A 55,055-nucleotide genomic window follows, 5' to 3' on the forward strand; every position below is an offset into this window, starting at 1 on the left:
CAACCGCTCAGGCAACCGCACCCTCAACCGGGTGCTCTACACCATGGCGATCACCCAGATCCGCGCCGACACCGAGGGCCGCGCCTACTACCTGCGCAAACGCGCCGAAGGCAAGACCGGCCGGGAGGCTCTGCGCTGCCTGAAACGACGGCTCTCCGACCTGATCTACAAGACGATGCACGACGATCTCGCCGCAGCACAGCAGCTCCAGCCGGCCTCCGGTCAGGACGGTGAGTGCAGCAGCGGCAAACGGGACACGTCTTCACGGCCGAAGCCAGCTGCGCGACAGGTTCGCAGTCCCTGACCTGCTCTTCGCTACGGCCAGTCCACCGCACCCACCGCCAGCCGAAACGCTACCGCCGAGCCCTTGCACATAGGAGCTCACTCCTGGTCCATGAACTCGTTGTGACGAGTTCTTGCGCGGCCCAGCGGCCGGCCGAAGTGGCCACTGGGCTGCGCGTGTGGCTCTGACTCGTCGACCGGCTACCGAGCGGGCACCAGCTCGGCGACCAGGCCGCGAACGCGGCCTTCGATCTCGTCGCGGATGGGTCGGACCGACTCCACGCCCTTGCCTGCGGGATCCTCGAGGGCCCAGTCGAGGTAGCGCTTGCCGGGGAAGATCGGGCAGGCGTCTCCGCAGCCCATGGTGATGACGACGTCAGAGGCTTCGACGGCGTCGGTGGTGAGCACCTTGGGGCGTTGGTCGGTGATGTCGATGCCGACCTCGGCCATGGCCTCGACGGCTGCGGGGTTGACCTGGTCGGCGGGCAGGGAGCCGGCGGAGCGCACCTCGACGGCGTCTCCGGTGAGGTGGCGCAGCCAACCGGCGGCCATCTGGGAGCGGCCGGCGTTGTGCACGCAGACGAACAGGACGCTGGGCTTGTCAGACACGGGTTGCCTCTCGGGTGGGGACGGTGTCATCGCCGGGGAAGTAGCGCCGCCCGGCCCATGGTGAGGCGTAGACGAGGACGACGAGCACGGGGACCTCGACGAGCCGCCGGACGACGCCGGCCAGGGCTTGACCGCTGGTCACGCCCAAGTCGCCGCTCGTCACGGCGGTAGCCAGCTCGAGGTGCTGCCCGCGGCGAGGGACGACAGGGTGGCGTCCTCAGCAGCACGGCGCCGGCGCCCGACGCAGAGCCGGAAGACTCGACCGCAGGTGCTCGAGGCGGGCCATCCAGCTGCGGGCGCGTCCGCGGCTGGCGGCGGGCACCGCATGGGCGAGGCGGCTCTCGGCCGCGGCGGCGATCAGGTCGACGTGGTGCTGGTCGAAGACCAGGCGGTAGGTCGCGGCGTCGTTCACGGCCGGCACCCGCAGCTGCTCGGCACGGCCGAGGCAGTGGCGTCGGTGCCGCAGCAGGAGGTCTTGACCGACGGCTCACAGCACGCTGCAGCCTCCGCCGGGGCGCAGCACGATCCGCTCGTGGCCCGGGCGGGCTTGGTCGCGCGCACGATGGCGCCGTGCAGGCCGGGGGCGACCTCGTGGGTGAAGGTGACCGAGGCGTCGGCGAAGCCGGCCGCGGCCAGGTCCTCCAGGTACTCAGCGCGCGACAGGGCACCGGCGATGCAGCCCACGTAGGAGCCGCGCTCGGCGCGCTCGGCCGGGGTCACGTCGTCCTCGGCGACGACGTCGGAGATGCCAATGCGCCCGCCGGGGACCAGCACGCGGAAGGTCTCGGCCAGCACCGCGGGCTTGTCGGTCGAAAGGTTCACGACGCAGTTGGAGATGACGACGTCGACGCTGGCGTCGTCCAGCGGCAGGTCCTCGATGGTGCCCTTGCGGAGCTCGACGTTCGCCGCGCCGGCCCTGGCGGCGTTCGCCCGCGCCAGGTCGAGCATCTCGTCGGTCATGTCCACGCCGTAGGCAAAGCCGGTAGGACCCACGCGGCGGGCCGAGAGCAGCACGTCGATGCCCCCGCCGGAGCCGAGGTCGAGCACCCGCTCGCCCTCGTGCAGGTCGGCGACCGCGATCGGGTTGCCGCAGCCGAGGGAGGCCAGCACGGCCTCCTCGGGGAGGTCCTCGGTGGTGGCGGTGTCGTAGCGGCCGGCGCCGAAGCGCTCGTCGACCTCGACGGCCTCCGCGGCCGGGCCACAACAACTGGCCTGTCCCCCGCCGCTGACCGCCTGGGCGGCCGCGGCATAGCGCGCACGGACCTGCTCGCGCACGTCGGCCTTGGTGTCGATCTCGGTCATGGCCCCTCCCTCGGGTCCTTGAGGTATGGACGTACGTCGATGTGCGACACTGACACGGGTCATCGACACATGTCAATATCGACGATAGCGAATGTCCGGTGCCATACTGGGGCCATGACCACGACGCTGCCGGTTGCCTCCACCGTGTGCTGCGCGCCGCTGGTCCGCGCACCCCTCGGCGCTGAAGACGCCACCCGACTGGCCACCACCCTCAAAGCCCTCGCCGACCCCGCCCGGCTGCGCCTGCTGTCGCTGGTAGCCGCCCACGAGGGCGGCGAGGCCTGCGTGTGCGACCTGATCGAACCCCTCGGCTTGTCCCAGCCGACGGTGTCGCACCACCTGAAGGTCCTTGTCGACGCCGGCCTGCTCACCCGGGAGAAGCGCGGCGTGTGGGCCTACTTCACCCTCGTGCCCGGCGCCCTCGACGCCGTGGCGTCCGTCCTGACCACCACCGGCTCCTGACCCCGCCTCGACGCCCACCACGCAGCGGCCGACGGTCGATCTGGAGGCCGCCCCGACCGGCATCGACCGGGGACAGCCAGCTGCTACGTGCCCGCGCAGGGCAGGAACTAGCGGTGACACCTGAGCGGGCGATCTCGACCGTCCCAACCCGAACCAACGCCCGTCATCCACAGCGTCAACGAACCGGGGAAGGACTGGAGACGGACTGTCGACAGCAGCGTCTGGGACGGCCAGCCTGGCGCGATGGCCGGGAGCATCGCCGCCCTCAAGACCCGTGACGGCACGACCCGCTACCGGGCTCGCTATCGCGATCCCAGCGGACGGCAACACGAGAAGCGCTTTGCACGCAAGATCGACGCCCGGCGATGGCTGGAGGAAGCCACCTCGGCCCTCGTCACGCAGACCTGGACCGCACCCGAGCGCGGCCGCGTCACCGTCGAGGTGTGGGCCGAGCAGTGGCTGGCAGCACAGGTCGGCCTGAAGCCGAGCTCCCGCCAGCGCTACGCCGATCTCCTGCGTGCGCACGTCCTGCCCGCGTGGGGCACGCACCGTCTGGCCGACGTCCGGCACGCCGATGTCGCTGCGTGGGTCGCTCAGACGCTCGAGCGCGGCTTCGCACCGGCCACCGTCCGGCACGCGCACCGGGTCCTCTCCCTATTGCTCGACCTCGCTGTGCGCGACGGCCGCATCCCGCGTAATCCGGCACAACGGGTGCCGCTACCACGCATCAACCGGGACGAGCCCCGCTTCCTCACCCGCGACGAAGTCGAGCGGCTTGCCGACTCAGCGGGCGACGACGGGGACGTCATCCGACTGCTGGCACACACCGGCCTGCGCTTCGGTGAGATGGCCGCATCACGCGTCCGTCGCGTCGACTTCCTGCGGCGGCGACTGACCATCGCCGAGTCCGTCACCGAGGTCGCCGGCCAAGCGGTGTTCGGCACTCCGAAGACGCACCAGCAGCGCACGGTCCCGCTGCCCGAGATGCTGGTCGACGCCCTGGCGCGGCGCTGCACCGGCAAGCAGCGCGACGACTTCCTGCTCACCACGTCGAGCGGGACCGTGCTGCGGCTGCGCAACTGGCGTCGGCTCGTCGTCGATCCGGCCGTGCGGGCGGCGGGTCTGACCGACGTCACGCTGCACGACCTGCGACACACCGCCGCCTCACTCGCCGTGGCCAGCGGCGCCACCGTGAAGGCCGTCCAGCGGATGCTCGGACACGCCTCGGCGGCCATGACGCTCGACGTCTACTCCGGCCTGTTCGACGACGACCTGAGCGATCCGGCCGCCCGGATGGACGCCGCGGCACGGGAGGCGGCGTCCACGCGTGTGGGCGCGGTGTGGGTGCGGCCGTCGCCCGGGCAGCCGTCAGCCTACGAAAATGCTGGTCAGCACGGTGGGCCCCGTGGGGATCGAACCCACAACCCGCGGATTAAAAGTCCGCTGCTCTGCCAGTTGAGCTAGAGGCCCGGCGGGCCCGATCCTCCCAGACCGGCCGAGGTCACCGCCCCGCGACGAGGCGCCATCCGCTGCCGGTCGCCCGGGCTCACAGCACGTCGAAGGCCACCAGCAGGAGCAGGGTCAGCAGGGCCGAGACGAGGAGGCTGCCGAGGCAGCCGAGCCGGCTGGAGAAGAGGAAGAACACCGTCCGGGGGTGCCCCGTACCCGTCGGCCGCAACCCTCCGTGACCGCGGCACCGCCCGGTCGGGGAGCAGCACCCGTTCAGGGGATCGCCGCGGGTGCCGCCCGCTACGTAGCGTCATCGCCAGCGCGGGGCCGACGCCCGCGCACCAGACCCCGGTCCGGTCGCCCGTTCCCCCCGGGCGGCCGGACCGGACCTGTGTCCGGGGCCGGTCAGCAGCCGCGGTCGACCAGTGCCGCGAGCTGGTCCCGGTCCGCCTGGTCCAGCGGCAGGTCCACCGGCACCTCCTCGTCGTCCCCCACCTGCAGACCGAGCAGGAACAGGTAGGGCTGCTTGGCCTCGGCCAGGGCGTGCGGGTCGCAGCGGGCCATCGTGAAGCGCAGCCCGACCTCCAGCGTCGACTCCCCCGCTCCCAGCGTCCGGGGGAGGTCGGCGGCGGCGGCGTAGTGCACGTTGCCCTGCAGCCGCGTCACGGTCACCGGCCGGTCGTCGTCGCCGGCGCGGGTGAGGGTCAGGGTCCCGGTCACCGCGTCCCCGTCCGGGGCCAGCCCGGGGACGTCCACCCCCGCGACGGCGAGGACGGTGCGCGCCGCGCACTCCTCGCTGTGGATCCGGGTCAGCACCGTGGCGGACAGCGGCACTCGCAACTGCTCGGCGCGCCCGTCGGGACGGACGACGGTCAGCCGCGCCGCCGCCGGCTCGGCCGCCTCCCCGCAGTCGACGTCCCCGTACCGCACGGGGACGTCGACGGTCCGCCCGGGCGCGAACGCGACGTCCACCGGCCGGTCGGGCAGCGGCGCGAAGCCGGGCGACTCGAGGGCCACCGAGGTGACGGTGAACGGCTCGGTGCCGGTGTCGGTGACGGTCACCTGCACCTGGCCGCCCACGGCCTCGTCGGTGCGCCACTGCCGCACCTCGGCCTCGATCCCGGGGACGGCGGCCACGGACGGGCCGGCCGGAGAGGTCACCGGAGCCGACGTGCCCGCGGCGTCGGAGCACGCGGCACACAGCAGGACGGCGAGCACCACCGCCGTCCGCCGCATGCCGCGGCAGCGTAGGCGCGCCGGGCGGCTACTGGTGCCGGCTGGGCAGCCGCGCCATCACCCGGCCGGCCTCCATCCGGACCTGGAGCTTCTCCTGCGGGTTGGCCGCCGGCCCGCGCCGCGGCTCGCCGTTGTCCAGGTCGAAGGCCGAGTCGTGCCACGGGCAGACCAGGCAGGTGTGCCCGCGGACCTCCTCGACGCTGCCCTCGTAGAGCGGCCCGGCCAGGTGCGAGCACGAGCCGACGAAGACGTCGACCCGCCCACCCCGGCGGACGACGGCCAGCGGGGCGGCCACCCCGCTGCCGCCCGCGGTGCGCAGCGCCGGCCGGCCCTCGGGCAGGTCGTCGAGCGGGCCGAGGTCGATCCAGTCCGACGTCAGCGCCCGGGCCGCCGTCGCCGCGTGCGAGGCCCCCGACGACTGGGCGTAGGACATGTGCCCGCCGACGGCGGCCGACCCGGTGGCGATGCCGAGCCCCGCGTAGGCCAGGACCCGGCCCAGCGTGCCGCGCCCCTTCGCCCGGGCCACCAGCGAGCCGACGTAGAGCCCCAGCGCCACGGTGTTGGACACCGCGTGCAGCGCGCCGAGCCGGCGGACGCCGATCTCCTGCTCCGACCAGTCCGCCGCCCCGGCCATCGCGGCGGGCACCGAGACGGCGACCCCGGTGCCGATGAGCACGGTCGCGGCCGGCCGCAGCGGCGGGATGGCGTCGAGCAGGCCGGCGGAGGCCCAGCTGCCGACGGGCACCTGCACCAGCACCGGGTGCAGCGGGTGCCCGAGCCACGTCCCGTGCAGGGCGTCCTTGACCGCCCCCGGCTTGAGCACCGCCTGCACGCCCTTGCGGGCCGACTCGATGGCCCGGTCGAAGGTGTTGACGTCCGCGAGTCGGTCGAGGATCCCCATCAGGCTCATGGGCCGCCCCTACCCGCCCGGAGCTGCGGTGATGCCGCCGGGACGTGGTGGATCACACACACTGCGTGCCGACTGTCAGGGCATGGGTGGGCGACTGACGGGGAAGTGTCAGCGACCGGCGAGAAACTGCTCGCCGAACGGTCGGAAGCGCGAGACGCTGGACGCCTGGGAGGAGCTGCCGTGACCTGCCCGTCGTTGTCCCGCCCCGTGGCGGTCGCCGACCTGTTCGGCGACCTCGCTGCGCGCGTGCGCTCGGACGACGGCGTGGGCCAGTTCTCCCGGTTCGTCCTCGTCGGCGGGTTCTCGAGCGCCGTGTACGGCCTGCTGTTCGTCCTCCTCCGCGGCCTGGGCGAGGTGCCCGCCAACCTGGTCGGCGCGGCGCTGTCGTCGGTGCTGGCCAACGAGCTGCACCGCCGGCTGACCTTCCGCGCCGGTGAGCGCGTGGGCTGGTTCGCCGCGCAGTGGGAGGGCGGCGCACTGGCCCTCGCCGGGATGGTCGCCACCAGCCTGGCGCTGTCGTGGTTCAACTCCTCGGTCCACGAGCCCGCCGTCGCCGCCGAGGTGCTGGTCATCGCCGCGGTCACCGCGACGATCGGCACGCTGCGGTTCCTGGCGCTGCGCTGGGTGTTCCGCCCGCGCCCCGTCTGATCCCCCATCGGGTTTACGACGCCCGGAACACGAGCACTCAGGATCCTGTTGTTGAACTCGCAACGATTCCGTTCTGTTCGTGTTCCGAGAGCCGAGGGCCCCCCGTGACCAAGATCGCCGTCATCTACTACTCGTCCACCGGCAACGTGCACCAGCTGGCCGCCGCCGTGGCCCAGGGTGCCGAGGAGGCCGGGGCCGAGGTGCGCCTGCGCCGGGTGCCCGAGCTCGCGCCCGAGGAGGCCATCGACTCCAACCCGCTGTGGCGCGCGCACGTCGACGCCACCGCCGGTGAGGTCCAGGAGGCCACCCCCGCCGACCTCGAGTGGGCCGAGGGCTACGCGCTGGGCAGCCCCACCCGCTTCGGGACGCCGGCCGCGCAGATGAAGCAGTTCATCGACACGCTCGGCGGCCTCTGGTTCACCGGGAAGCTGGCCAACAAGGGCGCGACCGCGTTCACCAGCGCGCAGAACGTGCACGGCGGCAACGAGACGACGATCCTCACGTTCTTCAACATCTTCTCGCACTTCGGCGCGGTCATCGTCCCGCCCGGCTACACCGACCCGCTGCTGTTCGAGGCCGGCGGCAACCCCTACGGCACCTCGAACGCCTCGGGCGGCAAGTCCGCGACCGTCACCGAGGCCGAGCTGGCCGCCGCCCGCTACCAGGGCCGCCGCCTGGCCGAGGTCTCGGCGAAGCTCACCGCCTGACCCCCGGCCGGCTGCGCCACGATCAGGTGGCCTGCTCCCCGCGCGTCCTCCCTCACCGTGCACCCTGAGGGAGGACGCGCTGGGTGCGGGAGGACGACGTGCGGGACGGGCGTCGTCCTCGCGGCGGACCGGTCACTAGCCTCGTTGCGGTGAGCGAGCCGTCACCGTCACCGGCCCCCGGCCGCGGGCGCCGGTGGGCCCGCGCCGCCGGCCGCTGGGCGTTCGGCCTGCTCGTCACGGTCGGCGGCGCCCTGGTCGGCATCCTCCTGCTCGGCCGGGTCGAGGCGCCGATCGGTCCCTTCGACGCCTCCCTCGCCTTCACCCCCACCGGCGGCGGCGCCACGGTCGAGGTCCCGCCGCTCGGGTCGCTCGCCGTCGACGCCTACGACGGCCCGCTGGGCCTCGACGTCCAGCTGCGCCGGGTGGACGAGGCCCGCATCCAGGCGCTGGTCGCCGACCCCGTGCGGCTCGACGGCCTGGTCGACCGCGTCAGCGACGACCTGCGCGACGGCGTCGTCCGGCTGGCCTGGAGGACGGCCGCGGCGGGTGTCGGCGGCGCCGTCCTCACCTCCCTGCTCGTCTTCCGCCGGCGTCGCGAGCCGCTCGTCGCCGCCGGCGCCTCGGTCCTGCTGCTGGCCGGCACCGCCGGGCTAGGCGCGGCCACCTGGCGGCCCGAGGCGCTCTCCCAGCCCACCTACACCGGGCTGCTGGTCAACGCGACCAGCCTCATCGGCAGCGCCGAGGACATCGTGGCCCGCTTCAGCGCCTACCGGGCCTCGCTGGAGGACCTGGTCACCAACGTGGGCACGCTGTACTCGACGCTGTCGGCCCTGCCGGCGCCGGGCGGCCCGACCGACACCGTCGCCCTGCTGCACGTCTCCGACATCCACCTCAACCCGGCCGGGTTCGACCTCGTCCGCCAGGTGGCCGACCAGTTCCGCGTCGACGCCGTCCTCGACACCGGTGACATCACCGACTGGGGCAGCGAGCCGGAGAACCAGCTCATCTCCTCGATCGGGCAGTTCGGCGTCCCGTACGTCTACGTCCGCGGCAACCACGACTCAGCGATCACCGCCGCGCTGGTGGCCGCCCAGCCCAACGCCACGGTGCTCGACGACTCCGCGACCACCGTCGCCGGGCTGACCGTCGTGGGCGCCCGCGACCCCCGCTTCACCCCCGACCAGGACGCCACCGGCGACACCGAGTCGCTCGAGCAGACCGGTGAGGACCTCGCCGAGCTCGCCGAGGAGCAGCCCGAGCCGCCGGCCATCGCGCTGGTGCACGACCCGAAGCAGGCGCCGCCGCTGGACGGCGTCGTGCCGCTGGTGCTGGCCGGGCACACGCACGACCGGGAGGTCGAGACCCTCGACGGCGGGACGCTGCTCATGGTGCAGGGCTCTACCGGCGGCGCCGGCCTCCGGGCGCTGCAGGGCGAGTACCCCGAGCCGCTGACCTGCACGGTGCTCTACCTCGACTCGGACGACGGCGCGCTGGTCGCCTACGACGACATCACGCTGGGCGGGCTCGGCGAGACGGAGGCGACGATCGTGCGCACCGTCGTCCCCGAGGAGGCCGCGACCGACGGCAGCACCGACGGCAGCACCGACGAGGGCACCGACGAGGGCACCGACGAGGGCACCGAGGACGGCGGCACCGGCGGCACCGACGCCCCGGCCTCCCCGACGGGCTGAGCGCCGCGTCCTACGCTCGCGGCCATGGCCCCGACGACGCGCACCGCCCGCCTGACCGCCGGCCTGCTGGCCGGGGGCATCGCCCTCGCGCCGCTGGCCGGCTGCTCGTTCACCTCGAACAACTTCTCCTGCACCACCTCCTCCTGCACCGTCTCGCTCGACGGGCAGGGCTCCGAGGTGGAGATCCTCGGCACCACGGTGACCCTCGGCGGCGTCCAGGACGGCCGGGCCACCATCAGCGTGGGCGGCGCCAGCGTGTCCTGCGGTGAGGGCGAGAGCGTCACGGCCGGCCCGCTGGCCCTGGAGTGCACCAGCGTGAGCGGCGACTCCGTCGAGCTGCGGGCCACCCTGAACTGAGGACCCCGCTGCCCCCCACCACGCGCTCCGCCGAGGGCGGCGCGGGCTCCGGCGGCGGGGAGGGAGGTGCGGCGGTCCACCGCGACGGCGTCGTAGCCGCCGGGCCACGCGCACGGCACCCGGCGGCCGTGCCGCGGCCCTCCCCCGTGCACCGGGGGGCGCCACGCCACGGGCGGGGAGGGGGTGCGAAAGGCGCCGCCGCGTGCCGTGTAGAGTCCTCCCTGCCCCCGGCGAGCACGAGCCCCCATCGTCTAGCGGTCCAGGACGCCGCCCTTTCAAGGCGGTAGCACGGGTTCGAACCCCGTTGGGGGCACGCACCACCAGCACGACGCAGCACGACACAGCAAGGCCCTGTAGCGCAGTTGGTTAGCGCGCCGCCCTGTCACGGCGGAGGTCGCGGGTTCGAGTCCCGTCAGGGTCGCTCACCCGGTGCCCGGCACCGGGAGGGGCAGGTAGCTCAGTCGGTACGAGCGCTCGCCTGAAAAGCGAGAGGTCGGCGGTTCGACCCCGCCCCTGCCCACACACTCCCCCTCCGGACGGTGCCCGGTGGCACTGCACCGCTGCGACCCGGCCTCCGACGAGGCACTGGCCGCCCGGCTGCTCGCCCTCCAGCGCGCCGCCTACGCCGTCGAGGCCCGGCTGATCGGCGACGACCGCATCCCCGCCCTGCACGAGGACCTCGCCGCGCTGCGCGGCGCCGGCCTGCGGTGGCTGGTCGCCGACGACGGCACCGGGGCGGTCACCGGGGCCGTCGCGTGGCGGGTGACACCGGACGGGCTCGACGTCGACCGGCTCGTGGTCGACCCGGCCCGCGCCCGCCGCGGCACCGGCCGGGCCCTGGTGACCGCCGTCCTGGCCGAGGCCGCCGGGGCCCGTGTCACCGTCTCCACCGGCCGCGGCAACACCCCCGCCCGCCGGCTCTACGCGGCGGCCGGTTTCCGGGGGACCGGTGAGCGCGAGGTGCTGCCCGGCCTGTGGGTGGTCGACGCCGTGCACGACGGGACGGCCTAGACGCCGACCACCCGGTCGGCCACCACCTGCCCGTAGACCTGCGCGTGCACGGCCCGCACCGCCGCGAGCTGCTCGGCCCGCCACGCGCGGTCGGCCGGCCGCGGCATCGGCCGGGTCAGCGCCGCGCCCACCGCCGCGGTGAGCGAGACCGGGTCGAGGCCGTGCTCCTCGTCGTTGCCGTAGACGACGACGTCGGACCACTGGTCGGCGAACCAGCCGCAGCTCGGGGCGACCACCCGGGTGCCGACGTCGCGGCAGACCTCCAGGTCCCGCGAGTGGGTGCCGCAGCGCTCGGGCAGGACCGCGACGTGCAGCTCCTGCAGCTGCCGGTCCCAGCGCGCCGGGTCGCGGGTCACCACCTCGAGACCCTCGGCGATGACCAGGTCGGGGTCGGGCGGCAGGTGCTCCCCGGCCTCGAGGAACACCCGCAGCCGGCCACCACCGGACACCGCGCCCGACAGCGCGGCGCGGACGAGGGCGGCCGGGTCGGGGAGCGCCGCCCCGGCGGTCCCCAGCGCCAGCCCGACCAGGCCGCGCTCGGCGCCGCCCTCGGGGTCGGCCCGCGCCACCGACGGGTGGGCGACCACGATCGCCGTCCGCCCGAAGCGCTCGGCGATCTCGTCGGCGGCGCCGGGGGTGAGGGTCAGGACGACCTCGGCGGTGGCCAGCAGGGCGGCCAGGTGCGCGTCGTGGCGCTGCCGGCCGGGCCGGCCGGGGTCACGCAGCTGGTGCACGGTCACCACGAGCGGGGTGCCGGTGCGGCGCACCGCCTCGGTCCAGCAGACGACCTCGTCCTCGGGCAGGTGCCCGAAGCCGCTGTGCACGTGGACGACGTCGACCCGGGCGGCGTGCGCGGTCAGGTAGGCCGGGTCCAGCCACGGGCTCGGGTCGTGCACCGGCCCGACGCGGACCGCGTCCGGCGGCAGCACCGCGTCGACGTAGGGGTCGGTGTGCGGCACCGTCGCGACGCGGACCCGTGGCGACGACGGAAGTGCGGGGACCACGCGTGCGAGCACTCCTCCTGCGGTCGAGCACTGCGACAGCAGGGCGGTGCTCCTCGGTGAACTCCGTGGGTTCCGGTACCCCGACCCGGTGCCGCACAACCGTCTGGAACCCCGCCGAGTGGCCCGGCTCACACGAAGGGGTCAGGCGCTGCGGGCCTCGCGCGCGGCGGCGTAGGCGGGCGCCCGGAAACGGGCCATCGGCCCGTCGGCGAGCAGCCCCGGCGGCGGGTTGCGGACGGCGTCGAACCGCAGGTCGGGGTCGAGCCCGTCCACCGGGCCGCCGAGGGTCAGCCGCGCGAAGGGCGCCCAGTCCCCCGCCCCGCGGGCGACGAGCAGCCGGAACGCCGTCCCGGGAGCGCGTTCCGCGATCGGCCCGGGGTCGGAGGGCACCCGCCGCGGGCCGTCGGGGACCGCGACCAGCCGCAGCGTCCCGGCCACCGAGCGGTAGCCCATGATCGAGCCGTAGGTGGTCGCGGCGTCGACGCGCGGCACGGGCAGGAAGCGGGTCCAGCGACCCCGGCCCGCCGTCGACAGCAGCAGGTCCACCGGCCGGTCGCCGGCCGGCAGGTGCACGGCCAGGCCGAGGAGGTCGGGCAGCGGCACGGGCAGGCCCGCACCCCGGGACAGCCGGACGACGGCCGGCTCCCGGCCCGGCCCGGCCAGCCACGGAACGCCCCAGTCGGGGCCCCCGGACCGCTCGAGGACGGCGTCGAGGACCACGCCCCGCGGGTGCATCGGCTTGCCCTGCCGTCGCCGGGCCAGGGTGCCCAGCGGCACGGCCGCCAGCCGGCCGGCCAGCCTCGCTGCGTCCTGCACTGCGTCCTCCTCGCGGCACGGGTCCGTCCGCACCCGGGGACCGGTCCCTACCCGGACGGCGGCGGCCGCACCCGGGCCCTGCGCGTGGGCAGCGCCACCGCGGCAGCGGCCGACAGGGCGCCGCCGACCGCAACCAGCACGAAGGCCGGCGCCCCCGACCCACCGGCGACGAGGGTGGGCAGCAGGCTGCTGCCGGCGATGCTGCCGACGTACCGGCAGGTCGACCAGACGCCGGAGGCCAGCCCGGCCCGCTCGGGCGGCAGGGCCTCCAGGCCCGCGACCTGGACGGCGGCCGCGGCGAGGCCCTGGCCCACCCCGCAGCCGGCGAGCAGCACCCCGGCCCGCACCGGGTCGTCGCCCGGGTCGGTCCAGACCAGCCCCGCCCCGGCTCCCGCCACCAGCACCCCGCCGAGCACGGCCGGGCGGCGCCGGCCCCACCGGTCGGCGAGTCGCCCGCCACCCAGGGCCGTGACGCCCGCGCCGACCAGCAGGCACAGCAGCAGCGGCACCGACGCGGCGCTGCCCACCAGCAGCGGGACGACGAGGAGCGCCGTGTACAGCGCGGCGTTGCCCGTGGCGACGGCGAGGCCCGCCGCGGACACCGTGCGGATGCCGAGGACGCGGACGTCGAGCACCGGCGTCCGCGTGCCGCGCTCGTGCGCGGTGAACCAGGCACCCCCGGCAGCCACCAGGACCGCACCGGCGGCCACCACGGCGGTGGGCAGGGAGCCCGCCCGGCTGAGCAGGGCCGCACCGCCGCCGAGCACGGCCAGCAGGAGGAGCGCGCCGGTGAGGTCGAAGGGCGTGCGCGCCGCGGGGCCGGACACCTCCGGGGGCAGCGCCCGGGCGGCCACCGGCAGCGCCGCGGCCGCGACCGGCAGGGTCACCAGGAAGGCGCCGCGCCAGCCCGCCAGCCCGGTGGCCAGCCCGCCGAGGGCGGGGCCGGCCGCGGCCGCGGCGATCGCGGCGGCACCGACCGCCCCGAAGGCGCGACCGCGGCGCTCGGCGGGGACGGCGACCCGCAGCACGGCGGCCGCGTTGACCAGCGCCAGCGCCCCGCACGCGGCCTGGGCACAGCGGAGGACCACCAGGACGGGCAGGTCGGGCGACGCAGCGGCCAGCAGTGCCGCGATCCCGGAGGCCGCCGTGCCGGCCAGGCAGCTGCGCCGCCGGCCCCACCGGTCACCGAGCGCGCCGGCCACCGGCTGGCAGGCCGCCGTCACGACGAGGTACCCGGTGACCAGCGCGACGACGCCGCCCGTGCCGGCGCCCAGCGCCGCGCCGATCCGTGGGAGGGCGACGGCGACCGACGTCGAGCCCAGCGGCACCAGCGCCGTCACCAGGCACGCGGCGAGGACGACACCGCGGGTGCCCGGCCGGGCGGGGGCGCTCACGCCAGGGTGGTGATCGGCCGCCGCTGCAGGAGGACCGGGGCGCCGCCGGGGATGGCCCACTCGACGTCGCTCGGGTCGCCGAAGAGCGCGTCGCAGCGCTGCGCCAGGTCGGCGAGCGCGGCCAGGTCGGCGTCGGTCAGGCAGGGCCGGCGCGCGCGGCCGCCGTCGACCGCGACCGTGGCGGTGCCGCCGCCCGGGCACGGGACGACGGCGCGGTCCTTGACGCCGACCACCGACTCGAGCAGCCGCCCGTCCCGGTCGAGGCGGAACAGGTCGGGCGTGACCAGCCCCTCCACGACGGCCTCCCCCAGCGCCCAGCTGGCCTCCACCACCAGCTGGTCGGCGCCGGTGACCGGGTCGCGGGAGAACAGCACCCCGGCGACGGTCGGGGCGACCAGGCGCTGCAGCACGACGCCGCAGCCGGCCGCCGCCGGGTCGCCGCGGGCCCGCCGGTAGGCCAGCGCCGACGGCGCGCACGCCGAGTCGGCCACCCGGAGCACCGCGGCGACGGCCTCCTCGGGGTCCTCGACGTTGAGCACGGTCAGGTGCTGGCCGGCGAAGCTGGACCGGGCGCCGTCCTCGCCGACCGCCGAGGACCGCACCGCCAGGGGGCCGCCGAGCGCGGCCGCCGCGTCCCGGACGACCTCCCGCGCGGCGGCGTCCTCCGCCGCGCGGGCGACGAGGCCGGCGGGCAGCGCCGTCCCGCCGGGGACGGGCAGCCCGGCGCGCAGCGCCACCCCGAGCGAGACCGCCTTGGCGCCGTAGACGTCGGCGTCCGCGACCACCGCCAGGGGCAGCGGCCCGGCGGTCACCGCACCGTGACCGTGCCGGTCGCGCCGTCGACGAGCACCCGGGCGCCGTCGGGCACCACCCGGGTGGCGTCCTGGCAGCCGACGACCGCCGGGATGCCGAACTCGCGCGCCACGATCGCGGCGTGCGAGAGCAGGCCGCCGCGGTCGGTGACGATCGCGGCCAGCCGCGGGAGCACCAGGTTGAACGCCGGGCCGGTGTTCGCGGCGACCAGGACGTCGCCGGGCTGCACCCGGTGCAGCTCGTGCGAGCCGGCCAGCACGCGGGCAGTGCCCTCGACCACGCCGGAGCTCACGGCGGTCCCCCGGACGGTGCGGTCGGAGCCGGCGCGCGCGGCGTCCCGGAGCACCGCGCCCACGACGAAGCCGACCGCGTCGTGGACGCGGGCGGCCGCGGGCGGCAGCCAGTCCGAGGGCACCGGCGGGCCCGGCGGGGGGCCGAAGAGCGGGGGCATGTCGCGGTAGTCGGCGGTGCGCCGCCACCGGACGCGCTCGGCCACCTCGCCGGCCGTGGGCCCGGCGCCCCCGAGCAGCAGCGCGGAGACCTCCGCCGGGGCGAGGTCGACGGCGTGGTCGGCCTCGTCGAGCAGGCCCCGCGCGGTGAGCCGGCGGCCGACCTCGAGCAGCGCCCGGCGGGCGACGCTGCCCTGCAGCCGGTCGCCGAACACGGCGCGCTCGTCCCGTAGCCGGTAGACCAGCCGGGCCTCGCCGAGGAGGTCGTCGAACTGCGCCCGGTGCTCCTCCGGGACGGCGGCCCGCACGCGGGCGGCGGCCTCCTCGGCACCCGGGGCCGCGGTCGCCCGGGGCCCGCCCAGGGCGGCGCGGATGCGGTCGACCACCAGGCCGGGCGCCTCCAGCGAGCCGGGTTCGGCCACCGCGTCCTCCCCGTCGAGGGGCATCGCAGCGAGCGCGGACAGCCAGCGGTCGGCGCGGGTGCCGACCTCGCCGTCCCGGCGCAGCAGGCGGCTGAGCACCTCGTCGGCCGCCACGTCGCCGGCCAGCACGAGGTCCCGGGCCTCCCGGTCGCCCTCCAGGGCCGCCACCAGCGCGGCCAGCTCGTCCGGCGCGCCCTCGGTGACGGGGCTGGCACCGGCCAGGCAGGCCAGCACGTCGGCCGGCGGGAGGCCGGTCCACCGCACGGTGTGGACGACGAGGTCACCGACCGGCAGCATCGCCGCGGCGTTGTGCCGGTGGTGCTGCAGGTGCCCCTCGGCCAGTGCCTGCGCGCAGCGGTCGACGTGCTCGGCGAGCCCGGCGTCGTCCAGCGCCGCCAGGTCCACGGCGCTCAGCGCGCGGTGCAGCCGCAGCAGCGCCGGCTTGACCGACTCGTCCCACAGCCGCAGGTCCGCCCGCCAGCGGCGCTCGGCGAGCACCGCCTCCGCGGTGGCCATCCGCTCGGCCAGCGCGGGCACGGTCGTGAGCAGCTGCCGGAACACCGGCTCCGGCGGCGGGCCGGCCGCGTCCGGGGGTGCCCCGACGGCACGGAGCCGCTGGTAGACGAACCCGCCCACGACGGCGGTGTCCAGGCACTCGAGGACGCTGCCGTAGCGGGCGAGCGTGTCGACGAACCCGGCCATGACCGGCTCGGCGAAGACGCCCGGGTCCGCGGTGAACGCGCACAGCGGCCGGGCGACGTGGCTGGCGTCGAGCAGCCAGGTGCCGGGGCCCGGGGCGCTCCACCGGCCCGTGCCGGCCGGTGCGGTGCCGACCGCGTCCGCGCCGTTCTCCGCCATGGCAGCCTCCTCGGGTCGGCCCCCGTTGGCCGAGCAACCTAGGCCCCAGGCAGGAGGCGCCCCAGGGCCCAAGGGCTCCGTCACCCGTGCCGGGGAGGACGCCCCGCGACGCGCCGTCAACCGGCGACACCTGCCCGTGTCGGACACGATGTCCGTCGTCTTCTGCCCTGGGGAACGGACCGGTTCACTACTTACCGTGATGAGGTGCTCACGACGCTCTTGGTCATCGGCGGGGTCCTCATCGGACTCGTGGTCCTGCTCGCCCTGATCGTGTCGCTGAGCGCCCGGCCCGCGACCCGCCCCGGCAACCGCGCCGCCGACTGGCGGGCCGACGCCGGCCGGCAGCACCCCGACGCGTGGTCGCCGCCGACCGGCCCCTCCACCGAGGAGATGCGCGCGGCCTGACCGCCCACGGACCCCGGCGTCCCGGCGGCTGCGAGCAGCGCGCCGCCGGGACAGCCCGGACCACCCGGTCAGCGCAGCGGCCGGCCCCACCGGGTCTCCGAGCGCAGCACCGGCTTGAGCACCTTGCCCCCGGGGTTGCGGGGCAGCACCGCCGGGCGCACCGACACGTACTGCGGCACCTTGAAGTCGGCCAGGTGCGCCCGGGCGTGCGCCAGCACGGCGTCGACGTCGAGCTCGGCACCCGGCAGCGGCACGAGGACGGCGCCCACCTTCTCCCCCATCACCGGGTCCGCCACGCCGACCACCGCGACCTCGAACACGCCCGGCGCGGCGGCCAGGACGTTCTCCACCTCGACGCAGTACACGTTCTCGCCGCCGCGGTTGATCATGTCCTTGGCCCGGTCGACGACGTAGGTGAAGCCCTCGTCGTCGATGCGGGCCAGGTCCCCGGTGTGCAGCCAGCCGTCGACGAAGGTCTCCGCCGTCGCCTCGGGCTTGCCCCAGTACCCCTGGACGACGTTCGCCCCGCGGATCAGCAGCTCCCCCACCCCGGTCTCCGGGTCGGGGTCGGCGACCTGCAGGTCGACCACGGGCGCCGGGAAGCCCACCGAGTCGGCGTGCGTGCCGGCGTACTCGTGCGGCAGGAACGTCGAGATCGACGACGTCTCGGACAGGCCGAAGCCGTTGCCCACCCGCGCCGACGGGAAGGACGCCTTGATCCGCTGCACGAGGTCGGGGGCGATCGGGGCGCCGCCGTAGGTGGCGAACCGGACGCCGCTGACGTCGACGTCGGCGAAGCCGGCCTGGCTGATCGCCAGCCAGAACACCGCCGGCACGGAGATGACGACGGCGATGCGCTCCTCCGGGACGGCGCGGAGGAACCGCCCGACCCCGAACGCCGGCATGACCACCGCGGCCGCGCCGCCCTGCAGCGCCACCAGCAGCTGGCTGTTGCAGCCGGTGACGTGGAACAGCGGCACGCTGATCAGGTTGCGCAGCGACGGGTCGTGGGCGGAGAGCCCGACCACCCGGCGGGCGGTCTCGGTGTTGCTGAGGAAGTTCTCGTGGCTGGTCATCGCGCCCTTGGGGAAGCCCGTGGTCCCCGAGGTGTAGAAGATCGCCGCGAGGTCCGGGCGCTGCAGACCCTCGGCGACGTGCGGCTCGCCGTCGGGCAGCGGGTCACCCGGCGCGAGCACCACCCGCGCGCCGCTGTCGTCGACGACGTACTGCGCCTCGGCGTCGGTGAACCGGGTGTTCACCGGCACCGCCACCGCCCCGGCCATCAGGGTCCCGAAGAAGGCCAGCACCCAGTCGGCGCCGTTGCCCAGCCGGATCGCCACCCGGTCGCCGCGCTGCACGCCCGCCGCGCGCAGCCCGCCCGACACCCGGGCGGCGGCGTCCCACAGCTCCCGGAAGGTCAACCGCGGCCCGTCCAGCTCGACGACGGCCTCGCCGCCGGGGTCGCGCTCCACCGAGGTGCGCAGCATCGCGACCACCGAGTCGGGCAGGTCGGTGTAGTGCTTGACCCCCGCGGCGTCGCGCTCGACGCCGCTCTCGTCGAACGGGTGGATGGTCATCAGCACGTCCCGACTCCTCAAGGTACCGGCACGGGGTCGTCCCCCAGCATCGCGGTGATCCGCTCCCCGGTCACCTCCTGCCCGCGCGGGCGAGCGGGTCAGCCGCCGGTCACCAGCTCCGCGGCCCGCTCACCCACCACCACCGCGGTCGCTGCCGGCCCGCGGGCGGGCACCTCGGGCAGCGCGGACAGGTCGGCCACCCGCAGGCCCTCGACGCCGCGCACCCGCAGGTGCTGGTCGAGCACCGCACCGGGGTCGCCGTCGGGGCCCATCCGGGCGCTGCCGGCCAGGTGCTGGGCCGTGGCCAGGTGCGCGCCCACCCAGGCGTCGAGCGCCCGGTCGTCGGCGAGTACGTCGTCGGCGGGCCCGCCGCGGCCGGCCACCAGCGGCGCCAGCGCCCGGGTGCGCAGCAGCGCGGCGGCCAGCCGGACCGCCTCCCGCAGCCGCCGCCGGTCGGCCGCCGTCGCCAGGTAGCCGTGCCGGACCCGCGGCGGGACGTCGGGGTCGGCGCTGGCCAGGGTGAGCTCCCCGCGGCTCTCCTCGCGGTAGAGGCCGGCAGCCAGCGCGAGCGTCTCGTCGTCCCCGCCGCCGCCCGGGACCACCCGCCCCCACGGGCGCAGCCAGGGCAGCACCTCGAGGTCGCCGGGCACCGGGGAGCCCTCCGAGGTCGCGTTCAAGCAGCTGTGCAGCGGCAGCGGCCAGTCGCCGTCGGGCAGGCCGGGGACCGGCGTCCAGGGGAGGTGGACGAGCGGGTGGTCGGACAGGCCGGCGCCCACGCCCGGCGCGTCGACGGCGACGTCCAGCCCGTGCGCGCGCAGCGCCGCGGCCGGGCCGATCCCCGACAGCAGCAGCAGGTGCGGCGAGCCGACGGCGCCCGCGGCCAGCACCACCTCACCGGCGGGCAGGCGCCCGGTGTCGGTGTCCACGCCCACGGCCCGGCCCCGCTCCACCAGCACCCGCCGCACCCGCACGCCGCCGCGCACGGTCAGGCCCGGGTGCCCGCGCCGCGGCGAGAGGTAGGCCATCGCGGTGTTGACCCGCACGCCGTCCCGGACGGTGAAGGGCACCGGGCCCCAGCCGGGCGGGCCGCCGGCGTTCTTGTCCGGCTCGTCGGGCACGCCGAGCTCGGCCGCCGCCGCCGCGAGGGCGTCGGTCAGCGGCGAGCCGGCGGTCGGGCGGCCGACCGGGAGCGGCCCGTCGGCGCCGTGCCCGGGCCGGTCGCCGTACTGCTGGTCGGCCTCGAGCCGGCACCAGGCGGGCAGGGTGGCCGCGAGGCTCCACAGGTCGTTGCCCGCCGCGGCCCAGCCGGCGTGGTCGGCGGGGGTGGCGCGGACGAAGTAGCCGCCGTTGACCGCGCTGGACCCGCCCACCCCGCGGCCGCGGGGCAGCGGCACCCGCACTCCGGGGGCGAGCTCGCTGGTCAGCGACCAGTTGGCCGGGTGCCCGGGGACGGCGGCCCGCAGCGTCGTGGCGTCGCGCAGGTCGGCCGGGAAGTCGGCGGGCCGGGCGTGGTCGGGGCCGGCCTCGAGCAGCAGCACGCGGCGGCCGGCGTCGGCCAGGCGGGCGGCCAGCGCGCAGCCGGAGGACCCGGCGCCCACCACGACGACGTCCCAGCCGGCGGTCACAGCCCCAGCGCCCCCGGCAGGTCCAGCCGGCGCACCTTGCCGGTGGAGGTGCGCGGCAGCTCGGCCACCGGGTGCAGGCTCTTGGGCCGCTTCACCGGCGACAGGCGCTCGCGGGCCCAGGCGGCGAGCGCCGCGGGGTCGGCGTCGCCGACGTAGGCCGCGACCACCCGCTGCCCCCACTCCCCGTCGGGGACGCCGACCACGGCGCTCTCCACCACGCCGGGGTGCGCGTCGAGCACGGCCTCGACCTCGGCCGGGTAGACGTTCACCCCGCCGGAGATCACCAGGTCCTCGCGCCGGCCGTCGAGCCAGACCGTGCCGTCGTCGTCCACCCGGCCGAGGTCGCCCACGGTGACCCGGTCGCCGCGCCAGGCGGCCGCGGTCTTCTCCGGCGCGCGCCAGTACTCGAACCGGGCCCACCGCGGCACCGCGCACCACAGCTGCCCGCCCTCGTCGGTCTCCAGCCGCCGCCCCGGGCGGGCCCGGCCGACGGAGCCGGGGTGGGCCAGCCAGTCCTCCGGGGGGCAGACGGTGAACTGCGCCTCGGTGGAGCCGTAGAACTCCCACACGCTGCCCTCCGGCGCCGCGGCGAGCACGGCCCGCTTGAGCGGCTCGGGACAGGGCGCGCCGGCGTGCACCAGCCGGCGGAACGACGACCAGTCGACCGGGTGGGCGGGGGAGCGGGACTGCGTGAGCAGCCGCTGCAGGTGGGTGGGCACGCAGAACGTCGTCGTCGGCCGTGCCGTGGCGACCACCCCGGCCGCGCGGGCGGCGTCGAAGGGTCCCGGGAGCAGCACCTGACCGCCGGCGAGCAGCGTGTGAACGGCGAAGCGCAGCGGCGCGGAGTGGTGCAGCGGCGAGAGGACCAGGTGCCGGTCGGCCGGCCCGAAGCCCCACAGCGCGATCTCCTCGGCGGCCAGCGCCCGGGCGTCGTCCTCGGCCAGCACCCCCGACCACACGCCCTTGCGCCGGCCGGTGGTGCCCGAGGTGTAGTGCATCGGCCGGGCCAGCGGCACGTCGGCGAGGTCGGCCTGCGCGTCGGCGGCCAGCAGCCGGGCGGGGTCGGCGCCGACGTCGAGCGCCGGGTCGGCGTCCGCCGCCAGGGCCGCCCGCTCGGCCGCGGGCAGCGCCGGGTCGAGGACGACGGGCACCACGCCGGTGCGCAGCGCCCCGAGGACGACCGCCAGCAGCGCCGGGGAGGACGCCGCCGAGACCAGCAGCCGGTCGCCGGCCCGCAGCCCGGCCGCCCGCAGCGCCGCCGCGGCCCGCCGCTGGTCGCGCTCGCCGTCGGCGGCCCGGACGACGGGCACCTCCGTCACGGCAGCGCGACCCGGTCGCCGTCGAGTCGCACGTGCCCCTCGGCGGCGAGCTTGGCCAGCGTGGCGCGGGTGGACTGGGCGGCGGCCGGCCACAGGTCCTGCGGCACCGCCGCGTAGACGTCGGCCACCAGCGCGTCGACGGTGCGGGCCCCGCGGACCATCGCCGCGAGCAGCTGCGCCTCCCGGAAGGCGCGGTGGGCCAGGTAGAAGTCGAGGACGGCGGTCGGGTCCTCGGTCAGCTCCGGGCCGTGCCCGCAGTACAGCGCGCTCGGCCCGAGGTCGTGCACCCGGCGCAGCGACTCGAGGTAGGCCACCACGTCGCCCTCGGGGTGGGTGACCACCGAGGTGCCGCGGCCCAGCACGTGGTCGCCGACGAGCACCGCGCCCGACTCCAGCCGGAAGGCGAGGTGGTCGTGCGTGTGCCCGGGCGTGGGGACGACGCCCAGCACGGTGCCGGCCAGCCGCAGCTGCTCCCCCGGCTCGAGCACCCGCCCGCCCGACCCGGCCACGGCGGCGTCGGCGGCCGCGACCGGCGCGCCGAAGCGGGCGCCCCACGGCTGCGCGGCCTCGGCGTGGTCGCCGTGGTGGTGGGTGACGAGGACGGCGACGCAGCGCGCGTCGCGGACGGCCAGCGCCTGCTCGACCGCGGCGAGGTGGGCGGGGTCGTCGGGCCCGGGGTCGACCAGGACCGCCTGCCCGCTGCCCGGCGCACCGACGACGTAGGTGTTGGTGCCGTCGAGGGTCATCCCCGACGGGTTGGGCGCGAGCACCCGCGTGACCAGCGGCTCGAGCTCCGCCGTCCGCGCCATCTCGCCGGGGGCGGGCAGGGCCCAGCTGGTGCGCGGGTCGGCCGGGGCGTGCACACCCGGCACCGTAGCCGCGCGTCGGGGCGGGCCGCCCGCCCGGCGGCTAGCCTCGGCGCATGCGCTCCGTGTTCTCCCGGTCCCGTCCCGTGCTGCTCGCCGCGGTCGGCGCCTTCCTGCTCACCGCCGGCTCCTGCGGCGGCGGGGGCGAGGGGTCCCAGGCCGAGGAGTCCGCGGAGGTCACCAGCGCCGGGACCAGCTCCAGCGCCGCGTCGTCGACCGGCGCGAGCAGCGGCTCGGCGGGTGCCGACCCGGCCGTCGCCGAGTTCTGCACCGCGGCCGAGCAGTTCGCGACGACGATCGGCACCGCGCAGTCGAGCACCACCCCGGAGGAGGTCGTGCCGGTGCTGCAGCAGGCGGCCACCGACTTCGAGTCGGCCACCCCGCCGCAGGAGATCGCCACCGACTGGGGCGTCCTCGGCGGCGCGCTGCGCACCTGGGCCGACACCGCCGGCAGCGTCGACCTCGCCACCCCGGACGGGCAGCAGCAGTTCCAGCAGCGCGGCCAGGAGTTCATCACGGCCTTCCAGGGGCCCTCGGGCACCAACGTCGAGCAGTACCTGACGGCCAACTGCCCGGGCGCCTGACCCGCCCGGCGCCGTCCCGGCCGCAAGCCCGGGTGCGCGGGGGCGGCTAGCCTCGGCGCATGCGCTCCGTGTGGTCCCGCTCCCGTCCCGTGCTGCTCGCCGCGGTCGGCGCCCTGCTGCTCACCGCCGGCTCCTGCGGCGGCGGGGGCGAGGGCTCCCAGGCCGAGGAGTCCGCGGAGGTCACCAGCGCCGAGACCAGCTCCAGCGCCGCGTCGTCGACCGGCGCGAGCAGCGGCTCGGCGAGCGACGACCCGGCCGTCGCCCAGTTCTGCACCCAGTCCGCCCAGTTCGAGGAGCTCGGCAACCAGCTGGGCGCAGCCACCCCCGAGCAGCTGCCCGGCCTGCTCCAGCAGGCCGCGGGCGCCTTCGACGCCGTCCAGCCGCCGGCCGAGATCGCCGGCCCCTGGCAGACCGTCGGCGACGCCGTCCAGACGTTCTCCGACACCGCCAACACCGTGGACGCCACCACGCCGGAGGGCCAGCAGCAGCTGCAGGCCGCGGCGCAGGAGTTCCTCGCGGTCGCCGGCGGCCCCGACGGCACCGCCGTGCAGCAGTTCAGCCAGGAGAACTGCGGCTCGGCCGCCCCCACCAGCTGAACACGGCGGCCCGCCACCCCTCCCGGGGGTGGCGGGCCGCCGTCGTCGTCCCGGCTGCCTAGCAGCCGCTGATGCTCACGCCGCGGGCGCGCAGCCACGGCACCGGGTCGACCTGACCGCCGTACATCGACCCGGACGGGTGCACCTCGAAGTGCAGGTGCGGGCCGGTGGACTGGCCGCGGTTGCCGACCTCGGCGATGAGCTCACCGGCGTCCACCCGCTCACCCGTCTCGACGTACTCGGTGTTGACGTGCCCGTAGACGGTGACCGCGCCGTCGTTGCCGCGGATGTAGACCGCCAGGCCGAAGCCGGTGGCCGGGCCGGTGCGGACGACGGTGCCCGAGGTGGCCGCGTAGATCGGCGTCCCGATGGGAGCGGCGATGTCGACGCCGCCGTGCAGGGTGCCCCAGCGGAAGCCGTAGCAGCTCGACGTGCGGCCCGAGGTGGGCTTGACGTAGCCGTAGCCACCGACGGCCGCCGACCCGGAGGAGCCGGAGCCGCCCGACGAGGACGACGAGGAGGACGAGGAGGACGACGACGACGAGGAGGCCGAGGACGACGACGCGCTCGCGGCGGCGGCCCGGGCGGCGGCCGCGGCGGCGGCGGCCTCCTCGGCGGCGCGGGCGGCGGCCGCGGCGGCGGCGGCCTCCTCGGCGGCCTTCTGCCGCTGCCACTCCTGGTAGGCGTCGCGGGCGCCCTGCAGCTCGAGCAGCTGGATCTGGGCGGCCTGCAGCTGGGCGTCGAGGTCGGTCTTGTGCGCGGTGGCCGCCTCGACGGCGTCCTGCTGGACGGCCACCTGCGCGTCGGCCGCATCCTTGGCGGCGGCGGCCTGCTCCTCGGCGGCGGCCATCTCGTCGCGGGTGACGCGGGCGGCGGACTCGGCGTTGGCCTGCTGCACCCGGGCGACCTCGAGCTCGTCGAGGACGTCGACCTGCGTGGAGGCGACGTAGTCGAGCATCGCCGCCCGCTGGACCAGCTCGCCGGGACCGGCGGAGTCGAGCAGCGCGGCGGCGGTGGTCAGGGTGGCGCCGTTGACGTAGCTGTCGCGGGCGAAGCCGGCGATGCGGGTGAGCGCGGCGTCGACGGCACCGGTGGCGGCCGCGAGGTCGGCGGCGGCCTGCTCGGCGGCGGCCTGCGCCAGCGTCAGGGCCTCCTCGGCGGCCAGGTAGGCGGTGCCGGCGGCCTCGGCCTGGAGGGCGAGGCGCTCGAGCTCGGTCTGCGCGACGGCCAGTTCGGCCTGCAGCCGGCCGACCTCCGCGGCGGCGGCGTCCTGCGCGCCCTGCGCGTCGGCGATCTGCTCGTCGCTCGGGTTGACCGGAGGCGCGGGGGCGGCCAGCGCCGGACCGGCGCCACCCACCAGCAGGGCACCGGCGAGCAGGCCGACGAGTGCGCCGCGCACGCCCCGCCGCCCGTGGGCCGCGGTGGCGGGGCCGGGCGTGCGCCGGCCGGATCGGCCCTGCGACATGGATCGCTCCCTGGGGAAGAGGGGTGGCGGGGACCGGCGCAGCATCGCACCGGTGACGGGCTGTCACTGGAGCAACACGCACCACCGTCGTCACACCGTGACCACGGGACCCGGGTCCCCCATCCGTCACATCTCTTGTCGTCACCCCGACGGAGGACCTTGAGCGCTGCGCGGGTGTTTCCCACGTCACGGTCGTCCCGGGCGCGTGTCTAGGCTCCGGGACCGTGGTGGACGTCTTCGCAGCCGGTGCCGAACAGGTCGTCTTCTGCTCCGACCCCGCGTCGGGGCTGCGGGCGGTGATCGCCGTCCACTCCACGGCGCTGGGCCCCGCCCTCGGCGGCACGCGGTTCCACCCCTACGCCGGCGAGGACGACGCGGTCGCCGACGCGCTGCGGCTGGCCCGCGCGATGTCCTACAAGAACAGCCTCGCCGGGCTCGACCTCGGTGGCGGCAAGGCCGTCGTCATCGGCGACCCGCGCACCGACAAGACCGAGCCGCTGCTGCGCGCCTACGGCCGGTTCGTCGAGTCGCTGGGCGGGCGCTACCTGACCGCCTGCGACGTCGGCACCACCAACGCCGACCTCGACGTCGTCGCGCGCGAGACCCGCTTCGCCCACGGCCGCTCCGAGGTGCTCGGCGGGTGCGGCGACTCCTCGGTGCTCACCGCCTTCGGCGTGTTCCAGGGCATGCGGGCAGCCGCGCAGCACCGCTGGGGCTCCCCCACCCTGGCCGGGCGGACCGTGGCCGTCGCCGGGGTGGGCAAGGTGGGCAGCTGGCTGGTCGACCGGCTGGTGGCCGACGGCGCCGACGTGGTGGTCACCGACGTCGACCAGGCCGCCGTCGAGCGCGTGCTGGCCCGCCACCCCGGCGTCGACGCCGCCACCGACACCGCGACGCTGGTGCGCACGCCGGCCGACGTCTACGCGCCGTGCGCCCTCGGCGGCGCGCTGGACGACGAGACCGTCGACGTGCTGCAGGCCGAGGTGGTGTGCGGCGGGGCGAACAACCAGCTCGCCCACGAGGCCATCGCCGACGAGCTGGTGGCCCGCGGCGTCCTCTACGCCCCCGACTACCTGGTCAACGCCGGCGGCGTGATCCAGGTCGAGGACGAGCGGCACGGCTTCTCCTTCGCGCGGGCCGAGGCCAAGGCCGCGGGCATCTACGACACCGCGCTGCGGGTGTTCGAGACGGCCGCGGCCGAGGGGGTCTCCCCCGCCGTGGCCGCCGACCGGCTGGCCGAGCAGCGCATCGCCGCGGTCGGGCGGCTGGCCACCATCCGCCTGCCCCGCTGAGGCGGTGGGGCGCCCCGGGCCGTGACCACCACCACGGTCGGGGGACCGTGAGGGGGAGGACCCGTGCCCGCCGTGGATCCGTGTCGTAAGCTCAGTCCAGACACAGTCACTCAGTCGGGGTCGCCACGCGGGCCGTCCAGCCCGTGAGCTGGGCTCCCGTTCTCCGTTATGAGGGGGTCGAGCCGATGGGGCGCGGCCGAGCGAAGGCCAAGCAGACTCGCGTGGCCCGTGAGCTCAAGTACAGCTCACCCAACACCGACCTCTCCGCGCTTCAGCGCGAGCTGGCCGGGTCGCCGTCGACGTACACCGCTCCGGCGGCCAAGGACGACGACGAGGACGACGACGAGTACACCGACCGCTGGGCGGACGACGACGACGACTGGGCCGCCAGTCGCTGACCTGCGTGCCAGCGCAGCGGTCCCTGCCCGACACCGCGCCGTCGTCCCTCCCGGGGGACGACGGCGCGGTGCGGCGTGTCCGCGGCCGGGCAGGTCCGCCCTGTCGCGCCGCGGTGCGTCCTCCCTCACCGCAGCGCGTCCTCCCTCACCGTCCACGGTCCGGTGAGATGCGCCGGGACCAGGTCACCTGATCACGGCGCGGGCACCGCTCAGCGGTAGGAGCCCACCAGGCGCGCGCCGGTGCCCCCGGTGCCGACCGTGCCGGCGACCCACGCGGGCACCCCGCGGGCGGTGAGCAGCGCGACCGCCCGGTCGCCGGCCTCGGCCGCGACGACGGCGACCATGCCGACGCCGCAGTTGAACGCCCGCTCGGACTCCGCCCGCGGCACGCCGTGCTCCTCGAGCAGGTGCACCGCCGCCGGCAGGGCCCAGGTGCCGCGGTCGAGCACGGCCTCCAGGCCCGCGGGGACCACCCGCGCGGTGTTGCCGGCCAGACCGCCCCCGGTGATGTGCGCGAGGGCGTGGACGCCGTCCACACCGAGCTCGGCCAGCAGCGCCAGGCAGTCCAGCGCGTAGACGCGGGTGGGCTCGAGCAGGACGTCGCCCAGCGGCCGGTCCAGCCCGGCCGGGGTGGCGGCGAGGTCCAGCCCGGCGGCCGAGACCACGCGGCGCACCAGCGAGTAGCCGTTGGAGTGGAACCCGCTCGAGGCCATCGCGACGACGACATCCCCGTCGCGGACCCGCTCGGGGCCGAGCACCGCATCGGCCTCGACCACGCCCACCGCGGTGGCGGCCAGGTCGTACTCGTCGGCGTCCATGAGGTCGCCGTGCTCCGCGGTCTCCCCGCCCACCAGCGAGGCACCGGCCTGCTCGCAGCCGGCCGCGATGCCGGTGACGACCGCCGCGATGCGCTCGGGGACGACCTTCCCGCAGGCCACGTAGTCCTGCAGGAACAGCGGCTCGGCGCCGCAGGCCACCAGGTCGTCGACGACCATCGCGACCAGGTCGATGCCCACCGTGTCGTGCCGGTCCAGCGCGCGGGCGAGCGCGATCTTGGTGCCGACGCCGTCGGTGGAGCTGGCCAGCAGCGGCCGCCGGTACCGGGCGGTGTCCAGCGCGAACAGCCCGGCGAACCCGCCGAGGCCGCCGACCACCTCGGGCCGCCGCGTGCGCTCGACCGCCGTCCGCATCAGCGTGACGGCCCGCTCCCCGGCGTCGATGTCGACGCCGGACGCCGCGTAGGTGAACCCGCCCTCCTCGGGCGTACGGCTCACGGACGGCGGAGCGCGTCGTCCGCGCCGCCGGGCACCGAGGGGCTGCCGGCCTGCTGCCCGGTCCAGCCGCTGACCGCCCGCTCGGCCTCCGACATCTTCGGCATCGGCGTGCGGCCGATCCCCTCGAGCAGGTGCTTGCCCAGCACCCCGGAGTCGCCGAGCGCGATCGGGTACTCCCCGGTGAAGCACGCGGTGCACAGCCGGCTGGCCGGCTGCTCGGTGGCCGCGATCAGCCCCTGCTCGGAGACGTAGGCGAGGGAGTCGGCGTTGATCGAGGCGCGCACACCGTCGACGTCGAGGCCGTTGGCGATCAGCTCGGCGCGGCTGGCGAAGTCGATGCCGTAGAAGCACGGCCACTTCACCGGGGGTGAGGAGATGCGCACGTGCACCTCGACCGCGCCGGCCTCGCGCAGCATCCGGATCAGCGCGCGCTGGGTGTTGCCGCGCACGATCGAGTCGTCGACGACGACCAGCCGCTTGCCGCGGATGACGTCGCGCAGCGGGTTGAGCTTGAGCCGGATGCCCAGCTGCCGGATCGTCTGCGAGGGCTGGATGAAGGTGCGCCCGACGTAGGAGTTCTTGACCAGGCCCAGGCCGTAGGGGATGCCGCTGGCCTCGGCGTAGCCCACCGCGGCCGGGGTGCCGGACTCGGGCACCGGGATGACCAGGTCGGCGTCGGCGGGGTGCTCCCTGGCCAGCCGCCGCCCGATCTCGACGCGGGCGGCGTGCACCCCGCGGCCGCCGATCGTGGTGTCGGGCCGGGCGAGGTAGACGTACTCGAACACGCAGCCCTTGGGCTCCGCGGCGGCGAAGTGCTGGCTGCGCAGGCCGTTCTCGTCGATGGCCAGCAGCTCGCCGGGCTCGACCTCGCGGACGACGGAGGCGCCGACGATGTCCAGCGCCGCGGTCTCGCTGGCCACGACCCACCCCCGCTCGAGCCGGCCGAGGACCAGCGGCCGCACGCCCTGCGGGTCGCGGGCGGCGTAGAGCGTGTCCTCGTCCATGAACGTGAGGCTGAAGGCGCCGCGCAGCTGCGGCAGCACCTCCATGGCCGCCGCCTCGACGCTCATGTCCGGCCGCGCGGCGATCAGCGACGTGACCAGGTCGGAGTCGGTGCTCGCGCTGAAGGCACCGGGGACGCCGGCGTCGGCGGCCCGGCCGGCCAGCTCGGCGGTGTTCACCAGGTTGCCGTTGTGGCACAGCGCCAGCCCGGTGCCGGCGTCGGTGGTCCGGAACGTCGGCTGGGCGTTCTCCCACGTGGAGGAGCCGGTCGTCGAGTAGCGGGTGTGGCCGACGGCGAGGTGGCCGCGCAGGCTGCCCAGCGTCGACTCGTCGAACACCTGGCTGACCAGGCCGAGGTCCTTGTAGACCACCACCGAGGCGCCGTCGGACACCGCGATCCCGGCCGCCTCCTGACCGCGGTGCTGGAGGGCGTACAGGCCGAAGTAGGTCAGCTTCGCGACCTCCTCCCCCGGCGCCCAGACACCGAAGACGCCGCAGGCGTCCTGGGGGCCGGGAACAGAGGGGTCGAGGGCGTGCGTCAGCCGTCCGTCACCGCGAGGCACCCCCCGAGCCTACCGGCGCGGCGCGGCCGGCCGGGGTGGCGCCCGACACCCCGGCCCGTCGTTCCCGAGCGGTCCCCACGCCTGCCGGAACCCGGGCCGGGGTACGGGCGTTGCGCATCCGTACACCGAGAGGAGCCGACATGCCCAGCGACCGGCCCGACCCCCAGGAGTTCCTGGAGATGGCCCAGCGCATCCTGCGCGGGCTGTTCGACCAGCCGCGCGGTGCGGACGACACGCGCGACGACGACCCGTGGGCGCGGGCGACGCGGGAGCGCCGTCGCGAGCCCAGCCCGGAGGAGCGGCGCGAGAACCTCACGTTCGCGCTGGCCACGCGCGCCGTCGAGGCGCTCGAGGACCTCGCGCTCAACGTCGCGGCGATCCGCCAGCGCCTGGAGCGGACGACGGTGCAGGAGCCGCGGCCCGAGGACGACGCCGGCCGGGACTGAGCCCGGCCGATTCACCGGACGGTGCTGATCTCCGCGGAGATGCGGGTGTCCTCGCCGTGGCCGGTGTGCACCACCGTGTCGCCGTGCAGGCTCAGCAGCTTGCCGCGGATCGACCGCACGATGGTCGGGTGGTCGCTGAAGCTGCGCCCCGTCGCGCCGGGCCCGCCGTGGAAGAGGGTGTCGCCGGTGAAGACGGCGGCCAGGTCGGGTGCGTGCAGGCAGGTGCTGCCCGGGCTGTGACCCGGGGTGTGCAGCGCGGTCAGCGACGTGCCGGCGACCCGGAACCGGGTGCCCTCGGCCAGCGCCTCGTCCGGGCTCGCGTCCGGGTGCACCACGTCCCACAGCATCCGGTCGGCGGGGTGGAACCAGATCGGCGCGCCGGTGGCCGCGCGCAGGTCGACCGCGGCGGTGATGTGGTCGTTGTGCCCGTGGGTGAGCACGATCGCCGTCACCCGCCGCCCGCCGATGGCCTCGAGGATCGGGTCGGCGCGGTGCGGGGCGTCGATGACGAGCACGTCGTCGTCGTCGCCGACGAGCCAGACGTTGTTGTCGACGTCGAAGTCCTGCCCGTCCAGGGAGAACACGCCACTGATGACGGCCTTGTCGATGCGGGCGGCCATCAGAGGACGACCACGCTGCGCAGGACCTCGCCGGAGTGCATCTTGTCGAACGCGGCCTCCACGTCGTCGAGGCCGATGGTCTCGGTGACGAAGTCGGCCAGGGGGAAGCGGCCCTGCCGGTGCAGGTCGGCGAGCATCGGGAAGTCCCGGGAGGGCAGGCAGTCGCCGTACCAGGAGGACTTGATCGCCCCGCCGCGGCCGAAGAGCTCGATCATCGGCAGCGTCAGCTGCATGTCGGGGGTGGGCACGCCGACCAGCACGACCCGGCCGGCCAGGTCGCGGGCGTAGAAGGCCTGCTCGAACACCTCCGGGCGGCCGACGGCGTCGATCGCGACGTCGACCCCGAACCCGCCCGTGTACCCCTTGATCGCCTCCACGGCGTCCGTCTGCCGCGAGTTCACGGTGTGCGTGGCGCCGAACTGCCGCGCCCACTCCAGCTTCCGGTCGTCGACGTCGACGGCGACGATCGTGGTGGCCCCGGCCAGCCTCGCCCCGGCGATCGCGGCGTCGCCGACGCCGCCGCAGCCGAACACCGCCACCGACTCGCCGCGCTGCACGCCGCCGGTGTTGATCGCCGCACCCACGCCGGCCATCACGCCGCAGCCGAGCAGCCCGGCGGCGGTCGCCGGCGTCTGCGGGTCGACCTTGGTGCACTGGCCGGAGTGGACCAGCGTCTTCTCCACGAACGCGCCGATCCCGAGCGCCGGGGACAGCTCGGTGCCGTCGGCCAGCGTCATCCTCTGCGCGGCGTTGTGCGTGTCGAAGCAGTAGTGCAGCTGCCCCTTGAGGCAGGCCCGGCACTGCCCGCACACCGCCCGCCAGTTGAGCACCACGAAGTCGCCGACGGCCACGTTGGTGACGCCCTCGCCCACGGCGGCCACGGTCCCGGCGGCCTCGTGGCCGAGCAGGAACGGGAAGTCGTCGTTGATGCCGCCCTCGCGGTAGTGCAGGTCGGTGTGGCACACCCCGCACGCCTGCACGTCGACGATCGCCTCACCGGGCCCTGGATCGGGTACCAGGACCGTCTCCACGCCGACCGGTGCTCCCTTGCCGCGGGCGACGACGCCCCTCACCTCGTAGGCCATGCCCGGAGCGTAGGGGTCACCCGATCCGCGGGTCCGAGTTGCCCGTCATCCCATGGCGGGCAACGATGCAGGGCGGCCGTCCCGGGGTCACCTGCCTGACGCGCGGGTTCCCGGTCCCGGCCGTAACGTCCGTCACACGTGTGTCCGAGGGTGCCCCGTGCGCCCGACCGAGCGGAGGTCAGCCCGTGGCGCTACCCGGGTTCCTGCAGCGGGAGCGCATCGTCGCCCGCCCCGGCTTCAATCGCTGGCTCATCCCGCCGGCCGCCCTCGCCGTGCACCTGTGCATCGGCCAGGCCTACGCCACGAGCGTCTACAAGGCCTCCCTCGTCACGCACTTCGACACGACCCTGACCGCCATCGGGATCATCTTCTCGATCGCCATCGTGATGCTGGGGCTCTCGGCGGCCCTCTTCGGCACGTGGGTGGACAGGAACGGCCCGCGGGCGGCGATGTTCACCTCCGCCGTCTTCTGGGTGTCCGGCTTCCTCGTCGGCGGGCTGGGGATCGAGACCCGCCAGCTGTGGCTGGTCTACCTCGGTTACGGCGTCATCGGCGGCATCGGCCTGGGCATCGGCTACATCTCGCCGGTCTCGACGCTGATCAAGTGGTTCCCCGACCGGCCCGGCCTGGCCACCGGCATGGCCATCATGGGCTTCGGCGGCGGTGCGCTGGTCGCCTCGCCGCTGTCCCGGCAGCTGATGAGCTGGTACGACCCGGCCTACGACCCCTCCGTCGCCGGCACCACGCCGAACGGCGACGCCGTCGCGGCCCTCTTCTTCACGCTCGCCGCGCTGTACGCGGTCTTCATGATGTTCGGCGCGTTCATCGTCCGGGTGCCGGCCGACGACTGGAAGCCGGCCGGCTTCGACCCGGCCTCGGTCAAGAAGAAGGCGCTGGTCACCACCGAGAACGTCTCGGCGAACAACGCCATCAAGACCCCGCAGTTCTGGCTGCTGTGGACGGTGCTCTTCTGCAACGTCACCGCGGGCATCGGCATCCTCGAGCAGGCCGCGCCGATGATCCAGGACTTCTTCCGCACCGGGGAGACCTCCACGGTGGCCGCCGCCACCGCCGCCGGCTTCGTCGGCCTCCTCTCGCTGTTCAACATGGCCGGCCGGTTCGCCTGGTCCACGACGTCGGACTTCATCGGGCGCAAGCCGATCTACATGGTCTACCTGGGCGTCGGGATCATCCTGTACGTCATCCTGGCCCTCTTCGGCAGCTCGGCGACCTGGGTCTTCGTGCTCACCGCCGCCATCATCATCAGCTTCTACGGCGGTGGCTTCGCCACGGTCCCGGCCTACCTGCGCGACCTCTTCGGCACCTACCAGGTGGGCGCCATCCACGGCCGGCTGCTGACCGCCTGGGCGGCCGCCGGTGTGGCCGGGCCGCTGATCGTCAACGGCGTGCTGGACACCCAGGGCACCCCGGGGCAGCTGGTCGCGGCGAACTACCGCCCGGCGCTGTTCATCATGGTCGGCCTCCTGGCGGTCGGCTTCGTCGCCAACCTGCTGATCAAGCCGGTCGCGGAGAAGTTCTGGGAGCCGAAGGCCGTCACCCCCGCCACCGCCCGTGCCGACGCCGAACGGAGCCCCGTCCGATGAGCCACACCTCCAGCGACCACCACGGTCAGCGCTCGACCACCCCGGTCGCCTTCATCGCCTTCGCGTGGACCCTCGTCGGGGTGCCGCTGGCCTACGGGCTGTACAACACGGTGAAGGCAGCCGGCGCCCTCTTCGGCGGCTGACCCCCCGCTCCACCCCGCACAGCGCCCCGTCCGCCGGCCGGACGGGGCGCTGTGCCGTCCGGGGCCCCCTCAGCGCAGCGGGCGCAGCGGCAGGTGCCCGGACAGGTCGGCGCGGTTGCCGCTCGCACTGACCGCGCCGCCGGCCACCGCGTCGGCCCACGTGAGCTCCCCGGTCGCCAGCCGCAGCCAGGTGGCCGCGTCGGTCTCCACCACGTTGGGCGGGGTGCCGCGGGTGTGCCGCGGCCCGGGGACCAGCTGGACGGCGACGTGCGGGGGCACCCGCAGCTCCACCGACCGGCCGGGCACCTGCTGGGCCAGCCAGCGGGCGCTCGTCCTCACCGCCGCACCGAGCACCGACCGCGGCGGCTGCCCGGCCTCGCCGGCCAGCCACGGGCGGACGGCGTCGACGGCGGCGCGCAGCTCCTCGGCCGGGATCGGCTGCGGCGCGGGCATCAGCTGCTCGGGACGGCGCCCGCCGGGACGGTGCCCACGGTGGCCTCCGGCGTGCCGAACAGCGCCGGGAGGGTCGCCGTCCACGCGGCGCGCAGCCCGTCCAGCGGCAGCTCGCCGACGCCCTCGACGGCGAGCACGTCCCCGCCCGTCGTCCCCAGCTCGGTGACCGCGACGCCGGCCCACTCGGCCGTCGTCCGCACCGCCTCCGGGTCGGTCGTGGTGACGACGGCGCGGGCACCGGACTCGCTGAACAGCGCGGTGAACGGGTCGTCCCCCACCCGCAGCGTGGCGCCCGTGCCGTAGCGCAGCGCGGACTCGGCCAGCGCCTGCGCGAGGCCGCCGTCGGCGAGGTCGTGGGCGGAGCCGACCAGGCCCTCCCGGCCCAGGGCGCCGAGCAGCTCGCCCAGCGCGCGCTCGGCCGCCAGGTCCACCGCGGGCGGGCGGCCGCCGAGGTGGCCGTGCACGACCGACGCCCACGCCGACCCGCCGAACTCCGGCCGGGTCTCCCCGAGCAGCAGCACGGTCTCGCCCTCGGCGCGCCAGCCGGTGGGCACGCGCGTGCGGACGTCGTCGTGCACGCCCAGGACGCCGATGACCGGGGTGGGGTTGATCGCCACGTCGCCGGTCTGGTTGTAGAGGCTGACGTTGCCGCCGGTGACCGGCAGGCCGAGGTCGCGGCAGGCGTCGGCCAGGCCGCGGACGGCCTCGGCGAACTGCCACATCACCTCGGGCTCCTCCGGGGAGCCGAAGTTCAGGCAGTTGGTGACCGCCAGCGGCCGGGCGCCGCTGACCGCCACGTTGCGGTAGGCCTCGGCGAGGTTGAGCTGTGCGCCGGCGTAGGGGTCCAGCCGCGCGAAGCGGGCGTTGCCGTCGAGGGCGAGCGCGATGCCGCGGTGGGTGTCCTCGTCGATGCGCACCACGCCGGCGTCGTCGGGCTGGGCGAGCACCGTGTTGCCGCGGACGTAGCGGTCGTACTGCTCGGTGACCCAGGTCTTGTCCGCACCGTCGGGGCTGGCGAGCACGGCCAGCCAGTGCGCGGTGAGCTCCTCCGGCGTCTCCGGGCGGGGCAGCGCGGCCGGGTCGTCGGCCCGCAGGTCGTCGAGGTCGGCGGGGCGCCGCAGCGGGCGCTCGTAGACCGGGCCCTCGTGGGCGACGGTGCGCGGCGGGACGTCGACGATCCGCTGACCGTGCCAGTCGACGGTGAGCCGGTCGCCGTCGGTGACCTCGCCGATGACGGTGGCCAGCACGTCCCACTTCTCGCAGACGGCGAGGAAGTCGGCCACCTTCGCCGGCTCGACGATCGCGCACATGCGCTCCTGCGACTCGCTCATCAGGATCTCGGCCGGCGTCAGGGTGCTGTCGCGCAGCGGGACCCGGTCGAGGTCGACGTGCATGCCGCCGGTGCCGGCGCTGGCCAGCTCGGAGGTGGCGCAGGACAGCCCGGCGCCGCCGAGGTCCTGGATCCCGGTGACCAGGTCGGCGGCGAAGATCTCCAGGCAGGCCTCGATGAGCAGCTTCTCGGTGAACGGGTCGCCGACCTGCACGCTCGGGCGCTTGGCCGGGCCGTGCTCGTCGAAGGTCTCCGACGCCAGCACCGACACCCCGCCGATGCCGTCGCCGCCGGTCCGTGCGCCGAACAGCACGACCTTGTTGCCCACGCCCTCGGCCCTGGCCAGCCGCACGTCCTCGTGCCTCATGACGCCGACGCACAGCGCGTTGACCAGCGGGTTGCCGGCGTAGCACTCGTCGAAGAGCAGCTCGCCGCCGATGTTGGGCAGGCCCAGGCAGTTGCCGTAGCCGCCGACGCCGGCGACCACGCCGGGCAGCACGCGGGCGGTGTCGGGGGCGTCGGCGCGGCCGAAGCGCAGCGAGTCCATGACGGCGACCGGTCGGGCGCCCATGGTGAGGATGTCGCGGACGATGCCGCCGACGCCGGTGGCCGCGCCCTGGTAGGGCTCGACGTAGCTCGGGTGGTTGTGCGACTCGACCTTGAAGGTGACCGCGTAGCCGTCCCCGACGTCGACCACCCCGGCGTTCTCGCCGATCCCGACCAGCAGGGCCTCGCTGCGCGGCAGGTCGCCGAACTGCCGCAGGTGCACCTTCGAGCTCTTGTAGGAGCAGTGCTCGCTCCACATCACCGAGTACATGGCCAGCTCGGCGGTGGTGGGCCGGCGGCCGAGGATGTCGCGGATGCGGGCGTACTCGTCGCTCTCGAGCCCCAGCTCGGCCCACGGCTGCTCGTCGTCGGGGGTCTTCGCGGCGACCTCGACGGTGTCGATCTGGCTCATGCGGAGACGGCTGCCTTCAGGACGCTGGTGAAGAAACCCAGGCCGTCGGTGCTCGGCCCGGTGAGGTCCTCGACGGCGTGCTCGGGGTGCGGCATGAGCCCGACCACCCGGCCGTCCTCGCTGGTGACGCCGGCGACGTCGCCCAGGCTGCCGTTGGGGTTGCCGCCGACGTAGCGGACGGCGACCCGCCCCTCGCCCTCCAGCCGCTCGAGCTCGGCCGGCGACGCGACGTAGCGGCCCTCGCCGTTCTTCACCGGGACGACGATCTCCTGGGCCTCGGCGTAGGCCGACGTCCACGCGGTGTCGGCCCGCTCGATGCGCAGCCGCTGGTCGCGGTTGCGGAAGTGCAGGTGGCTGTTGCGGGTGAGCGCGCCGGGGAGCAGCCCGGCCTCGCACAGCACCTGGAAGCCGTTGCAGATGCCCAGCACCGGCATGCCCTGACGGGCCCGGTCGACGACGTCCCGCATCAGCGGCGCCCGGGCGGCGATGGCGCCGGCGCGCAGGTAGTCGCCGTAGGAGAAGCCACCGGGCAGGACGACGGCGTCGACGCCGGCGAGGTCGTGCGACGCGTGCCAGAGGCTGACCGGCTCACCGCCCGCCAGCCGCACCGCGCGGGCGGCGTCGACGTCGTCCAGGGAGCCCGGGAAGGTGATGACACCGATGCGCACGGGGGTCCTTCTCAGTCAGTGGGGAGGTGCAGCTCGACGTCCTCGATGACCGGGTTGGCCAGCAGCGTCTCGGCGATCTGCTTGAGGTCGGCCTCGTCGACGGTGCCCTCCACGTCGAGGACGAAGTGCTTGCCCTGGCGGACGCCGGTCACCTGGGTGTGGCCCAGCCGGCCGAGCGCGCCGAGCACCGCCTGCCCCTGGGGGTCGGAGATCTCCGGCTTGAGGACGACGTCGACGACCACCTGCGGCACGGTTCCCCAGCGTACCGGGGTGGCCGGGGTCACCTCCCGCCGCGCGTCCGTCCCCGTCCCCAGCGCGGGATCTGCACAGTGGTCGTCCTCGGCGCCGGGCGGGCCGCCGGTGTGCAGATCTCGTCGAGCGAGGGCCCGGCGGATCTCCCCGACCACCTCCTGCGGTCGGCCGAGGACGTCGGCCGAGGTGGACCGGAGGACCGTCCACCCGGCGCTGACCAGCCGGTTCTGCCGGCGCAGGTCGTCGACGAAGACGTCCCGCTCACGGTGCCCGTCGCCGTCGAACTCCACGAGCAGCCTGCGGTCGGGCCAGGCGAGGTCGGCGCGGCCGAGGAACCCACCGGCACCGTCGCGGACCACGTGCTGCGGCTCCGGCGCAGGCAGCCCCGCCTCGTGGGCCAGCCACCGCAGGACCGACTCCATCGGCGACTCCGCGCGCGGATCAGCCACGGGCAGCACGGCCCGCGCCCGCGCCGAGCCCCGGCCGGTCGGTCGGTGGTCCACTTCGGCCTGGAGGTCCGGGCGGCTGCACCAGCGGGCGAGCACCTGGTCGGTGACGGCGAGGAGCGCAGCCGGTTCGAGCACCGCCGCCAGGTCGCGCCACGTCCGCCGCGGCGTGGTCACCCGGACGCCGTCCCGGGTCGTCGTGTCGCCGTCGCCCAGGGGTGTGCGGTGGACGACCCGGTCACGGCGTCCGCGGACGGCCGACCCCGTGGCAACGGTCAGGTGGACGCGCAGGTCCTCCCGCCGCAGCGGGACCGCCAGCGCCCACAGCTCTGCAGCGGTCGCGTGACTGACCACCGCCTGCTCGGGTGCGGTCATCAGGACCGCCTCGATCCGCGCAGCCAGGACGCCGGCCACCGCGCGGGGCAGGTAGGTGTCGCGGGACGAGCGGACCACGTCACGGTGACGCAACTGGGTGAGCGGGATGCCGGCTGCTCGCGCGGTCGCCCGGGTCGCGGGTCCGGTCAGGCGGGTCCGAGTGGGGCGGGCGGGCACCGGAGCACCCTGGCCGGTGCACCCCCATCCTCGCCGGCGCTGTCCACAACCAGCCGCGAGATCTGCACAGTGGGGCCTTTCACGGGGCTGATGACCACCAGTGTGCAGATCTCGCGAGAAGGGGGGATCAGAAGCCCGAGACGAGCAGGCGCCAGACCGCCTCGGGGGCCTCCCAGTGGGCGTTGTGCCCGGCGCCCTCGACCAGCACCGCGTCCGGGTCCACCCGCCGCATGGCGTCCGGCCCCACCATCGGGTCGGCCGACCCCGCCGCCAGCCGCAACGGCGCCACCGCCCGCGACAGCACCTCCTCGACCGAGGGGCCGACGGCGCCGAACGCGCGCGGGTCGAACGCGACCGCGAACCCGCCCTCAGGGACCTCGCGGACCCCGGCCAGCGCCACCGGGTGGTCGGGCCCCACCAGGCCGGCCAGCCCGGCCAGCCGCAGGTGCCGCTCGGCGGCCTCGGCGGCGGTGGCGAACACCTGCGGCGGGCGCGCGGCGAGAGCGCGGGCCCGCGCGACCTCGTCGTCCGTCCAGTCGATCTTCACGCCCAGCGCGACGACGCGGGCCACCTCGACGCCGTACCAGCCGCCGGCGAGCACCGCGCCGACGACACCGCCGAAGGAGTGGCCCAGCACGGTCACCCGGGAGGCGCCGGCAGCCAGGGCCGCCACGTCGGCGGCGTGCACCCCGTAGCCGTAGGGCGCCTCGGCGGGCGAGCGGCCGTGCCCGCGCAGGTCGGGCACCGCCCAGGCCCCGGGCCAGTCGCGCTCGACCAGCGGCAGCAGCCGGTCCCACACCGCACCGGTGGCACCCAGCCCGTGCAGCAGCAGGAGCAGGTCGCCGCCGGAGCCGCCGGAGCGGAGGGCCAGGCCCGGACGCGTGCTCATCAGCGGAAGGAAGTGCCCGTGAGCTGCTCGTAGGCGGCCACGTAGCGCTCGCGGGTGGCCGCGACGACGTCGTCCGGGAGCTCCGGCGGCGGGGAGACGCGGTCCCAGCCCGAGGAGGTCAGCCAGTCGCGGACGTACTGCTTGTCGAACGACGGCTGCGCCGCACCCGGCGACCACGACGACGCCGGCCAGAAGCGCGACGAGTCGGGCGTGAGCACCTCGTCGCCGAGCACGAGGGCACCCCCGGAGAGCCCGAACTCGACCTTGGTGTCGGCCAGCACGATGCCGGCGTCGCGGGCGATCTCCGCCCCGCGCCGGTACAGCGCCAGCGTCAGCTCGCGCAGCTCCTCGGCCCGCGCCGCGCCGACGAGCGAGACCACACGGGCGAAGTCGATCGCCTCGTCGTGCTCGCCGACGTCCGCCTTGGTCGACGGCGTGAACACCGGCTCGGGCAGCTGCGACCCCTCGACCAGGCCCGGCGGCAGGACGACGTCGACGATCGCGCCGGTGCGCTCGTACTCCCTGGTCCCGGAGCCCGACAGGTAGCCGCGCGCCACGCACTCGACCGGCAGCATGTCCAGCCGCCGTACCAGCATCGCCCGCCCGGCCACGGACGCCGGCACGTCGGTGGCCGACAGCAGGTGGTGGGTGGCGCCGAAGCGCGCCAGCACCGGCGCCAGCTGGTCGAACCACCACACCGACAGCTGGGTGAGCACCCGCCCCTTGTCGGGGATCGGGGTGGGCAGCACGTGGTCGTAGGCCGAGATCCGGTCGGAGGCCACCAGCAGCAGCCGGTCGCCGCCGGCGTCGTAGACCTCGCGCACCTTGCCGCGCGCGACGAGGGGCAGGTCGAGCGTCACGACAGCGCGGCCAGCCGGTCGAACAGCGGGCCCAGCTGCCGCACGTAGCCCTCGGGCCGGCAGATCGCGTCCAGCCGCGCCTCGTCCAGCGTCACGCCGGAGGACGCCGCGCGGGCGCGGAGGGTCTCGCGGAAGGGCGTGCCGCCGTTCCAGGTCTCCATCGCCGCCGCCTGCACCAGTGCGTAGGCGTCCTCGCGCGACAGTCCGCCCTCCACCAGCTCCAGCAGGACGGCGGAGGTGTAGATCAGCCCGCCGGTGGAGTCGAGGTTGGCGCGCATCCGGTCGGCGTCGACGACCAGGTTCTCCACCAGCCCGGTGGTCAGGTGCAGCAGGTAGTCGGTGGTGATCGCGGCGTCGGGCAGGAACACCCGCTCGGTGGACGAGTGCGAGATGTCGCGCTCGTGCCACAGCGGGATGCCCTCCATCACCGGGACGACGGCGGCGCGCACCACCCGCGCCAGCCCGGCGATGCGCTCGGAGCGGATCGGGTTCTTCTTGTGCGGCATCGCGCTGGAGCCCTTCTGGCCCGAGCCGAAGGCCTCCGAGAGCTCCCGCACCTCGGTGCGCTGCCCGTGCCGCACCTCGAGCGCGACCGCCTCGCACACGGTCGCGATCACCGCCAGCGCCGCCACCCACTCGCTGATGGAGTCGCGGATGACCACCTGGGTGGAGGCGTCGGCCGGCGCGAGGTCCAGCGCCTGCGCGACGGCGACCTCGACCGACGGGTCGATGAGGGAGTACGTGCCGACGGCGCCGGAGATGGCGACGACGCCCACCCGCTCGCGCGCCGCGCGCAGCCGGTCGCGGGACCGGGCCGTCGCGAAGGCGAGGTCGGCGACCCGGTGGCCCCACACGTCGGGCTCGGCGTGCACGCCGTGGGTGCGGCCGACCCGGATCGTGTCGCGGTGGGCCAGCCCGTGGTCGCGCAGCGCCGCCACCAGCCGGTCGGCCTTGGCCAGCAGCACGTCGGTGGCCTCGGTGAGCTGGACGGCGAGCGCGGTGTCGAGCAGGTCCGACGAGGTCATGCCGTGGTGCACGTACGCGGCGGCCGACCGGGGCTCGGTGTTGTCGGCCCAGGCGGTGAGGAAGGCGATGACGTCGTGCTGCGTCGTCTCCTCGATCTCGGCCACGCGCTGCGGCGTCGGCGGCGGGGCGCTGCGCACCGGCCCGACGACGTCGGCGGGCACCCGCCCGGCGGCCGCGTGCGCCTCCAGCACCAGCGTCTCCACGCGGCACCACAGCTCGTACTTGTGCTCGTCGCTCCAGACCCGGCCCATCTCGGGGAGCGTGTAGCGGTCGATCACGCGGGTACCGCCCGCACCCGGTCGGCTCGTCCCTGCTCAGGTCGTCCCAGCACGGAGGCATCCTCCCGCAGGGCTAGCGTGATCGAGAACGGGCCCCACCCACCCTGCGGAGGACCACGATGCTGCGACGGTCCACCCACCTGGTCGCCCGGGCGCGCGAGCGCATCCGCGCCGCGGCCGAGCACGACCCGCACGCCTGGCCCGAGCGCGACGACGACCGGGCGATCCTCGTGCACGACGACGAGCCCCTGCCGCCGGAGGACGACGGCGACGGCGGTGGCGACGGCGGTGGCGACGGCGGTGACGAGCCCCTCGGCAGCCCCGCCGCCGACGCCCCCGACCTCGACGGCCCGCTCGGGCCCGGCGGCGTCAGCGGACCTCCCGAGGGCGGCCGCCCGCACCGTCCCGGCGAGCGCGGGCGCCGGCTGCTCGGGCCCGGGCGCGACGTGCCGCACGGGGAGGCCACCGTCCCCGGCGGCCTGCGCACCGCCGCGGCGTGGTCCTGGCGGGTGATCGCCGTCCTCGCCGGCCTGTACGTGCTGCTCTACGTGGCCGCCCACGTGGCCGTCGTCATCGTCCCGGTGCTGGTGGCGCTGCTGCTGGCGGCGCTGCTGCAGCCGGGCGCGGCCGCGCTCATCCGGCACGGCTGGCCACGGTCGCTGGCGGCGCTGGTCATGCTGCTGGTCGGGCTGGCGGTCGTCGCCGGGATCATCACGCTGGTCGTCCAGCAGGTCACGGCCGGGTTCACCGACCTGGCCGACCAGGTCAGCGAGGGCCTGGTCCAGATCCGGAACTTCGTGGTCGAGACCTTCCCCGTCACGCAGCGGCAGATCGACGAGGGCCTCACCGCCTTCCAGGACTTCGTCGCCGGCAACCAGGAGGAGCTCGCCTCCGGCGCCATCACCACGGCCACCACGGTCGGCGAGGTGTTCACCGGCGTCGTCCTCGCGCTGTTCACGCTGTTCTTCTTCCTCAAGGACGGCCGGTCCATCTGGCTGTGGCTGGTCGGCCTGTTCCCTCGCGACGGCCGCGCCTACGTCGACGAGGCCGCCCGCCGGTCGTGGCGCACGCTCATCTCCTACGTCCGCGCCACCGTCGCCGTCGCCCTGGTCGACGCCGTCGGCATCGGCATCGGGCTGGCCGTCCTCGGCGTCCCGCTGGTGGTCCCCCTGGCGGCGCTGGTCTTCCTCGGCGCCTTCATCCCGATCATCGGGTCGTTCCTCGCCGGGACGGTGGCCGTGCTGGTCGCGCTGGTGGCGGTCGGCCCGATCAAGGCGCTCATCGCGCTGGCCGTCGTGGTGCTGGTCATGCAGCTGGAGGGGCACGTCCTGCAGCCGCTGCTGCTGGGCAAGGCGGTGCACGTGCACCCGCTGGCCGTCGTCCTCGCCATCGCCGCCGGCCTGCTCGTCGCCGGCATCTTCGGCGCACTGATCGCGGTGCCGGTGGTGGCCTGCGCCAACGTGGCCGGCACCTACCTGTCGCGCCGGCACGAGGGGCCGCGCCCGCCGGAGCCGCGCCCGGAGCAGGCCCGCCCCGCGGTGGGCGTGCGCGGTTGAGGGAGGGCGGGCGACCTCAGGGCCGCGGCACGGTGATCCGGCCCTCGACGGCGGCCAGCGCGACGTCGCTGCGCCAGTGCGCGCCGGCCAGCCGCACCCGGGCCACCCGCTCGTAGGCCGCCTGCCGCGCGGCGGCGAGGTCGGCGCCGGTCGCGGTCACCGCGAGCACCCGCCCGCCGGCCGAGCGGACCGTCCCCTCGGCGTCCACCGCGGTGCCCGCGTGCAGCACGCCCTCGCCGTCGGCGCCGGTCACCGGGTCGCCGGTGCGCGGCCGCTCGGGGTAGCCGGACGCCGCGACGACGACGGTCACCGCCGCGCCCGGGCGCCACTGCAGCGGCGGGTGGCCGGCGAGCGTGCCGGTGGCCGCGGCGTGCAGCAGCCCGGCCAGCGGGGTCTCGAGCAGCGGCAGCACCACCTCGGTCTCGGGGTCGCCGAAGCGGGCGTTGAACTCCACCACCCGCACGCCCCGCGGGGTGAGCGCCAGCCCGGCGTAGAGCAGGCCGCAGAACGGCTCGTCCCGGCGGCGCATCTCGTCCACCGTCGGCTGCAGGACCGTGGTCAGCACCTCGTCGACCAGCCCGGGCGGCGCCCACGGCAGCGGCGCGTAGGCCCCCATCCCACCGGTGTTCGGGCCGGCGTCGCCGTCGTCGCGCCGCTTGTGGTCCTGGGCGGGCAGCAGCGGCAGCACCGTCGTACCGTCGGTGACGGCGAACAGCGACACCTCCGGCCCGTCGAGGTACTCCTCCACGAGCACCGCCCCGCCGGCGTCGAGCACCGACCGCCCGTGGGCGACGGCGGCGTCCCGGTCGGTGGTGACCACGACGCCCTTGCCCGCGGCCAGCCCGTCGTCCTTGACCACGTACGGGGACCCGGCCTCGTCGAGCGCGGTCTCCAGCTCCGCGGCCCCCCCCACCGGCCACGAGCGGGCGGTCGGCACGCCGGCGGCGGCCATCACGTGCTTGGCGAAGGACTTGCTGCCCTCGATCTGCGCCGCCTGCGCGGACGGGCCGAAGCAGGCGATCCCGGCCTCCCGGACGGCGTCCGCGGAACCGGCCACCAGCGGCACCTCCGGGCCGACGACGACCAGGTCGGCACCCCAGCCGGTGGCCAGCGCGGCGATCGCCACCGGGTCGGCGACGTCGACCGGCGCGACCTCGGCGATCCGGGCGGTGCCCGCGTTGCCCGGTGCGCAGGCCAGCGCGGTGACCGCGGGGTCGGAGGACAGAGCCACGCACAGGGCGTGCTCCCGGGCACCGGAGCCGACGACGAGCACGCGCACGGACGGCGACCCTACCGATCCGTCCCCGGACCGCTCGCCTGGCGCACCCGGTTCGGCTGCGTCCGCATCGCGCGGTGCAGCGCCTTGACCCGGGCGTGCTCGGCGGCGCGGGCGCGGGCGTCGGCGCGCAGCAGCTGCCGGTGCGCCTCGGCCTGCAGCTTGCGCCAGCCCAGCAGCCGCGCGGGGTCGAGCCGGCCGTCGTCGATGGCGGCCGCGACCGCGCAGCCGGGCTCGGTGCGGTGGGCGCAGTCGCGGAACCGGCACCCGGCAGCGAGCTCGGCGACGTCGGCGTAGGCGGTGTCCACGCCCTCGTCGTCGTAGAGGCCCAGCTCCCGCATGCCGGGGGTGTCCACCAGCAGGCCGCCGCCGGGCAGCACGTGCAGCTCGCGCGCGGTCGTGGTGTGCCGGCCGCGGCCGTCGGCGGTGCGCACCTCGCGGGTGGGCGCCACCTCCTGCCCGGCCAGCGCGTTGGCCAGCGACGACTTCCCGACGCCGGACGGCCCGACCATCGCCGCGGTGCGCCCCGGCCCGAGCAGCGCCCGCACCGCGTCCACGCCCTCCCCCGTGTACGCGCTGACCGCGAGCACCTGCACGCCGATCGCCTCCTCGGCCACCTCCGCCACGGCCGCCGGGACGTCGTCGCACAGGTCGGCCTTGGTGAGCACGACCACCGGGGTCGCCCCGCTGCTCCACGCCACCGCGAGGTAGCGCTCCACCCGGCGGGCGCGGGTCGGGCCGGCCAGCGCGTCGACCACCAGCACGAGGTCGAGGTTGGCGGCGACCACCTGGGCGGCCGACGTCCGCCCGGCGACGGTGCGGGTGAACGCCGAGCGCCGCGGGAGCAGGGCGACGGCGAGCTCGCCGCGCAGCGCCACCCAGTCGCCGACCGCCGGTGCGGCCACGCCGTCGGGGTCGTGCAGCGCGGTCCCCGGGTGCACCCGCCGCTCGCCCCCGGCGGTCAGCACGGTCAGCCGGCCGCGGTCGACCCGGGCCACGCGGGCGGGCTCGGTCCCGGGCGGCAGGTGGTTCAGGAACTCGGCCGACCAGCCGATGGATGAGAGATGCGTCACGCACCGGATGGTCGCCCGCAGGTCAGCACGCCGTCCTCCCATTTCTCGGCGACGCGCCAGCCGTCGTTCGCCATCCCGACACCTCGGTCGGGTGTTCTAGGTGGCATGCACGCGACCGAGTCGCTCGCGACTCACGCAGCGGCCCGCCTCCCCCGCGCGGTCGTCGTCGGGCACCGCGGTGCCTGCGCGTACCGCCCCGAGCACACGATCGCCAGCTACGAGCTGGCCATCGACATGGGCGCCGACCTCATCGAGCCCGACATCGTCGTCTCCAAGGACGGCGCGCTCGTCGCCCGGCACGAGAACGAGCTCTCGCGCACCACCGACGTCGCCTCCCGGCCCGAGTTCGCCGACCGGTGCACCGCCCGCCGGGTGGGCCGCAAGCGGCGCGTCGGCTGGTTCGCCGAGGACTTCACCCTCGCCGAGCTGCGCACGCTGCGCGCCGTCGAGCGCTTCCCGGGGCTGCGGCCCACCAACACCGCCTACGACGGGCAGTACGGGATCCTCACGCTGGAGGAGGTCGTGGCCCTGGCCCGCCGCCGCTCCACCCCGCAGCGGCAGGTGCGCGTGCTGGCCGAGTTGAAGAAGCCGAGCTGGTCGGCCGAGCACGGCCAGCCGATGACCGAGCTCGTCGCCGCCGAGCTGCGGCGCCTGGACGCCACGGACCCGGACGGCACCGTCGTCGTCCAGTCCTTCGACGTCGCCGCGCTGCGCCGGCTGCGGGCCGACCTCGGCGACGACGGGCCGACGATGCTGCAGCTGGTCGACGTCGGCCCGCGGGACGACTCGCTGCTCACCAACGCCGGCCTGCGGGCGGTGTCCACCTACGCCCAGGGCATCGCGCCCAGCCGCGACCGCATCCTGCTGCGCGACGCCGAGGGCGCGCTGACCGGCGTCTCCAACCTGGTCACCCGGGCGCACTCCGCCGGCCTGCGGGTGGTGCCGTGGTCGCTGGCCGCGGAGAACGCCTTCCTGCCGCGCCACCTGCGGATCGGGGACGACCCGGCCGGCATCGGCGACCTGCGGGGCGAGGCGCTGCTGCTGCTGGCCCTCGGCGTCGACGGCGTCATCACCGACAACCCCGACGTCGCGGTGGCCGCCCGCGCCGAGCTGACCCGGGCCCAGCCGGCCGCCGCCTGACCCCCACGTCGCGGTCCTCCCGGACCGCACCGCGGCCACGTGCCGTCCCCGGCCTGCGCTGAGCCCCTCCCCGGCGCTCGATCGCGGGAGCCTGCGGCCCCCACTCCTCCCGCCGCCCCGCAGGGCGGCTCACGGGAGTGCCGTCCCCGGCTTCCCTCAGTCCAGGAGGTCGTGGACGACGACGTTCTCGTCGCGGCCGGGCCCGACGCCGATCACGCTGACCCGCGCGCCGGAGAGCTCCTCGACCCGGCGGACGTAGGCCTGCGCGGTGGCCGGCAGCTCGTCGAGGGTCCGGCAGCGCCGGATGTCCTCCGACCAGCCCGGCAGCTCCTCGTACACCGGCCGGGCGTGGTGGAAGCCGGTCTGCGTCATCGGCATCTCGTCGTGCCGGACGCCGTCGACGTCGTAGGCCACGCAGACCGGCACCGTCTCCAGGCCGGAGAGCACGTCGAGCTTGGTGAGGAAGAAGTCGGTGATCCCGTTGACCCGGCTGGCGTAGCGGGCGACGACGGCGTCGAACCAGCCGCAGCGGCGGTCGCGGCCGGTGGTCACGCCGACCTCCCCGCCCTGCGTGCGCAGGTAGTCGCCGTCGGCGTCGAACAGCTCGGTCGGGAACGGCCCCGAGCCCACGCGGGTCGTGTACGCCTTGAGGATGCCGACCACCCGCGAGATGCGGGTGGGGCCGATCCCGCTGCCGGTCGACGCGCCGCCCGCCGTCGGGTTCGACGACGTCACGAACGGATAGGTGCCGTGGTCGACGTCGAGCAGCGTGCCCTGGGAGCCCTCGAGCAGCACCCACTCGCCGGCGTCGAGCGCGCCGGCCAGCAGCAGCCGGGTGTCGGCGATGCGGTCCCTGAGCTGCTCGGCGTAGCCGGCGTACTCCTCGACCACCTCGTCGACGTCGATGGCCCTGCGGTTGTAGACCTTGACCAGGACCTGGTTCTTCTCGACCAGCGTGCCCTCGAGCTTCTGCCGCAGGATCGAGAGGTCCAGCAGGTCGGCCACCCGGATGCCGGTGCGCGCCACCTTGTCGCCGTAGGCCGGGCCGATGCCCCGGCCGGTGGTGCCGATCTTGCGCTTGCCGAGGAACCGCTCGGTGACCCGGTCCAGCGCCCGGTGGTGCGGCATGATCAGGTGCGCGTCGGCCGAGATGACCAGTCGCGAGGTGTCGACGCCGCGCTCCTCCAGCCCGGCCAGCTCCCCGATGAGCACCTGCGGGTCGACCACAACGCCGTTGCCGATGACCGGCGTGCACCCGGGGGTGAGGATCCCCGACGGGATCAGGTGCAGGGCGTAGCGCTCGCCGTCGGGGGTGATCACGGTGTGCCCGGCGTTGTTGCCGCCCTGGTAGCGGACGACGTAGGGGACCCGGCCACCGAGGAGGTCGGTGGCCTTGCCCTTGCCCTCGTCGCCCCACTGGGCACCGATCAGCACGACTGCCGGCATCGGGTGGCGCACCCCTTCGTCGTCGACGCCGGACGTGGCCCGGCCGGTCGAGTGGCAGGGTATCGGCATGTCCCTCGTCGAGTTCGACCTGCGCGGTCTGGAGCCCGGGCGGGCGCCCGACCGGGCCGCCGTCGCCGGGGCCGCCGGGGCCGGGTCGCTGCTCGTCCGCGGGCCCGTCCCGGCGCTGGCCGCGGTGCTGGCGACGCTGCACGGCGCCGGCCGGACCGCCGAGGTGCCGGTCTCCTGGGAGCCCGCCGACGACTCCTCCTCCCGCGGCCTGGCGCGCGACCTGGGCATCGGCAGCGGTGGTGAGCGGGAGCTGTCGCTGGTGCGCGACGACCACGGTGGGGTGCTGCTGCAGCACGGGCGCTACGAGGCCGCCGAGCGGGGCCGGCTGCCGCTGGCCGCGCGGCTGGGCGTGCAGGCGCACCACGACGACGCGAGGGTGGCCGACGGCGAGGTGGCGCGGATCGACGTCCGGCCCGACTGGCGGGCCGTCGACACCATCCGCGTGGCCGTCTCCACCGTGCTCCTGCGCCCGCCGCGGCGCAGCACCGGCCGGGCGCTGCAGCTGGCCAGCGACCCCGCGCAGGTCACGCGGGACGGCGTCCCCTTCGCCCGGCCGGTCACCCGCTGGACCTGGTACGCCGACGACCGGGTCCGCTGGCGCCTGGCGCCCTGAGGGAGGGCCCCCGTGGTGGACACTGGGGGCACCGAGCCGAGGAGGTCCCCCTGCGTCCGTTCCCGTCCGGGGTGCCGTGCCGGTGACCGCCGGCCGTCTGCTGTCCGCCCGCCGGGCACCGCCGCGCCTGCGGCTGCTCGACCGGGTGCTGGCCCGGCCCAGCCTCGTCCCGGTGGTGGGCCTGGCGGTCGTCGTCCTGCTGTTCGGCGTGCGCACGCCCGGGCTGCTCACCGCCGGCGGCCTGGCCGGGGTGCTCGACGTCGCGGCGCTGCTGGGCATCGGTGCCGTGGCCGTGGGGCTGCTGCTGGCCGGCGGGCACGTCGACCTCTCCATCGGCACGCTGGCCGTGTCCTCCGCCGTGCTCACCGGGGCGCTGGTCGGGGTCGGGGAGTGGGGCGTGTGGCCGGCGCTGCTGGCCTCGCTGGCCGCCGCCCTCGCCCTGGGGTTCCTCAACGGCTGGCTGGTCGTCCGCACCGGCCTGCCCAGCTTCCTGGTCACCCTGGCGACGGCGCTGGTGCTGCAGGGCGCCACGCTGGCCGGGCTGCCGCTGGCCGCCGGGGCGCCGCGGGTCAGCGGCCTGGACGAGGCACCGGGCTGGGGCGCGGCGGCCGCGCTGTTCGGCTCGACCGCCGAGGTCGGCGGCGCGGTCTTCCGCGTGTCCCTGCTGTGGTGGGCGGTGCTCACCGTGGGTGCCGGCTGGCTGCTGTGGCGCACCCGGTTCGGCAACCAGGTGCTGGCCATCGGCGGCGCGCGCCGGGCCGCCCGCGAGCTGGGTGTGCCGGTGCGCCGGACGACGCTGACGCTGTTCACGCTCACCGCGGCCGCGGGCTGGCTGCTCGGCACGCTGACCCTGGTGCCGGTGGCCAGCGTGGCCGCGACCCCCGCGTTGGCGACGGCGATCGACTTCGTGGTGGTCGCCGTCATCGGCGGCTGCCTGATCACCGGGGGCCACGGGTCGATGGCCGGCGCCGCCGTGGGCGCGCTGCTCTACTCCGTCGCCCGCCGCGGCGTCGAGCTGTCCGGCTGGGACCCGCGCTGGTCGCAGGCGCTGCTGGGCGTCCTGCTGCTCGTCGCGCTGGTCGTCGGTGGGGCGGTGCGCAGCCGGCTGCGCGCCGCGCCGCGCTCGTGAGCACCCCCCCGCCGGTGCTGGAGCTGCGCGGCCTGACCGTGCGGTTCGGCAGCGTGGCCGCGCTGCACCGGGTCGGCGTCACGCTGGACGGCGGCCGGATCACCTGCGTGCTCGGGGAGAACGGCTCGGGCAAGTCGACGCTGGTGTCGGTGCTGTCCGGCCTGACGCCGCACGACGAGGGCGACCTGCTGCTCGACGGCGTGGCGGTGCGCTTCGTCAGCCCCCGGGCGGCGCGGGCCGCGGGGATCGCCACGGTGTGGCAGGACCTCGCCGTCGCGCCGCTGCTGTCGGTGTGGCGCAACCTCGTGCTGGGTGCCGAGCCCACCCGCGGCCGGTGGCCGCTGCGCCGGCTCGACGCCGAGGCCGCGCGCGGGACGACCGTGCGGGCGCTGGAGCGGGTCGGGGTGACCGGCGTCGACCCCGACCAGCCGGTCAACTCCCTGCGCGCGGGCGAGCGGCAGAGCCTGGCCATCGCGCGGGCGCTGCACTTCGGCGCCCGGGCGCTGGTCCTCGACGAGCCGACCGCGCCGATGACGATCGCCCAGCAGACGCTCGTCGGGCAGGCGGTGCTGCGGGCGCGGGCCGAGGGGCTGGCCGTCGTCCTGGTGACGCACAACCCGCGCTACGCGCACCTCGTCGGCGACCGCTACCTGCTGCTCGCGCGGGGCCAGGTGGCCGGCGACCTCACCCGCGCCGACGTCGACGCCGACGACCTGACCCGGCTCATGGCCGGCGGTGAGGAGCTCACCGCGCTGACCACCCGCCTGCGCGAGCTGCACCCCGAGCTGGGCGAGCGCTGAGCGGCCGCCCCGGCGTCAGGTGAAGACGCTGACCCCGCCCGGGCCGACGAGCAGCCCGACGACGATCAGCACGATCCCCCACAGCAGCTGCCGGCGGACGATGGCGAGGACGCCGGCGACGACGAGCACGACGGCGAGGATCCAGAGCAGCGTGGCCACGAGCCACCTCCTGTCACGGGCACCTGATCTTGGTGCCGAGGAGGAGGAGTGTGGACCCGTTCGGGCCGCCGCGCGCGTCGAGCGTCCCTGCTCAGGGCGCCAGTGACGGATCGCAGTCGCGCAGCAGCTGGGTGCACCGCTCCTGCTCGTCGACCTCGCCGATCGCCTCGGCCGCCCGGGCCAGGACGGTGACGCAGCGCAGGAAGCCCCGGTTGGGCTCGTGCGACCACGGCACCGGGCCGTAGCCCTTCCAGCCGTTCTTCCGCAGCGCGTCGAGTCCGCGGTGGTAGCCGGTGCGGGCGTAGGCGTAGGCCTCGATGGTGCGGCCGCCGCCGAGCGCGCCCTCGGCCAGCGCCGCCCACGCCGCGCTCGCCCGCGGGTGTCCGGCGGCGACCGCGGCGGGATCGGCGCCCGCCGCGAGCGTCGCCTCCGCCTCGGGGTCGCCGGGCAGCAGCGTGGCCGGCGGCTCGCCGAGCAGGTCGCGGTGCGAGTGGGTCATCAGGCCCCCTGCGACTGGCCGGCCGACAGCAGGTCCTCGCAGGCCTCGACCACGCGGGCGGCCATGTTCGTCTCGGCCAGCTTCATGTAGGTGCGCGGGTCGTAGGTCTTCTTGTTGCCGACCTCGCCGTCGATCTTCAGCACGCCGTCGTAGTTGCTGAACATGTGCCCGGCGATCGGCCGGGTGAAGGCGTACTGGGTGTCGGTGTCGACGTTCATCTTCACCACGCCGTAGGACAGCGCCTCGCGGATCTCCGACTGCGCCGAGCCCGAGCCGCCGTGGAAGACGAAGTTGAACGGCTTGCTGCCCTCGGACAGGCCCAGCTCGGAGGTGACGACCTCCTGGCCCTCCCTGAGGATCTCGGGGCGCAGCTTCACGTTGCCGGGCTTGTAGACGCCGTGCACGTTGCCGAAGGTCGCGGCGAGCAGGTAGATGCCCTTCTCGCCCAGGCCCAGGGTCTTGGCGGTGGCCACGAAGTCACCCGGGGCGGTGTAGAGCTTGTCGTTGATGTCGTGGCTGACGCCGTCCTCCTCGCCGCCGACGACGCCGATCTCCAGCTCCAGCACGATCTTGGCCGCGGCGCACTTCTCGATGAGCTCCTCGGCGATCTGCAGGTTCTCGTCGAGGTCGATGGCCGAGCCGTCCCACATGTGCGACTGGAACAGCGGCGCCTGGCCGGCGTCGACGCGGTCCTTCGACAGCGCGATCAGCGGGCGCACGTAGGCGTCGAGCTTGTCCTTGGGGCAGTGGTCGGTGTGCAGCGCGACGTTGACCGGGTACTTCTCGGCGACGACGTGCGCGAACTCGGCCAGGGCGACGGCGCCGGTGACCATGTCCTTCACCCGGGTGCCCGAGCCGAACTCGGCGCCGCCGGTCGAGAACTGGATGATGCCGTCGCTGCCGGCGTCGGCGAAGCCGCGCAGCGCCGCGTTCACCGTCTCCGACGAGGTGCAGTTGATCGCCGGGTAGGCGAAGCCGCTCTCCTTCGCCCGGCTGATCATGTCGGCGTAGACCTCGGGGGTCGCGATGGGCATGCGGGGTCTCCTCGTCGATCGGCGCTGGTCGCCGGTCAGCATCCCACCTGCCGGGGGCGCGCCGACAGCGGGCGTCAGCCCCTGCGGCGCACCACCTTGCCGGGGTTGAGGATGCCGGCGGGGTCGAGCGCGTCCTTGATCGAGCGGTGCACGTCGGCCGACACCGGGCCGATCTCGCGCGCCAGCCAGTCGGCCTTGAGCGTCCCGACGCCGTGCTCGCCGGTGATCGTGCCGCCGAGCGAGAGGCCGAGTTCGAGGATGGCGTCGAAGGCCTCCAGCGCCCGCGCCCGCTGGTCGGCGTCGGTCGCGTCGAACACGATCGTCGGGTGCATGTTGCCGTCACCGGCGTGCCCCATGACACCGATGACCAGGCCGTACTGCGAGGAGATCGCGTCGCAGCCGTCGATGAACGTGGCCACCCGCGAGCGGGGCACGGCGACGTCGTCGAGCAGCACGCTGCCCAGCCGCTCGAGGGCCGGCAGCGCGGCCCGGCGGGCGGCGAGCAGCAGGTCGCCCTCGGCCGGGTCGGCGGTGGAGTGCACGAGGTCGGCGCCGGCCGCCTCGCACAGCCGGGTCAGCTCGGCGATCTCGGCCAGCGCGGCCGCTCCCCCGGCGTCGGACCGGGCCACCAGGAGCGCCTGGGCGTCGCGGTCGAGGTCGGCCCGCAGCATGTCGTCGACCGCGCGGATGCAGGTGCGGTCCATCACCTCGAGCATGCTGGGCACCACGCCGCTGGTCACCACCGACTCGACGACCTGCCCGGTCTGCGCGCTGGTGGCGAAGGTGGCCACCAGGGTCACCGGGTCGGTCGCCGGGGCGGGGCGCAGCGCCAGGGTCGCCTCGGTGATGACGCCGAGGGTGCCCTCGGAGCCCACGAACAGCCGGGTGAGGTCGTAGCCGGCGACGCCCTTGACGGTGCGCCGTCCGGTCCGCAGCACCCGGCCGTCGGCGAGCACCACCTCCAGGCCGAGCACGTAGTCGGTGGTGACGCCGTACTTCACGCAGCACAGGCCGCCGGAGTTCATGGCCAGGTTGCCGCCGAGGGTGCACCAGTCGTAGCTGGCGGGGTCCGGCGGGTAGAACAGCCCGGCGGCGGCGACCGCGTCGCGCAGCGCCTTGTTCACCACGCCGGGCTGGACGACGGCCAGCCGGTCGGCCGCCGACACCTCCAGGACGGCGTCCATGCGGGTCAGCACCATCGTGATCCCGCCGTCGACGGCGTTGCTCGCACCCACCAGGCCCGAGCCCGCACCGCGCGGGACCACCGGGACGCCGTGCCGGGAGGCGAGCTCCATGACGGCGACGACGTCGCCGGTGCTGCCGGGGAAGACCACCGCGGCCGGAGTGCCGGCCTCGGCCATCAGCGCCTGGTCGCGGGCGTAGGCGACGGTGACGTCGGGGTCGGTGCGGACGGCGTCCGGCCCGAGCGCGGTGGTGAGGTCCTCGACCCAGGCGGTGGTGAGCGCGGTCACCGCCCCACGGTACGGCGGGCGCTCAGTCCAGGCCGAGGTCGGCGAGGGTGAAGGCGGCGCGGTACTCCAGCCCGGCGGCCTCGACGGCGGCCCGCCCGCCGCGGTCGACGACCACCGCCACGCCCAGCACCTCGGCGCCGGCCTCCTGCAGGGCCTCGACGGCGGCCAGCGGGCTGCTGCCGGTGGTGGAGACGTCGTCGACGACGAGCACCGCCCGCCCGGCGACGTCGGGGCCCTCGATGCGGCGCTGCAGCCCGTGCGCCTTGCCCGTCTTGCGGACGACGCACGCGTCCAGGAACCCCTCGCCGGCCGCGGCGGCGTGCAGCATCGCCGCGGCCACCGGGTCGGCGCCCAGGGTCAGCCCGCCGACGACGTCGTAGCGCAGGTCGCCGGTGAGCTGGCGCATCACCCGGCCCACCAGCGGCGCGCCCTCGTGGTGCAGCGTCAGCCGGCGCATGTCGACGTACCAGTCGGCCTCCTGCCCGGAGGACAGCGTGACCCGCCCGCGGACGACGGCGAGGTCGACGACCAGCTGGAGCAGGCGGTCCCGGTCGGGCAGGGTCGCAGGCGCCGTCATGGGGACCGACCCTACGCAGGCCGGCGGCCCGGCTCCCGAGGGAGCCGGGCCGCCGGTCGGGCGGCAGTTGCCGCTACGCCGTGGGGGCGAGGACCTGGTCGACGATGTAGACGGTGGCGTTCGCCGTCTGCACGTTGCCGCAGATGACCGAGGCCGGGGTGCCGGTGACGGTCTGGGCGACGGTGAACTCCTCGCCGGTGCCCTCGATGGTGACCTGGTCGCCGTTGAGGGTGGTGTGGGTGCCGGCCAGCTCCTCGGGGGCCAGGCGGCCCTCGATGACGTGGTGCGTGAGGATCGCGGTGAGCTGGGCGTTGTCGGCCAGCACGGCCTGCAGCTGGTCGGCCGGGATGGCCTCGAAGGCCGGGTTGGCCGGGGCGATGACGGTGACGTCCTGCGCGCTGTTGAGGGCGTCGACCAGGTTGGCCTGGGTGACCGCGGTGACCAGCGTGGACAGCACCGGGTTGTTGCTGGCGGCGGTGGCGACCGGGTCGTCGGTCATGCCGGTGAACGACCCCTCGCCGTCGGCCGGGACGGCGGTGCAGCCGGCACCGAACGGCTCGTCGCTGGCCGGCATGGCGCTGCTGCTAGAGGTGCTCTCCTCGGCCGCGCTGCCGGCCGCCGAGCTGCTGGTGTCCGAGGACGCCGAGCTGTCGGCGGAGCCGCTGTCGGAGGAGCCGCAGGCGCTCAGCGTCACCGCGAGGGTGGAGGCGGAGGCCAGCAGGATGCCGCGGGTCAGGGTGTTCGTCACGAGGTGCTCCTTGTGTCGTCGTCCGTGGGATGTCCCTCCCGGCCCGTGCGAGGGGACGGGAGAGGCGTCTGCGGCCGGCGGCCGAGACGGGTCCGGGGTGCGGGGACCGCTACGTCGCGATCACCCGGGTGGACTGCAGGCCGCTGGCCCCGTTCGGGAAGGGAGCGGCCCGTTCCTCGGTCTGGACCTCGCCGTCGGCCGCGGTGGCGCGGACGGTGAGCTGGTAGGAGCCGGGGGCGAAGTCGTGGGGCAGCACCCACTGGCGCCACAGGTCGGCGTCGACCCCGGGGGACAGCTGCGCCTCGAGCCACTCGCCGTCGTCGATGCGGACCTCGACCCGCGCGATGCCGCGCGTCTGCGCCCAGGCCACCCCGGCGATCGCCGTCCGGCCGGCCGGGAAGCGGCGCAGCGGGACCGGGGTGTCGATGCGGGAGAAGAGCTTGACCGGCGCCTGCCGTGCCCAGTCGC

General features: G+C 75.7%; 56 protein-coding genes, 4 tRNA genes and 2 pseudogenes (1 of these 62 running past the window's edge). 24 read left to right on the forward strand and 38 right to left on the reverse strand.

Features of this window, described 5'->3' with window-relative positions:
- A pseudogene (locus BMZ33_RS24315) lies at window positions 1-304 on the forward strand (hypothetical protein); the annotation flags it as partial.
- A 179-nt stretch (window positions 305-483) separates the two neighbouring features.
- On the opposite strand, the gene BMZ33_RS21745 reads toward BMZ33_RS24315, so the two are convergent.
- From BMZ33_RS21745 to arsM, 4 genes are all read right to left on the reverse strand, one after another.
- The gene (locus tag BMZ33_RS21745) at window positions 484-891 is read right to left on the reverse strand and encodes an arsenate reductase ArsC (protein ID WP_091116661.1); all 408 of its coding nucleotides are present in this window, start codon (window positions 889-891) and stop codon (window positions 484-486) included.
- Window positions 884-1,033 carry a hypothetical protein gene (locus tag BMZ33_RS21750; protein ID WP_169064696.1) on the reverse strand — a complete coding sequence of 50 codons (150 nt, stop codon included), beginning with the start codon at window positions 1,031-1,033 and terminating at the stop codon, window positions 884-886. Before BMZ33_RS21750 ends, BMZ33_RS21745 begins: the two co-directional genes overlap by 8 nt.
- Before the next feature lie 75 nt (window positions 1,034-1,108).
- On the reverse strand, window positions 1,109-1,303 hold the full coding sequence (locus BMZ33_RS21755; protein ID WP_136697385.1) for a hypothetical protein: 195 nt from the start codon (window positions 1,301-1,303) through the stop codon (window positions 1,109-1,111).
- Window positions 1,300-2,193, reverse strand: a complete 894-nt coding sequence (gene arsM / locus BMZ33_RS21760; protein WP_091116667.1) for an arsenite methyltransferase — start codon at window positions 2,191-2,193, stop codon at window positions 1,300-1,302. The genes BMZ33_RS21755 and arsM overlap by 4 nt, the downstream gene beginning before the upstream one ends.
- A gap of 114 nt (window positions 2,194-2,307) precedes the next feature.
- On the opposite strand from arsM, the gene BMZ33_RS21765 reads away from it, so the two are divergent.
- Both BMZ33_RS21765 and BMZ33_RS24770 read left to right on the forward strand, forming a co-directional pair.
- Window positions 2,308-2,655, forward strand: a complete 348-nt coding sequence (locus tag BMZ33_RS21765; protein WP_091116670.1) for an ArsR/SmtB family transcription factor — start codon at window positions 2,308-2,310, stop codon at window positions 2,653-2,655.
- Window positions 2,656-2,898: 243 nt separating this feature from the next.
- Window positions 2,899-3,849, forward strand: a pseudogene (locus tag BMZ33_RS24770) (tyrosine-type recombinase/integrase); the annotation flags it as partial.
- A gap of 203 nt (window positions 3,850-4,052) precedes the next feature.
- Here BMZ33_RS24770 and BMZ33_RS21775 read toward each other — a convergent pair.
- The 3 genes from BMZ33_RS21775 to BMZ33_RS21785 all read right to left on the reverse strand — a co-directional run bounded on the left by BMZ33_RS21775 (window position 4,053) and on the right by BMZ33_RS21785 (window position 6,250).
- Window positions 4,053-4,125 (reverse strand) — tRNA-Lys (locus BMZ33_RS21775).
- Between the two features lie 384 nt (window positions 4,126-4,509).
- Window positions 4,510-5,340 carry a hypothetical protein gene (locus BMZ33_RS21780; protein WP_136697386.1) on the reverse strand — a complete coding sequence of 277 codons (831 nt, stop codon included), beginning with the start codon at window positions 5,338-5,340 and terminating at the stop codon, window positions 4,510-4,512.
- A gap of 28 nt (window positions 5,341-5,368) precedes the next feature.
- A complete protein-coding gene (locus tag BMZ33_RS21785) occupies window positions 5,369-6,250 on the reverse strand; it encodes a Rieske (2Fe-2S) protein (protein ID WP_091116675.1) in 882 nt (293 codons plus the stop codon).
- 180 nt (window positions 6,251-6,430) lie between these two features.
- Between BMZ33_RS21785 and BMZ33_RS21790 the strand changes: the two genes are divergently transcribed.
- The 8 genes from BMZ33_RS21790 (at window position 6,431) to BMZ33_RS21825 (ending at window position 10,664) form a co-directional block, all read left to right on the forward strand.
- Window positions 6,431-6,898: a GtrA family protein gene (locus BMZ33_RS21790; RefSeq protein ID WP_169064697.1), complete on the forward strand. Its 468-nt coding sequence runs from the start codon at window positions 6,431-6,433 to the stop codon at window positions 6,896-6,898.
- A gap of 104 nt (window positions 6,899-7,002) precedes the next feature.
- Entirely contained in the window at window positions 7,003-7,605 is a 603-nt protein-coding gene (wrbA, locus tag BMZ33_RS21795) for an NAD(P)H:quinone oxidoreductase (protein ID WP_169064698.1), read from the forward strand.
- A 149-nt stretch (window positions 7,606-7,754) separates the two neighbouring features.
- Window positions 7,755-9,296, forward strand: coding sequence for a metallophosphoesterase (locus tag BMZ33_RS21800; protein ID WP_091116682.1), 1,542 nt, complete (start codon window positions 7,755-7,757; stop codon window positions 9,294-9,296).
- A gap of 24 nt (window positions 9,297-9,320) precedes the next feature.
- Window positions 9,321-9,653 (forward strand): hypothetical protein, encoded by a 333-nt coding sequence (locus BMZ33_RS21805; protein ID WP_091116686.1) that lies wholly within the window; start codon window positions 9,321-9,323, stop codon window positions 9,651-9,653.
- A gap of 240 nt (window positions 9,654-9,893) precedes the next feature.
- Window positions 9,894-9,966 (forward strand) — tRNA-Glu (locus BMZ33_RS21810).
- A 34-nt stretch (window positions 9,967-10,000) separates the two neighbouring features.
- Window positions 10,001-10,074: transfer RNA gene (locus BMZ33_RS21815), tRNA-Asp, on the forward strand.
- A gap of 25 nt (window positions 10,075-10,099) precedes the next feature.
- Window positions 10,100-10,173: transfer RNA gene (locus BMZ33_RS21820), tRNA-Phe, on the forward strand.
- A gap of 26 nt (window positions 10,174-10,199) precedes the next feature.
- Window positions 10,200-10,664 carry a GNAT family N-acetyltransferase gene (locus BMZ33_RS21825; RefSeq protein ID WP_169064699.1) on the forward strand — a complete coding sequence of 155 codons (465 nt, stop codon included), beginning with the start codon at window positions 10,200-10,202 and terminating at the stop codon, window positions 10,662-10,664.
- Here the strand turns inward: BMZ33_RS21825 and BMZ33_RS21830 are convergent.
- From BMZ33_RS21830 to BMZ33_RS21850, 5 genes are all read right to left on the reverse strand, one after another.
- On the reverse strand, window positions 10,661-11,668 hold the full coding sequence (locus BMZ33_RS21830; protein WP_091116690.1) for a glycosyltransferase: 1,008 nt from the start codon (window positions 11,666-11,668) through the stop codon (window positions 10,661-10,663). The two genes, BMZ33_RS21825 and BMZ33_RS21830, sit on opposite strands and share 4 nt — an antisense overlap.
- Window positions 11,669-11,809: 141 nt before the next feature.
- Window positions 11,810-12,484, reverse strand: coding sequence for a phosphodiesterase (locus tag BMZ33_RS21835; protein ID WP_091116693.1), 675 nt, complete (start codon window positions 12,482-12,484; stop codon window positions 11,810-11,812).
- Window positions 12,485-12,531: 47 nt separating this feature from the next.
- Window positions 12,532-13,878 carry an MFS transporter gene (locus tag BMZ33_RS21840; RefSeq protein ID WP_169064700.1) on the reverse strand — a complete coding sequence of 449 codons (1,347 nt, stop codon included), beginning with the start codon at window positions 13,876-13,878 and terminating at the stop codon, window positions 12,532-12,534.
- Entirely contained in the window at window positions 13,875-14,690 is an 816-nt protein-coding gene (locus BMZ33_RS23595; protein WP_169064701.1) for a PEP/pyruvate-binding domain-containing protein, read from the reverse strand. The genes BMZ33_RS21840 and BMZ33_RS23595 overlap by 4 nt, the downstream gene beginning before the upstream one ends.
- Entirely contained in the window at window positions 14,687-16,420 is a 1,734-nt protein-coding gene (locus BMZ33_RS21850; RefSeq protein WP_091116702.1) for a PEP-utilizing enzyme, read from the reverse strand. The genes BMZ33_RS23595 and BMZ33_RS21850 overlap by 4 nt, the downstream gene beginning before the upstream one ends.
- A 204-nt stretch (window positions 16,421-16,624) precedes the next feature.
- Between BMZ33_RS21850 and BMZ33_RS21855 the strand changes: the two genes are divergently transcribed.
- Window positions 16,625-16,825: a hypothetical protein gene (locus tag BMZ33_RS21855; RefSeq protein WP_091116705.1), complete on the forward strand. Its 201-nt coding sequence runs from the start codon at window positions 16,625-16,627 to the stop codon at window positions 16,823-16,825.
- Between the two features lie 68 nt (window positions 16,826-16,893).
- Here BMZ33_RS21855 and BMZ33_RS21860 read toward each other — a convergent pair whose 3' ends face one another.
- The 4 genes from BMZ33_RS21860 to BMZ33_RS21875 form a co-directional block, all read right to left on the reverse strand.
- Entirely contained in the window at window positions 16,894-18,402 is a 1,509-nt protein-coding gene (locus BMZ33_RS21860; protein ID WP_091117034.1) for a class I adenylate-forming enzyme family protein, read from the reverse strand.
- Between the two features lie 98 nt (window positions 18,403-18,500).
- Window positions 18,501-20,027, reverse strand: a complete 1,527-nt coding sequence (gene mftG / locus BMZ33_RS21865) for a mycofactocin dehydrogenase MftG (RefSeq protein WP_091116709.1) — start codon at window positions 20,025-20,027, stop codon at window positions 18,501-18,503.
- Window positions 20,024-21,337, reverse strand: coding sequence for a class I adenylate-forming enzyme family protein (locus BMZ33_RS21870; RefSeq protein WP_169064703.1), 1,314 nt, complete (start codon window positions 21,335-21,337; stop codon window positions 20,024-20,026). The genes mftG and BMZ33_RS21870 overlap by 4 nt, the downstream gene beginning before the upstream one ends.
- Window positions 21,338-21,342: 5 nt before the next feature.
- A complete protein-coding gene (locus tag BMZ33_RS21875) occupies window positions 21,343-22,209 on the reverse strand; it encodes an MBL fold metallo-hydrolase (RefSeq protein ID WP_091116715.1) in 867 nt (288 codons plus the stop codon).
- 59 nt (window positions 22,210-22,268) lie between these two features.
- Between BMZ33_RS21875 and BMZ33_RS21880 the strand changes: the two genes are divergently transcribed.
- Entirely contained in the window at window positions 22,269-22,796 is a 528-nt protein-coding gene (locus BMZ33_RS21880; protein ID WP_136697387.1) for a hypothetical protein, read from the forward strand.
- A gap of 59 nt (window positions 22,797-22,855) precedes the next feature.
- Complete coding sequence (locus BMZ33_RS21885) at window positions 22,856-23,392, forward strand: hypothetical protein (RefSeq protein WP_136697388.1); 537 nt, start codon at window positions 22,856-22,858, stop codon at window positions 23,390-23,392.
- 58 nt (window positions 23,393-23,450) lie between these two features.
- Here BMZ33_RS21885 and BMZ33_RS21890 read toward each other — a convergent pair whose 3' ends face one another.
- The gene (locus BMZ33_RS21890) at window positions 23,451-24,857 is read right to left on the reverse strand and encodes a peptidoglycan DD-metalloendopeptidase family protein (protein ID WP_091116726.1); all 1,407 of its coding nucleotides are present in this window, start codon (window positions 24,855-24,857) and stop codon (window positions 23,451-23,453) included.
- Window positions 24,858-25,081: 224 nt separating this feature from the next.
- On the opposite strand from BMZ33_RS21890, the gene BMZ33_RS21895 reads away from it, so the two are divergent.
- Complete coding sequence (locus BMZ33_RS21895; RefSeq protein WP_169064704.1) at window positions 25,082-26,149, forward strand: Glu/Leu/Phe/Val family dehydrogenase; 1,068 nt, start codon at window positions 25,082-25,084, stop codon at window positions 26,147-26,149.
- A 185-nt stretch (window positions 26,150-26,334) separates the two neighbouring features.
- Complete coding sequence (locus tag BMZ33_RS21900; RefSeq protein ID WP_091116733.1) at window positions 26,335-26,547, forward strand: DUF3073 domain-containing protein; 213 nt, start codon at window positions 26,335-26,337, stop codon at window positions 26,545-26,547.
- Window positions 26,548-26,756: 209 nt separating this feature from the next.
- Here BMZ33_RS21900 and purM read toward each other — a convergent pair whose 3' ends face one another.
- Window positions 26,757-27,821 (reverse strand): phosphoribosylformylglycinamidine cyclo-ligase, encoded by a 1,065-nt coding sequence (gene purM / locus BMZ33_RS21905; RefSeq protein ID WP_091116737.1) that lies wholly within the window; start codon window positions 27,819-27,821, stop codon window positions 26,757-26,759.
- The gene (gene purF, locus BMZ33_RS21910; protein ID WP_091116740.1) at window positions 27,818-29,386 is read right to left on the reverse strand and encodes an amidophosphoribosyltransferase; all 1,569 of its coding nucleotides are present in this window, start codon (window positions 29,384-29,386) and stop codon (window positions 27,818-27,820) included. The genes purM and purF overlap by 4 nt, the downstream gene beginning before the upstream one ends.
- Before the next feature lie 140 nt (window positions 29,387-29,526).
- On the opposite strand from purF, the gene BMZ33_RS21915 reads away from it, so the two are divergent.
- Window positions 29,527-29,832, forward strand: coding sequence for a hypothetical protein (locus tag BMZ33_RS21915; RefSeq protein WP_091116742.1), 306 nt, complete (start codon window positions 29,527-29,529; stop codon window positions 29,830-29,832).
- 11 nt (window positions 29,833-29,843) lie between these two features.
- Here BMZ33_RS21915 and BMZ33_RS21920 read toward each other — a convergent pair whose 3' ends face one another.
- A complete protein-coding gene (locus tag BMZ33_RS21920; protein ID WP_169064706.1) occupies window positions 29,844-30,452 on the reverse strand; it encodes an MBL fold metallo-hydrolase in 609 nt (202 codons plus the stop codon).
- Entirely contained in the window at window positions 30,452-31,537 is a 1,086-nt protein-coding gene (locus BMZ33_RS21925) for an S-(hydroxymethyl)mycothiol dehydrogenase (protein WP_091116745.1), read from the reverse strand. Before BMZ33_RS21925 ends, BMZ33_RS21920 begins: the two co-directional genes overlap by 1 nt.
- A 185-nt stretch (window positions 31,538-31,722) precedes the next feature.
- On the opposite strand from BMZ33_RS21925, the gene BMZ33_RS21930 reads away from it, so the two are divergent.
- Window positions 31,723-33,141 carry an OFA family MFS transporter gene (locus BMZ33_RS21930; RefSeq protein WP_169064707.1) on the forward strand — a complete coding sequence of 473 codons (1,419 nt, stop codon included), beginning with the start codon at window positions 31,723-31,725 and terminating at the stop codon, window positions 33,139-33,141.
- On the forward strand, window positions 33,138-33,284 hold the full coding sequence (locus tag BMZ33_RS23600) for an MFS transporter small subunit (RefSeq protein WP_169064708.1): 147 nt from the start codon (window positions 33,138-33,140) through the stop codon (window positions 33,282-33,284). Before BMZ33_RS21930 ends, BMZ33_RS23600 begins: the two co-directional genes overlap by 4 nt.
- A gap of 69 nt (window positions 33,285-33,353) precedes the next feature.
- Here BMZ33_RS23600 and BMZ33_RS21935 read toward each other — a convergent pair whose 3' ends face one another.
- The 7 genes from BMZ33_RS21935 to purB all read right to left on the reverse strand — a co-directional run bounded on the left by BMZ33_RS21935 (window position 33,354) and on the right by purB (window position 40,996).
- On the reverse strand, window positions 33,354-33,737 hold the full coding sequence (locus BMZ33_RS21935; RefSeq protein ID WP_091116753.1) for a sterol carrier family protein: 384 nt from the start codon (window positions 33,735-33,737) through the stop codon (window positions 33,354-33,356).
- On the reverse strand, window positions 33,737-36,025 hold the full coding sequence (purL, locus tag BMZ33_RS21940; protein WP_091116758.1) for a phosphoribosylformylglycinamidine synthase subunit PurL: 2,289 nt from the start codon (window positions 36,023-36,025) through the stop codon (window positions 33,737-33,739). Before purL ends, BMZ33_RS21935 begins: the two co-directional genes overlap by 1 nt.
- Complete coding sequence (gene purQ, locus BMZ33_RS21945) at window positions 36,022-36,693, reverse strand: phosphoribosylformylglycinamidine synthase subunit PurQ (protein WP_091116760.1); 672 nt, start codon at window positions 36,691-36,693, stop codon at window positions 36,022-36,024. The genes purL and purQ overlap by 4 nt, the downstream gene beginning before the upstream one ends.
- An 11-nt stretch (window positions 36,694-36,704) precedes the next feature.
- Complete coding sequence (purS, locus tag BMZ33_RS24775; protein ID WP_091116763.1) at window positions 36,705-37,844, reverse strand: phosphoribosylformylglycinamidine synthase subunit PurS; 1,140 nt, start codon at window positions 37,842-37,844, stop codon at window positions 36,705-36,707.
- Between the two features lie 226 nt (window positions 37,845-38,070).
- The gene (locus tag BMZ33_RS21955) at window positions 38,071-38,832 is read right to left on the reverse strand and encodes an alpha/beta fold hydrolase (protein WP_169064709.1); all 762 of its coding nucleotides are present in this window, start codon (window positions 38,830-38,832) and stop codon (window positions 38,071-38,073) included.
- Entirely contained in the window at window positions 38,832-39,692 is an 861-nt protein-coding gene (locus BMZ33_RS21960) for a phosphoribosylaminoimidazolesuccinocarboxamide synthase (protein ID WP_091116767.1), read from the reverse strand. Before BMZ33_RS21960 ends, BMZ33_RS21955 begins: the two co-directional genes overlap by 1 nt.
- The gene (gene purB / locus BMZ33_RS21965) at window positions 39,689-40,996 is read right to left on the reverse strand and encodes an adenylosuccinate lyase (protein WP_091116771.1); all 1,308 of its coding nucleotides are present in this window, start codon (window positions 40,994-40,996) and stop codon (window positions 39,689-39,691) included. The genes BMZ33_RS21960 and purB overlap by 4 nt, the downstream gene beginning before the upstream one ends.
- Window positions 40,997-41,115: 119 nt before the next feature.
- Here purB and BMZ33_RS21970 point away from each other — a divergent pair, with 119 nt between their 5' ends.
- Window positions 41,116-42,552, forward strand: coding sequence for an AI-2E family transporter (locus BMZ33_RS21970; protein ID WP_091116775.1), 1,437 nt, complete (start codon window positions 41,116-41,118; stop codon window positions 42,550-42,552).
- A 16-nt stretch (window positions 42,553-42,568) separates the two neighbouring features.
- On the opposite strand, the gene purD is transcribed toward BMZ33_RS21970, so the two are convergent.
- Both purD and rsgA read right to left on the reverse strand, forming a co-directional pair.
- Window positions 42,569-43,831, reverse strand: a complete 1,263-nt coding sequence (purD, locus tag BMZ33_RS21975; protein ID WP_091116779.1) for a phosphoribosylamine--glycine ligase — start codon at window positions 43,829-43,831, stop codon at window positions 42,569-42,571.
- 11 nt (window positions 43,832-43,842) lie between these two features.
- Window positions 43,843-44,901 (reverse strand): ribosome small subunit-dependent GTPase A, encoded by a 1,059-nt coding sequence (gene rsgA, locus BMZ33_RS21980; RefSeq protein WP_091116782.1) that lies wholly within the window; start codon window positions 44,899-44,901, stop codon window positions 43,843-43,845.
- Between the two features lie 105 nt (window positions 44,902-45,006).
- Here rsgA and BMZ33_RS21985 point away from each other — a divergent pair, with 105 nt between their 5' ends.
- Window positions 45,007-46,041, forward strand: a complete 1,035-nt coding sequence (locus tag BMZ33_RS21985; RefSeq protein ID WP_091116786.1) for a glycerophosphodiester phosphodiesterase family protein — start codon at window positions 45,007-45,009, stop codon at window positions 46,039-46,041.
- A gap of 156 nt (window positions 46,042-46,197) precedes the next feature.
- Here BMZ33_RS21985 and BMZ33_RS21990 read toward each other — a convergent pair whose 3' ends face one another.
- Entirely contained in the window at window positions 46,198-47,487 is a 1,290-nt protein-coding gene (locus BMZ33_RS21990; protein WP_091117043.1) for an adenylosuccinate synthase, read from the reverse strand.
- 67 nt (window positions 47,488-47,554) lie between these two features.
- Here BMZ33_RS21990 and BMZ33_RS21995 point away from each other — a divergent pair, with 67 nt between their 5' ends.
- The 3 genes from BMZ33_RS21995 (at window position 47,555) to BMZ33_RS22005 (ending at window position 50,098) form a co-directional block, all read left to right on the forward strand.
- A complete protein-coding gene (locus tag BMZ33_RS21995) occupies window positions 47,555-48,169 on the forward strand; it encodes a hypothetical protein (RefSeq protein WP_091117046.1) in 615 nt (204 codons plus the stop codon).
- 82 nt (window positions 48,170-48,251) lie between these two features.
- On the forward strand, window positions 48,252-49,298 hold the full coding sequence (locus BMZ33_RS22000; protein WP_169064710.1) for an ABC transporter permease: 1,047 nt from the start codon (window positions 48,252-48,254) through the stop codon (window positions 49,296-49,298).
- Entirely contained in the window at window positions 49,295-50,098 is an 804-nt protein-coding gene (locus BMZ33_RS22005) for an ATP-binding cassette domain-containing protein (RefSeq protein WP_091116793.1), read from the forward strand. The genes BMZ33_RS22000 and BMZ33_RS22005 overlap by 4 nt, the downstream gene beginning before the upstream one ends.
- A gap of 15 nt (window positions 50,099-50,113) precedes the next feature.
- On the opposite strand, the gene BMZ33_RS23605 is transcribed toward BMZ33_RS22005, so the two are convergent.
- From BMZ33_RS23605 to BMZ33_RS22035, 7 genes are all read right to left on the reverse strand, one after another.
- Window positions 50,114-50,257, reverse strand: a complete 144-nt coding sequence (locus BMZ33_RS23605; RefSeq protein WP_169064711.1) for a GPGG-motif small membrane protein — start codon at window positions 50,255-50,257, stop codon at window positions 50,114-50,116.
- Window positions 50,258-50,348: 91 nt separating this feature from the next.
- Entirely contained in the window at window positions 50,349-50,756 is a 408-nt protein-coding gene (locus BMZ33_RS22010; protein ID WP_091116796.1) for a DUF3151 domain-containing protein, read from the reverse strand.
- Complete coding sequence (fbaA, locus tag BMZ33_RS22015) at window positions 50,756-51,790, reverse strand: class II fructose-bisphosphate aldolase (protein ID WP_091116799.1); 1,035 nt, start codon at window positions 51,788-51,790, stop codon at window positions 50,756-50,758. The genes BMZ33_RS22010 and fbaA overlap by 1 nt, the downstream gene beginning before the upstream one ends.
- Window positions 51,791-51,864: 74 nt before the next feature.
- Window positions 51,865-53,262: an FAD-binding oxidoreductase gene (locus BMZ33_RS22020; RefSeq protein ID WP_091116802.1), complete on the reverse strand. Its 1,398-nt coding sequence runs from the start codon at window positions 53,260-53,262 to the stop codon at window positions 51,865-51,867.
- Between the two features lie 22 nt (window positions 53,263-53,284).
- A complete protein-coding gene (gene pyrE, locus BMZ33_RS22025; protein WP_169064712.1) occupies window positions 53,285-53,839 on the reverse strand; it encodes an orotate phosphoribosyltransferase in 555 nt (184 codons plus the stop codon).
- A 73-nt stretch (window positions 53,840-53,912) separates the two neighbouring features.
- Window positions 53,913-54,587, reverse strand: a complete 675-nt coding sequence (locus tag BMZ33_RS22030) for a fasciclin domain-containing protein (protein ID WP_091116806.1) — start codon at window positions 54,585-54,587, stop codon at window positions 53,913-53,915.
- Window positions 54,588-54,696: 109 nt separating this feature from the next.
- A protein-coding gene (locus tag BMZ33_RS22035; RefSeq protein WP_091116809.1) for a molybdopterin-dependent oxidoreductase crosses the window boundary here: on the reverse strand, window positions 54,697-55,055 show its 3' end. Its footprint extends 1,399 nt past the window's final position; the window shows 359 of its 1,758 coding nt (coding positions 1,400-1,758); the start codon falls outside the window, past its right edge; the stop codon is at window positions 54,697-54,699.

It is taken from the genome of Geodermatophilus dictyosporus (assembly GCF_900115505.1).
GTDB classification, from domain to species: Bacteria; Actinomycetota; Actinomycetes; order Mycobacteriales; family Geodermatophilaceae; genus Geodermatophilus; species Geodermatophilus dictyosporus.

Coding starts and splice junctions, on each gene's coding strand:
- arsM (WP_091116667.1), bottom strand. CDS start 2,193: ATGACCGAGATCGACACCAAGGCCGACGTGCGCGAGCAGGTCCGTGCG.
- BMZ33_RS21765 (WP_091116670.1), top strand. CDS start 2,308: ATGACCACGACGCTGCCGGTTGCCTCCACCGTGTGCTGCGCGCCGCTG.
- BMZ33_RS21780 (WP_136697386.1), bottom strand. CDS start 5,340: ATGCGGCGGACGGCGGTGGTGCTCGCCGTCCTGCTGTGTGCCGCGTGC.
- BMZ33_RS21785 (WP_091116675.1), bottom strand. CDS start 6,250: ATGAGCCTGATGGGGATCCTCGACCGACTCGCGGACGTCAACACCTTC.
- BMZ33_RS21805 (WP_091116686.1), top strand. CDS start 9,321: ATGGCCCCGACGACGCGCACCGCCCGCCTGACCGCCGGCCTGCTGGCC.
- BMZ33_RS21850 (WP_091116702.1), bottom strand. CDS start 16,420: ATGGCGGAGAACGGCGCGGACGCGGTCGGCACCGCACCGGCCGGCACG.
- BMZ33_RS21860 (WP_091117034.1), bottom strand. CDS start 18,402: ATGACCATCCACCCGTTCGACGAGAGCGGCGTCGAGCGCGACGCCGCG.
- BMZ33_RS21880 (WP_136697387.1), top strand. CDS start 22,269: ATGCGCTCCGTGTTCTCCCGGTCCCGTCCCGTGCTGCTCGCCGCGGTC.
- BMZ33_RS21885 (WP_136697388.1), top strand. CDS start 22,856: ATGCGCTCCGTGTGGTCCCGCTCCCGTCCCGTGCTGCTCGCCGCGGTC.
- BMZ33_RS21890 (WP_091116726.1), bottom strand. CDS start 24,857: ATGTCGCAGGGCCGATCCGGCCGGCGCACGCCCGGCCCCGCCACCGCG.
- BMZ33_RS21900 (WP_091116733.1), top strand. CDS start 26,335: ATGGGGCGCGGCCGAGCGAAGGCCAAGCAGACTCGCGTGGCCCGTGAG.
- BMZ33_RS21915 (WP_091116742.1), top strand. CDS start 29,527: ATGCCCAGCGACCGGCCCGACCCCCAGGAGTTCCTGGAGATGGCCCAG.
- BMZ33_RS21920 (WP_169064706.1), bottom strand. CDS start 30,452: ATGGCCGCCCGCATCGACAAGGCCGTCATCAGTGGCGTGTTCTCCCTG.
- BMZ33_RS21925 (WP_091116745.1), bottom strand. CDS start 31,537: ATGGCCTACGAGGTGAGGGGCGTCGTCGCCCGCGGCAAGGGAGCACCG.
- BMZ33_RS23600 (WP_169064708.1), top strand. CDS start 33,138: ATGAGCCACACCTCCAGCGACCACCACGGTCAGCGCTCGACCACCCCG.
- BMZ33_RS21935 (WP_091116753.1), bottom strand. CDS start 33,737: ATGCCCGCGCCGCAGCCGATCCCGGCCGAGGAGCTGCGCGCCGCCGTC.
- purL (WP_091116758.1), bottom strand. CDS start 36,025: ATGAGCCAGATCGACACCGTCGAGGTCGCCGCGAAGACCCCCGACGAC.
- BMZ33_RS21955 (WP_169064709.1), bottom strand. CDS start 38,832: ATGAGCACGCGTCCGGGCCTGGCCCTCCGCTCCGGCGGCTCCGGCGGC.
- BMZ33_RS21970 (WP_091116775.1), top strand. CDS start 41,116: ATGCTGCGACGGTCCACCCACCTGGTCGCCCGGGCGCGCGAGCGCATC.
- BMZ33_RS21985 (WP_091116786.1), top strand. CDS start 45,007: ATGCACGCGACCGAGTCGCTCGCGACTCACGCAGCGGCCCGCCTCCCC.
- BMZ33_RS21990 (WP_091117043.1), bottom strand. CDS start 47,487: ATGCCGGCAGTCGTGCTGATCGGTGCCCAGTGGGGCGACGAGGGCAAG.
- BMZ33_RS21995 (WP_091117046.1), top strand. CDS start 47,555: ATGTCCCTCGTCGAGTTCGACCTGCGCGGTCTGGAGCCCGGGCGGGCG.
- BMZ33_RS22010 (WP_091116796.1), bottom strand. CDS start 50,756: ATGACCCACTCGCACCGCGACCTGCTCGGCGAGCCGCCGGCCACGCTG.
- fbaA (WP_091116799.1), bottom strand. CDS start 51,790: ATGCCCATCGCGACCCCCGAGGTCTACGCCGACATGATCAGCCGGGCG.
- pyrE (WP_169064712.1), bottom strand. CDS start 53,839: ATGACGGCGCCTGCGACCCTGCCCGACCGGGACCGCCTGCTCCAGCTG.